General features: G+C 50.0%; 40 protein-coding genes and 1 riboswitch (2 of these 41 running past the window's edge). Of the genes, 10 read left to right on the top strand and 30 right to left on the bottom strand.

The annotated features are described in order from the left end of the window. Window positions 1–871 carry the 3' portion of an ATP-binding protein gene (locus tag EV202_RS01085; RefSeq protein WP_131924792.1) on the top strand. 503 nt of this gene lie to the left of the window's left edge, so only the last 871 of its 1,374 coding nucleotides appear in the window; its start codon lies beyond the left edge, outside the window; the stop codon is at window positions 869–871. On the opposite strand, the gene EV202_RS01080 is transcribed toward EV202_RS01085, so the two are convergent. The 5 genes from EV202_RS01080 to EV202_RS01060 form a co-directional block, all read right to left on the bottom strand. Then, window positions 862–1,638: a creatininase family protein gene (locus EV202_RS01080; protein ID WP_131924789.1), complete on the bottom strand. Its 777-nt coding sequence runs from the start codon at window positions 1,636–1,638 to the stop codon at window positions 862–864. The two genes, EV202_RS01085 and EV202_RS01080, sit on opposite strands and share 10 nt — an antisense overlap. Further along, window positions 1,628–2,824, bottom strand: coding sequence for an AGE family epimerase/isomerase (locus tag EV202_RS01075; RefSeq protein WP_131924923.1), 1,197 nt, complete (start codon window positions 2,822–2,824; stop codon window positions 1,628–1,630). Before EV202_RS01075 ends, EV202_RS01080 begins: the two co-directional genes overlap by 11 nt. A 12-nt stretch (window positions 2,825–2,836) precedes the next feature. Further along, complete coding sequence (locus tag EV202_RS01070; protein WP_131924786.1) at window positions 2,837–3,754, bottom strand: dihydrodipicolinate synthase family protein; 918 nt, start codon at window positions 3,752–3,754, stop codon at window positions 2,837–2,839. Between the two features lie 43 nt (window positions 3,755–3,797). Next, on the bottom strand, window positions 3,798–5,030 hold the full coding sequence (locus EV202_RS01065; RefSeq protein ID WP_131924783.1) for an MFS transporter: 1,233 nt from the start codon (window positions 5,028–5,030) through the stop codon (window positions 3,798–3,800). Window positions 5,031–5,446: 416 nt separating this feature from the next. Beyond that, on the bottom strand, window positions 5,447–5,893 hold the full coding sequence (locus EV202_RS01060; protein WP_131751742.1) for a YhcH/YjgK/YiaL family protein: 447 nt from the start codon (window positions 5,891–5,893) through the stop codon (window positions 5,447–5,449). A gap of 160 nt (window positions 5,894–6,053) precedes the next feature. Between EV202_RS01060 and EV202_RS01055 the strand changes: the two genes are divergently transcribed. Next, window positions 6,054–7,262, top strand: a complete 1,209-nt coding sequence (locus tag EV202_RS01055) for an ROK family transcriptional regulator (protein WP_106070556.1) — start codon at window positions 6,054–6,056, stop codon at window positions 7,260–7,262. 14 nt (window positions 7,263–7,276) lie between these two features. Here the strand turns inward: EV202_RS01055 and EV202_RS01050 are convergent, their stop codons facing one another. From EV202_RS01050 to EV202_RS01015, 8 genes are all read right to left on the bottom strand, one after another. Next, complete coding sequence (locus EV202_RS01050) at window positions 7,277–8,518, bottom strand: PNGase F N-terminal domain-containing protein (RefSeq protein WP_125239117.1); 1,242 nt, start codon at window positions 8,516–8,518, stop codon at window positions 7,277–7,279. A gap of 120 nt (window positions 8,519–8,638) precedes the next feature. Next, window positions 8,639–9,649 carry a metallophosphoesterase family protein gene (locus EV202_RS01045; protein WP_131924781.1) on the bottom strand — a complete coding sequence of 337 codons (1,011 nt, stop codon included), beginning with the start codon at window positions 9,647–9,649 and terminating at the stop codon, window positions 8,639–8,641. Between the two features lie 18 nt (window positions 9,650–9,667). Next, window positions 9,668–11,533 carry an FAD-dependent oxidoreductase gene (locus EV202_RS01040; protein WP_131924778.1) on the bottom strand — a complete coding sequence of 622 codons (1,866 nt, stop codon included), beginning with the start codon at window positions 11,531–11,533 and terminating at the stop codon, window positions 9,668–9,670. Between the two features lie 260 nt (window positions 11,534–11,793). Beyond that, a complete protein-coding gene (locus EV202_RS01035; RefSeq protein ID WP_131924775.1) occupies window positions 11,794–13,770 on the bottom strand; it encodes a glycoside hydrolase family 20 protein in 1,977 nt (658 codons plus the stop codon). Window positions 13,771–13,850: 80 nt separating this feature from the next. Continuing rightward, window positions 13,851–15,368 carry a SusD/RagB family nutrient-binding outer membrane lipoprotein gene (locus EV202_RS01030; RefSeq protein WP_131924772.1) on the bottom strand — a complete coding sequence of 506 codons (1,518 nt, stop codon included), beginning with the start codon at window positions 15,366–15,368 and terminating at the stop codon, window positions 13,851–13,853. Between the two features lie 13 nt (window positions 15,369–15,381). Then, window positions 15,382–18,750 (bottom strand): SusC/RagA family TonB-linked outer membrane protein, encoded by a 3,369-nt coding sequence (locus EV202_RS01025; protein WP_131924769.1) that lies wholly within the window; start codon window positions 18,748–18,750, stop codon window positions 15,382–15,384. A 151-nt stretch (window positions 18,751–18,901) separates the two neighbouring features. Then, on the bottom strand, window positions 18,902–19,870 hold the full coding sequence (locus EV202_RS01020) for a FecR family protein (protein WP_165899382.1): 969 nt from the start codon (window positions 19,868–19,870) through the stop codon (window positions 18,902–18,904). A 476-nt stretch (window positions 19,871–20,346) separates the two neighbouring features. Continuing rightward, on the bottom strand, window positions 20,347–20,910 hold the full coding sequence (locus EV202_RS01015) for an RNA polymerase sigma-70 factor (protein WP_129588750.1): 564 nt from the start codon (window positions 20,908–20,910) through the stop codon (window positions 20,347–20,349). Window positions 20,911–21,306: 396 nt separating this feature from the next. Between EV202_RS01015 and EV202_RS01010 the strand changes: the two genes are divergently transcribed. Next, complete coding sequence (locus EV202_RS01010) at window positions 21,307–22,665, top strand: alpha-L-fucosidase (RefSeq protein WP_131924763.1); 1,359 nt, start codon at window positions 21,307–21,309, stop codon at window positions 22,663–22,665. Between the two features lie 68 nt (window positions 22,666–22,733). After that, window positions 22,734–23,849, top strand: coding sequence for a carbohydrate-binding family 9-like protein (locus tag EV202_RS01005; RefSeq protein WP_106069724.1), 1,116 nt, complete (start codon window positions 22,734–22,736; stop codon window positions 23,847–23,849). 112 nt (window positions 23,850–23,961) lie between these two features. On the opposite strand, the gene EV202_RS01000 is transcribed toward EV202_RS01005, so the two are convergent. From EV202_RS01000 to EV202_RS00970, 7 genes are all read right to left on the bottom strand, one after another. After that, entirely contained in the window at window positions 23,962–26,451 is a 2,490-nt protein-coding gene (locus EV202_RS01000; protein ID WP_131924760.1) for a glycoside hydrolase family 3 N-terminal domain-containing protein, read from the bottom strand. Between the two features lie 88 nt (window positions 26,452–26,539). Beyond that, window positions 26,540–28,882: a glycoside hydrolase family 3 C-terminal domain-containing protein gene (locus EV202_RS00995; protein WP_131924757.1), complete on the bottom strand. Its 2,343-nt coding sequence runs from the start codon at window positions 28,880–28,882 to the stop codon at window positions 26,540–26,542. Window positions 28,883–28,905: 23 nt separating this feature from the next. Then, a complete protein-coding gene (locus EV202_RS00990; protein ID WP_106069722.1) occupies window positions 28,906–30,099 on the bottom strand; it encodes an esterase in 1,194 nt (397 codons plus the stop codon). Between the two features lie 87 nt (window positions 30,100–30,186). Further along, a complete protein-coding gene (locus EV202_RS00985) occupies window positions 30,187–31,068 on the bottom strand; it encodes an alpha/beta hydrolase (RefSeq protein ID WP_131924754.1) in 882 nt (293 codons plus the stop codon). 95 nt (window positions 31,069–31,163) lie between these two features. Beyond that, window positions 31,164–32,741, bottom strand: coding sequence for a RagB/SusD family nutrient uptake outer membrane protein (locus EV202_RS00980; RefSeq protein ID WP_131924751.1), 1,578 nt, complete (start codon window positions 32,739–32,741; stop codon window positions 31,164–31,166). A 30-nt stretch (window positions 32,742–32,771) separates the two neighbouring features. Next, on the bottom strand, window positions 32,772–35,846 hold the full coding sequence (locus tag EV202_RS00975; protein ID WP_394364498.1) for a SusC/RagA family TonB-linked outer membrane protein: 3,075 nt from the start codon (window positions 35,844–35,846) through the stop codon (window positions 32,772–32,774). Window positions 35,847–35,899: 53 nt separating this feature from the next. Beyond that, complete coding sequence (locus EV202_RS00970) at window positions 35,900–37,555, bottom strand: carboxylesterase/lipase family protein (protein WP_131924745.1); 1,656 nt, start codon at window positions 37,553–37,555, stop codon at window positions 35,900–35,902. A 254-nt stretch (window positions 37,556–37,809) separates the two neighbouring features. Between EV202_RS00970 and EV202_RS00965 the strand changes: the two genes are divergently transcribed. Further along, window positions 37,810–41,853: a hybrid sensor histidine kinase/response regulator transcription factor gene (locus tag EV202_RS00965; protein WP_131924742.1), complete on the top strand. Its 4,044-nt coding sequence runs from the start codon at window positions 37,810–37,812 to the stop codon at window positions 41,851–41,853. Between the two features lie 33 nt (window positions 41,854–41,886). Here the strand turns inward: EV202_RS00965 and EV202_RS00960 are convergent, their stop codons facing one another. Together EV202_RS00960 and EV202_RS00955 are read right to left on the bottom strand one after the other, a co-directional pair. Continuing rightward, on the bottom strand, window positions 41,887–42,936 hold the full coding sequence (locus EV202_RS00960) for a ribonucleotide-diphosphate reductase subunit beta (protein WP_131924739.1): 1,050 nt from the start codon (window positions 42,934–42,936) through the stop codon (window positions 41,887–41,889). A 15-nt stretch (window positions 42,937–42,951) separates the two neighbouring features. Continuing rightward, complete coding sequence (locus tag EV202_RS00955; RefSeq protein ID WP_131924736.1) at window positions 42,952–45,471, bottom strand: ribonucleoside-diphosphate reductase subunit alpha; 2,520 nt, start codon at window positions 45,469–45,471, stop codon at window positions 42,952–42,954. A 70-nt stretch (window positions 45,472–45,541) separates the two neighbouring features. Next, a riboswitch (cobalamin riboswitch) is annotated at window positions 45,542–45,759 on the bottom strand. Window positions 45,760–46,223: 464 nt separating this feature from the next. Here EV202_RS00955 and EV202_RS00950 point away from each other — a divergent pair. Then, entirely contained in the window at window positions 46,224–46,628 is a 405-nt protein-coding gene (locus tag EV202_RS00950; protein WP_131924733.1) for a hypothetical protein, read from the top strand. A gap of 20 nt (window positions 46,629–46,648) precedes the next feature. On the opposite strand, the gene EV202_RS00945 is transcribed toward EV202_RS00950, so the two are convergent. Next, window positions 46,649–47,359 (bottom strand): YgjP family zinc-dependent metalloprotease, encoded by a 711-nt coding sequence (locus EV202_RS00945; RefSeq protein ID WP_317127777.1) that lies wholly within the window; start codon window positions 47,357–47,359, stop codon window positions 46,649–46,651. Window positions 47,360–47,616: 257 nt separating this feature from the next. On the opposite strand from EV202_RS00945, the gene EV202_RS00940 reads away from it, so the two are divergent. Beyond that, entirely contained in the window at window positions 47,617–48,480 is an 864-nt protein-coding gene (locus tag EV202_RS00940) for a head GIN domain-containing protein (protein WP_131924730.1), read from the top strand. Window positions 48,481–48,864: 384 nt separating this feature from the next. On the opposite strand, the gene EV202_RS00935 is transcribed toward EV202_RS00940, so the two are convergent. The 7 genes from EV202_RS00935 to EV202_RS15380 form a co-directional block, all read right to left on the bottom strand. Beyond that, window positions 48,865–49,347, bottom strand: a complete 483-nt coding sequence (locus EV202_RS00935; RefSeq protein ID WP_106041320.1) for a hypothetical protein — start codon at window positions 49,345–49,347, stop codon at window positions 48,865–48,867. Further along, window positions 49,337–49,846, bottom strand: coding sequence for an RNA polymerase sigma factor (locus tag EV202_RS00930; RefSeq protein ID WP_125239162.1), 510 nt, complete (start codon window positions 49,844–49,846; stop codon window positions 49,337–49,339). The genes EV202_RS00935 and EV202_RS00930 overlap by 11 nt, the downstream gene beginning before the upstream one ends. 102 nt (window positions 49,847–49,948) lie before the next feature. Then, window positions 49,949–50,722: an acetylglutamate kinase gene (gene argB, locus EV202_RS00925; RefSeq protein ID WP_131924917.1), complete on the bottom strand. Its 774-nt coding sequence runs from the start codon at window positions 50,720–50,722 to the stop codon at window positions 49,949–49,951. Between the two features lie 257 nt (window positions 50,723–50,979). Beyond that, window positions 50,980–52,872: a biosynthetic arginine decarboxylase gene (gene speA, locus EV202_RS00920; RefSeq protein WP_131924727.1), complete on the bottom strand. Its 1,893-nt coding sequence runs from the start codon at window positions 52,870–52,872 to the stop codon at window positions 50,980–50,982. A 116-nt stretch (window positions 52,873–52,988) separates the two neighbouring features. Then, the gene (locus EV202_RS00915) at window positions 52,989–53,516 is read right to left on the bottom strand and encodes a shikimate kinase (RefSeq protein WP_131924724.1); all 528 of its coding nucleotides are present in this window, start codon (window positions 53,514–53,516) and stop codon (window positions 52,989–52,991) included. Window positions 53,517–53,896: 380 nt separating this feature from the next. Continuing rightward, a complete protein-coding gene (locus EV202_RS00910) occupies window positions 53,897–54,502 on the bottom strand; it encodes a nitroreductase family protein (RefSeq protein WP_131924721.1) in 606 nt (201 codons plus the stop codon). Beyond that, a complete protein-coding gene (locus tag EV202_RS15380) occupies window positions 54,475–54,606 on the bottom strand; it encodes a hypothetical protein (RefSeq protein ID WP_262709378.1) in 132 nt (43 codons plus the stop codon). Before EV202_RS15380 ends, EV202_RS00910 begins: the two co-directional genes overlap by 28 nt. A 103-nt stretch (window positions 54,607–54,709) precedes the next feature. Here EV202_RS15380 and EV202_RS00905 point away from each other — a divergent pair, with 103 nt between their 5' ends. The 3 genes from EV202_RS00905 to EV202_RS00895 form a co-directional block, all read left to right on the top strand. Then, entirely contained in the window at window positions 54,710–55,348 is a 639-nt protein-coding gene (locus tag EV202_RS00905) for a ribonuclease H1 domain-containing protein (protein ID WP_131924718.1), read from the top strand. Between the two features lie 867 nt (window positions 55,349–56,215). After that, a complete protein-coding gene (locus tag EV202_RS00900) occupies window positions 56,216–56,866 on the top strand; it encodes a sulfatase-like hydrolase/transferase (RefSeq protein ID WP_394364499.1) in 651 nt (216 codons plus the stop codon). Window positions 56,867–56,951: 85 nt separating this feature from the next. Further along, window positions 56,952–57,671, top strand: the beginning of a protein-coding gene (locus EV202_RS00895; RefSeq protein WP_131924715.1) for an alpha-L-fucosidase. It continues 1,089 nt past the right edge of the window; the window shows 720 of its 1,809 coding nt (coding positions 1–720); its start codon is at window positions 56,952–56,954; its stop codon lies beyond the right edge, outside the window.

The following is a 57,671-nucleotide window of genomic DNA, read 5'->3' as shown; positions in this document are numbered from 1 at the left end:
TGAAGAGAAACGCCCTGTCGATGACTTTATCCATCAACGAATGCTGGAAGCAGTACGTTTGTTCCTTATTGTAGGTGGAATGCCTGCTGCCGTCCAAAAATACTTAGACACAAACAACCTAAAAAAGGTGTATGATGAACAGCGTGGCATCATCCGCACTTACAAGAGAGATATTACACAATATGATGTCAACCGCAAATTGCAGATAGAAGAGATTTATGACCTCATACCCTCGGAACTGAATGCCAAGAACAAGCGTTTCATCCTAAAGGAGTTAAACGAAAAAGCCCGCTTCAGCAAATACGAGGATAGTTTCCTGTGGTTGAAAAACGCAGGTGCGGCCATCCCGACATACAATCTTGAAGAGCCGCAAATCCCACTGCTATTGAGCAAGCAACGCAATCTATTCAAACTGCTTCTGAACGACGTAGGTCTTCTTGCAGCCATGTATGGCGGAAACATTCAGACCAAACTACTCAGCAAGGACTCCAATATCAACTACGGCTCCGTTTTTGAGAATCTCGTGGCGCAGGAACTCTACGCACACGGCTTTGCTGTAGAACACTCCTTGTACTACTTCAACAGCAAGAAGCAGGGCGAACTTGACTTTGTGGTAGAGTACGACAATCATGTACTGCCTATAGAAGTAAAGTCAGGCAAGGATTATGCCCGGCATAATGCGTTATCCAATGTGATGGACAATAAAGGGTACGATATTCCGTATGCCTTTGTTTTCTGCCAAGAAAATATAAAAGTAAAGGAGCGTGTTACTTACCTCCCCATCTACATGATTACTTTTTTAGAGCAAATACCCGTAGAGGATAATGTTTATAGATTTGATTTGACTGGATTAAAAAAACCTCATTCGTAGAACTCCTCCGGGAAGCGTGCACGAGCCAACTGGGCGAACAGTTCGGCGTACTTGCCGGCAACGGCTTGCGCAAAGCGTTCGCCTTTCTCGGCTGTGGAGAGTGACGGGTCGCCGATGCCCGTATCTTCGGTCGCCCGGCTCCAGTCGCGCGGCATCCAAGCTACTTTCTGGCGCAAGGCAGGCAGAGAGAACGGCCTGTAAGGTCCCGGACCGGCTGTGGAAAGGTCTACCAGCTCCGGATGATAATGCATCATGGCAGAAGTTTCCATTTCGTCGGCATGGTCGCCGGGATTATCAAAATAGTCTTTGGCAGGAAGCACAGCAAACCAGTCGCTCACCGCAATCAGAAAATCGGGATAGTCCACCGCCAAGTCGCGAATCATGTTCTTGAAGCTATTGCCACCGTGCCCGTTGATGAGGACAAGCTTGCGGAAGCCCTGCGCATGAAGCGAGGCCACTGTATCGGCGAGCACAGCCTTTTGCGTTTCATAGCGGGCATGGATGCAGAACTTGAGGTTTCGCTGTCCCGGATTCTGAGAACCCAACGTGACGGGAGGCAACACCATGCAACGTACTCCGTACTGCTGCAAAGCCTTCTCGGCGGCATCCACCGCCACGGCATGCGACAAGATGGCATCGGTCAGATAAGGCAGATGGAGATTGTGAGGCTCGGTGGCTCCCCAAGGCAGCACGACCAAATCGTACGTCAAGTCCCTGACTTCGCCATAGGAAGCCAGGGACAGGTTCAAGTGATTTTTATTTTTCATGGTAAATATCGTTACAGATGTCATTACACAACGAATAACTGCGAATCATCATGCGGGGAATGTGGAAAGGCCCTTTAAAGATATTGCCTTTGGCGGGTTGCGCCACCGTGCCGTCGCGATGCAGATAGCCGTACCACTCTCCGTGCTCCCGGTCGGGGAAGTGCGCATAGGTCCAGTCGCTGATTTGCTTGTGCATGGCCAGATACTTCTCGTCCTTCGTGGCCTGATAAGCATAGAGCGTGGCTATGATGGCTTCGGTCTGCGGCCACCAGAATTTCATGTCTTGCGAATAGTCCTGCACCGGCAGGTTGCGGCAGTCGCGGAAGTTGATGATACCACCGTATTGCTCGTCCCAGCCCCACTGCCACGACCAGTCGAGAATTTGCAAGGCCATATCCGTCAAATCCTTGTCCCCCCCCCGGTGCCGGGCCTCCTCCAGAATGAACCAAGCCGTTTCAATGCAGTGGCCGGGGTTTATCAGGCGGCCGTTGCAGGTATCGATGAATTCTCCTTCAGGGCCTACCATTTCGAGCAATGCCTTGAATTCGGGATGGATGAAGTAGCGGCGGATGGCGTCGAGCGATTCGTCTATCTGTGTGTTAAGTACAGGGTCGTCAATGGCTGCCCGGATGCGGGAAGCGGTGTTGATGAGAATCATGGTGATGGAGTGTCCGCGTGCTTGCAAAGCAGGCAGATACTTGGGTTCCAGAAAGCCGGGGGTAGCAAGGAACCTCTGAATCCGTTTGAACAGCTCAAGTGCCTTTTCGGCATAGCGTTTGTCGCCCGAGGCAATGGCATACTCGGACATGGCTATCGCCGCGAAGCACTCGGAGAACACATAACGACGCTTGCGCAGCGGAGTGCCGTCGGCAGCCACTTCGAAATACATGTGTCCGTCGGCATCGGCGCAATGAGCCTCGATGAAGTCGATGCAACTTTTCGACGCTTCCAGCCACTCAGGGTTGCGTTCCATCTGATTATAGGCATAAGCAGCCACAAAACCGAAGCGGCCTTGAAACCACACCGACTTGGTGCTGTCCATCAACCGTCCTTCGCGGTCGAGACAGGTGTACACACCGCCATGCTTGCGGTCGAGACCGTTGGCCAACCAGAAAGGCAGGATATCGGCCGTCAGGTCGTGCTTGTAGGAGTCTGCCCAGACCTTTAAATATTCAGTCACATTCATATCATCCATACTTTAGAATTTATTGCAACGGTCAAAGAAACCGATGGCTTCCAGCTCGGCTTTCATCTGCGCTTCTTCCTCGTCGGTCATGTTCTGGAAAGGCGTGCGGTTTTTACCCAAATCCAAGCCGATGAGTTTCATGATGCGCTTACCGCCGACAATGTTGCCGCGATAACGGCAGATGACGTTAATCACCTCTTGCGAGAAGTTCTGGCGTTCGCGCGCCGTCTCCAAATCACCGGCTTTCCATGCTTCGATGATGCCTACCAGTTCGCGGCCGTTGTAATTGGTGGTACCGCCTATGCCGCCCTGTGCACCGCCCATGGCAAGGCTGGGCAGGATGGTTTCGTCCTGTCCGTGCAACATATCGAACTTACCGCCCTTGTACATGCGGCATTGATTGTATTCGTAGATGCTCTCGAACGTATATTTGATGCCCGCAAAGTTGGGCACGCGGCCGTCTACGGCCTCCAGCAGCTTCACCATCGGCAGGAAAGCACCGTTGAATGCCGGGATATGATAGTAGTAGAACGGCAGTTGGGGAGCGCCCGAAGCAATCTCTTCGATGTACTTCACCAACTCTTCGATGCGGCCTATCTTAGGGAAAGGAGGAGCCATGGCTCCGATGCCCCATGCACCGATTTTAGCGGCATGTTCGGCCAAGGCACGGCTCGACTTCACGCAGCAGCTGCCCACATGCACAATCACTTTGAAGCCTTCGGGGGCTTCGGCCACCCAACGCTCGGCCAAGCGCATGCGCTCTTCGTCGGTCAGCATATAGCCCTCGCCCGAAGAACCGTTGATAAATACACCCTGCAACCCGTTCTTGTGCAGCATCTTGGCATAAGCCGCAATGGGTTCGTAGTTCACCTCACCATTCTCGTAAAAAGAAGTAAACGGCGCATCAATCAATCCAATGATTTTTTCCATATTCTTATTTATAAAGTTAGCTATTAAAATTCACCTCTCTGTCTTATTCCATATTATCCGTCGTGGGGCGTAAGAAAAGCACCTGAAGCGCCAAGGCCACCAGCACCACGCCACCCAGCATGGCAAAGCCTTGTCCCAAGCTTCCTCCGTCGGTCCACTTGCCCAGCAACTGCGTCACGGCAGCACCGGCAAAGACCCCCGTCATGTTCATGATGCCATAGGCCGTGCCACGAAGCCGGGCAGGCACAAACTGGCAAAGAATGGGCATGTTGTTGGCATCGAAAATGCCATAGCCCACACCGAACAGCAATCCGGCGCCAACCACAGCCACGAAGCTGTGTCCGAATCCCAGCAGAACAAGTGCGGGGATGGTCATTCCCAAACCGATGGCGCCCGTATATACGCGTCCGCGGATATTCTTCTGCACCCAACGGTCGGACAGAATGCCGCCCACGATGACACCGACGAAGGACGACACCGCTATGGTAATGGTGGAAATAGGTCCGGCTTCGGACATCGGAATGCCCAGACTATCGGCAAACAGTGTAGGCAGCCAATTCTTGGTAGCCCAGCCCGGCAGACTGGGAACTGCGAAGTAGAACAAGATAATCCAAAACGCCCACATGGAAAACAGCATGCCCAGTCCGCCCAACAACGAGGGTTTCGCGACTACCGGCGCATCCGTCGGCTTCTTCTCGACGCGCACAGGGTTTTCGCGCAAGGCCAGCATCAGCACTAACGAATAGCCCATGCCGATGAAACCGAACCAATGAAACGTGGTATGCCACGAGAACAGCGCCGCAATCGTTGCGCCAAAACCTCCGATGGCCTGCCCTACGTACAATCCCGTCATGTGTATGCCGATGGCCAGCGAACGAGACTTGCCCTGATGCCAGTCGGCAATCAACGAAAGTGCCGCAGGTATATAAAGCGCCTCGCTGACGCCCATCAGCGCACGCAGCCAGTAGAGTTCCCCGAAGCTGTCGGCATATCCCATCAGTGAAGTGACAGCCGACCATACGAACAAGCTGCCCACTACCAACCACTTGCGATTTACGCGGTCGGCAATCATACCTGCCACGGGACTTAAAAAGCCATAAATCCAGAGGAAAATCGCCATCAGCGCTCCAAAAGCCTCTGCTTTGTTCAACTCCGCAATATCTGCCTTCATGGCTTCCTGCATGGTGGAAAGCATTTGCCGATCCATGTAATTGAGCAACGCCACTACCCACAACAAACCGACTACCACCCACGGATATACATTTTTATTCTTCATGTGTAGATGTTTTATATTCGCATAGATTATATCAACGGGACAAATATATAAATATTTTCAATAACAACCGCAGGGTTTGATAAAATATTTAATTAAATAGCTCGACCTTTTCTAAACAACCAAGAGACAGCATTCCAACAAACGCGAAAGTCCATGCCGTTTTTAGCTTCGAGACAGAACGGATACTTGGAAAATTTATTACAATAAAAACCCTTTCGGACACAGTCCTATACTTAAGGGGCATCAGTCGTATACTGAAGCACCTTAAGTATACGACTGATGGTACTTCAGTATACGACTGATACACCCTCCCGATAACCTTTTGATTACAAGGCTATTACGAAATCAGAAGAGATATCGAAAAATCAGGACAAACCGAGTATGAAAAAGACTTTTAAAAAACGTTTCCGCCAAGATCAGAGCTTCACCTTCGCAATGAGCTTGCGAATCTTCCCTGTTCCAATCAGGGGGGCATGCGGGTCTTCGGGATAGACAATAAGAAACTCGCCGGGTTTGAGGTCGACAAAGGCGGAAGGCATGTCGCCATAGAGTGCACAGTCGCCCTCCTCTGCATACGGCTGCTTTTCGTCGGCCACATCCTCCAAAGCCTTCCAACCAATCCGTTCGGCACCTTCCAGCAATATATGCACGTCGATATAAGCACGATGGGCCTCAAGCGGTTGTTGCTCCTGAGACACACATGCGGGATTCACATTATTGATAAACAGATTGTCGCCGTCTATCTCAATCCTACCCAAAGGGGCATGAAGCAAGTCGTGTGTTTTCACATACTCGAAAAGTCGGGGGAACAACGGATGAAGTCCTTCTATCCGACTGCTGTTTTGCAAATTAGAAACAATCATTCGTCTTTCTTAATTTAGAGAATTTATAATGTGGCACAAATATATAAAATATTTAATCGCAGACCTCTTCTTTAATAAAACAATACAGAAAGTTTTTAGAATTGACGGAAAAATAGTATTTTTGCAATATTCCAGTAATCAAACAGAAAAAAGAAGAATTATGCATCAACAGCTTTTAAAGGAGATAGAATTGGGCAGTAAAAACGCGCTCATCAAGAAGAAGTTCGTCAAATACTATATTTATAACGGGAGCGCGACGATTACCGACCTTTCAAAAGAGTTGGGACTCAGTGTGCCTACCGTCACGAAGTTCATCAGCGAAATGTGCGAGGAAGGCTACATCAACGATTACGGCAAACTGGAAACAAGCGGCGGACGTCATCCCAGCCTCTACGGCCTGAATCCCGCATCGGGCTACTTCATCGGGGTAGACATCAAGAAATTCTCCGTCAACATCGGCATCATCAATTTCAAGGGAGATATGGTGGAACAAAAGATGGGCATCCCTTATCGTTTTGAAAACACGCCCGAAGCACTGGAAGAGTTGTGCCGCCTCATCAGCAAATTCATCTCCAAAACAAGCATCGACACCGGAAAGATACTGAACATCAACATCAACATATCCGGACGCGTCAATCCCGAATCGGGCTACAGCTTCAGCCAATTCAACTTCTCCGAACGCCCGTTAGCCGAAATCCTGACCGAGAAGCTCGGCTTCCAAGTATGCATCGACAACGACACGCGCGCCATGACCTACGGCGAATTTCTGCAAGGATGCGTGAAGGGCGAGAAAAACGTCATCTTCGTCAACGTCAGTTGGGGACTGGGCATCGGCATCATCATCGACGGAAAGATTTATAACGGAAAGTCGGGTTTCTCCGGAGAGTTCGGCCACATACACGCCTTCGACAACGAGATTCTGTGTCATTGCGGCAAAAAAGGCTGTCTGGAAACACAAGCCTCCGGGGTGGCCATGCACCGCATACTGCTTGAACGTATCGGGAAAAACGAGAAGTCCATCCTGTCCAGCCGCGTCGCTTCCAAAGAATTGCCATTGACGCTCGACGAGATTATCGAGGCGGTGAACAAGGAAGATATGCTCTGCATCGAAATCATCGAAGAGATAGGGCAAGAGCTTGGCAAACACATCGCCGGACTGATTAATCTGTTCAATCCGGAGATGGTTATCATAGGCGGAACCTTGTCGCTGGCCGACGACTACCTCATACAGCCCATCAAAACCGCCATCAAGAAATACTCGCTGAATCTGGTGAACAAAGACTCCATCGTGACCGCCTCCAAACTGAGAGAACGGGCGGGAGTAGTGGGCGCCTGCCTGTTGGCACGCAGCCGCATGTTCGAGGATTGAACGCAAAGGGGCACCTATTCTTCCCAAACCAAATAGGCCGAAACCAGCCAATGGTTCAATTCATCGCCCTTGGCGGGTTGTGCGTGCGGAATGCTGAAAGTGAAGGTATGGATGCCCGGCTTCAGATGCTTCAGGCATGCCGTTGCCGGCCACACGTCCGAACCGGGACACCAGTTGGAACGCGACAGGTCGGACGAGGCAAGCGGTTCTTCTATCTCTTTCATCTCATACCCCTTCTCGCCTATATAGGCCGCCTTGCGCTTCACCAGCCAAACGCCCGACGTGGGATTGAAACGACGGAAGGAAGCGCAATCCGTGCGCCAAGGCACAAAATGGATGACGGTATCCCCGTCTGCCTTCACGATATTGAGTTGCTGCGTAAACTCATCGCCGCCCGAATGTCCGCCATGCCCGGTGGTGATGTATTGCAGACGCAGGTTCTTCGCCTTTGCAGGCACCTCGGCATCTACCGTCACGCCGCGACGGGCAAACAGGTCGGGCAACGACTGCCCCACGTATGGCACGGTATTGATGAGCGGCAACACCCGTGTACGGAGCAAAGCATCCTCCGGAACGGCCGACTCTTTCACTTCCAGCGTCAAAGAAGCCACATACCCCTCGGCAGTCCATGTGTCGATGAGGATTCCCACATATACATCGCCTTCCAAACAGGAGTAACGATCCGTAATATCCTGCGTCCACTCCACCTTGGGCGCCCATCCGTCTATATAGACCGGCCTGCGCAATGATGCCTTTTCATCGTCGCCACCACTGTAAAAGCCTACGCCGAAAGGTGTCATGAAGCGCATCAGTTCTACGGCAGGACGATAACCGTCAGCAGAGACTATGCCTTTGAACGACTCCACACGGGCGGTATCCGTCTCCGGATAACGTTGTTCGTCGCGCGCTATACCCAACATGTTGATGACCGACTCCTTGGGCAATACGAAGCACGAACCGGTCTTGTCCCAACGGTCACCGTTGGACTCCACGCTCACGGTCGCCGTCAGCCTGACGTTGCGCCGATAAGAGGGCAAATGGATTTTCTTCAGGATGATGCGCCCGTTCACCAGACGTATCACTCCGTCGGCATCCGGTTCGTTATAGCCTTTCAAGCTATCGGGACGGAAACAAACGGGTGTCTTATCAAATACACGAAGTGTCAGATCGCCCATAGCCGGATGCTTCTTGGCCGAAACAGACAAGACGGACGACAATAAAAAAAGAGACAGCAGGAAATAGGACGTTTTGTTCATAAATGATAGTTTTATAAGGTAATGCCGCGAAAATAAGGAAAAAAGAGGACAAATAATAATAAGTCCAAGATTTAGGAGCAAAAAACCGTAAAAAACTTTTTCCAGACGTACTACTTGAACCTATTTGCTTTTATATGGAGCATAATCTTCCGGGTAGTTTATTCTATGGATGACCTTACCATCGTGCAGGCGAATCCATGTAGTAAAACTCCGCACGCCTTCCGTCAGTTCGATGACCCGCGCGCCGTTGCCTCCGGGAATGTTGCAATAGACGGTATCGCCTCCCGTGAAACGTCCGTAGCACAGCAGTATGTTTTTCCAGTTCGCCGCATAGTCGTTGATATGGTCGTGTCCTACGAATGTGGCCATCACGTCGCCACACTGAAGCATGGAAGCAAACAAACCGTAGTTCAATGAAGAGGAACAAGCCCGCTCTTTGCGTGTACCCGTCAGGCTTGTATTTTCGTTCTGTGCAGCTTCATTGTATTCCGGAAAGGGAATGTGGAAAAACGCCATAGCCGGATAGGGAGTACCCCCATTGGCTTTTGTATACGCCTTGCTCCTCTCGATATACCACTGCACCTGATCCGGTTGTATACCTGCATAACCTTTGGCATTGGGCAACTGGGTATATGCATTGCTGTCAAAGACATACAAGAGGAAAGAAGTGGTGTTGCCGGCTGACGATTTCAACGGTAAAATATAATTGGTTATCCCTGTCAAGCCCTCCGTCCGGGCGGTACAGTTGCCGGGCAGGTCTTTTATTTCATCAAAAAGCGCCTGTCGGTTCAAGTCCTGCTCGTCGTCATGGTTTCCCCAAGTCACGGCAAACGGTATTTTACGGTCTACGGCAGGCTTTAAGCATCTTTGCAGGGCTTCTGCGGCAGGTTTGCCATAGACCAGATCGCCCGTATAAACAACCAAATCGGGTTTCTCGGCATCCAATACGGCATTCATGCACGCATACGCATCTTCCGAAGCAGGATTGCCAGGCACCCAGTGTATATCAGTGAACTGCACAATCTTGAATTTCTTGTCCGAGCGGAAACGCAAATCGGGTTGTTGGGCAAGCATCGTGATGCTATTTGCCATTGCACAACACAAAAAGAAGAGTTCGATAATTTTTTTCATACTGCATATTCTTTAAGATTATTGAATCATAGGCCGTTCATTCAACATTCCGGCTTCATTGTATCGCTGGTTATTGGGCAATCCTTTCCGGTTCACCCCTTTTTGCATGAGTGCTTTCAGATCTTCGAGATGATGCCAATAAATGCCACGCGGACCCACATTGTATTTCTTGCATAGCGAAGCCGCCATCCCTACTACTTCGCCCATCATGCCCGTGGTGCGCATCACCCGAACCGAACCCAAAGCCACATGCGTAACGCTGATATTCCTCCCTGCCATAAACAGATTCGCCACATTGCGCGAGTAGAGGCAACGGTATGGTACTTCGTAAGGGTAGATAAGCGTATGCTCGGTGACTGCCTTGAACTCGTTTCCCGGAAAGTTTCTGCCATTCTCCGGATCGGGCGAATGCAGGTCAATGCTCCACGATGCGGTGAACGAAGCGTCTTCATGGACCACATGCTTCGTCATGTCTCCCTCTTTCAGGATGTAGTCGCCCAACAGCCGGCGCGACTCTCTTTTCCCGGCCACATAGGCCACCCACCCCAGACGCCTGTTGCGAAAGGGGGCATTATCCTTCAGCCGGTTTTTCAAATAGCTCCAATTGGCATAAATCACCAACATGCCGTAATCGCGGATCTGCTCGAAATCGTAGATCTGATGTTTGTTCATTCCCGTCTCCCATGTCCACTCGCCGAGAGTGACTTTCTCGCAAGTCCGGTCGTTGAACGTTACACCATAATTAAATTCCGGAAAAGCTGTAGGTTTATCGGTTTCAGTCGAATACCATTGTACGGATGCCCCCATCGTGAGCAGATCCGGTTTATCGGGAGCTCTGCTCTCTCCAAACTCATCTTTTCCTTCGCGCCCCATCCGGTAATGTGCCCCTGCCAGATAACCGACCGTACCATCGCCTGTGCAATCGACGAACAGAGGGGCAACGAACTTCATCTCTTTTCCTGTCTCTATGTGCCTGCCGATGACGGAAACAATCCGGTCACCTTCTTTCTCCACAGCAATAACACGGCAGTTGATAAACAAGGCCAGATTGTCCTCTCCCGACAACCACTCCATTTTCTTTGCGTCTTCATAAATTTCGGCAGGTTGGGCATTCCCTCCTCTTGACGGGCCGAATTCTTTTTGTAAACCTCCCAATTCCTTGTATTTGCCTATTTCGATATTCCCTCCTAAATGCACGCGTATCTCGGAGCTATTGTTGCCTCCCACAACAGGACGATCGTTAATCAATGCCACCTTGCATCCCAAACGGGCTGCCGACACAGCAGCCGACATCCCGGCTATTCCGGCTCCTACCACAACAAGGTCATACTGCCCTGCCACAGGCACTTCGGAAGGAAGATGCAGTTTGCTACGCCTGAAGGCAGCCAACTCTTCCGCAGTTTCAGGAAGCACCGGTTCTTTCTCGGTAGTGAGGTAGATAGCATCGCACCGTCCGTCAAACCCGCTCAAATCGTGTATGGCAAGCTTTGTCTTTCCCGCACGGAGTTTGACACTGCCGGCAGATTGCCACATCCACGCCGATCCTTTCGTGCCCAGCACGGTGTTCAGTTTTTTGTTCCCGATTCTCAGCACGAACTTTCCCGGCCCTTCGCCACGATGCCACGGAGATGTCCAGTTGTAGGTACGCACATAGACATGGTATGTGCCCGCTTCCGGGATGGTTATCTCGGTGACAGCATCTGCAACGGGAGTTCCCATTCCATGAGCTATCAGATAGGGAGACCCCATCAGATCCATAAATTGCTGGTCGACTGCCCATCCTCCTTTCTGCTCGAAGCTTTCCGCTTCAACCAGTATGTCTTTGGCAAGGAGAGGACTGAAGGTGATGATGGCAACCAACAATAAGATATATCTGTGTTTCATTGTCTTTATTATTATTTTAACCTGAGTTCGATGTAAAAAGAGACTCCGCCTATACAAAAAACGCTCCCGGAGGCATTCCCGGAGGGGTCAATCAGTGGTGCCAAGTCTCGTATATGCGACGTGTGTGGCCTCGTATATGCGACGTGTGTGGTCTCGCATATGCGACGTTCAGCACCTCATATATGCGAGGAAAACGGCAAGATATATACAAGTATTTAACAGGCATATAACATCTTGTTTTATACCGAATTCAGGTTATTTTATTGTTTTTGAACAGAGGATTCTTTCAATATGATTTCCCGGATAGACAAACGAGCCATATGAGTAGCGGTAAGCACTATTTTCACCGCTTTCACCGGTGAGGGCTCCATCTTCACTTCCGCTTTACCTTCTTTAGTAAAGCTTCCCACTTTCCTGAATTCCTGCCCGTCGGCACTGATGAGTATGTCGGCATTGGTCGGATATTCTTTAGACATGTCGCACAAAATCCGAATATCCTCGATGAGTCGCAGTTGCTCTGTAACGACCATAAAATAATCACCTTTTATCAAGGAATAAGGAGTGGCAAAGAAAGAGAGCGTATCGCCATCGAAAGCATATTCGGGTGGATATTGTTTAATGGAAGCCATGCTCGTCTCGATTTTAGCCGGCACAGCCAATGGCGGAAGCGTGTCTCCCGGAACGAACCATCGTTTCTGCTCCGATTCACCCGCATAGTAATCGATATGAAGTGCTTTGAAGATGTTATCAAAAGACTTGATTCGTTGAATCATGGAAGCCCAATCTTTCTTTTCCTGCCGAACCCACAATACTTCCGCAAGGGCGCAGAGCCTCGGATAGAGCATATGCTCCACCTCGCTTTGAGTAGTGACAAATTCAGTCCACAAGCATGCCTGCCCACCTTTAACAAGATGTGTTCTGTCGGGAGCGATGTCAGGGCTGACAGGTTCCCAAGCATATACTTTGGCTGTGGGATTTCTGGCATATCCATAGTCGAAATAGCACGGATCGTTAGGACAGATGATGACCGACAGGCTATCTTCCACCGCTTTTCGCTGCCGCTTATGGCCATTGTCTTGCCAAACGGTGAGCATATCGCTTTTGTCCGCTGCGCCTCTGTCGTTTATTTCATCCCAGCCTATCATTCTACGTCCTCTTTTCCGCACCATCAGGCTGACTTTCCGCGTAAAGTAATCCTGCAACTCGGAAAGTTCCTTCATACCTTCCTTGCGAAAGAGAGCCTTACATTTAGGGCATTGCGCCCAATTCATTGTGGCCACTTCATCACCTCCCATGTGAATGTAGGGCGAAGCGAATATGTCGCATAATTCGCCAATGATATCATCCGCCACGGCATAGACCTTCTCATTGCCGATGCACAGCATATTCTGCCATGTGCGCTTCCGTTTGTCTTGCTCCCGTTCGTCCGGATAAGGTTCAAAAGGGCCGTCGAGGCACGAAAGTTCGGGCATGGCAGCCAACAACGAAAGGCAATGACCGGGCATATCCACTTCGGGAATAATCTCAACACCGCGAAGTGCCGCATAAGCTACCAGCTCTTTCAGGTCTTTCTTGGAATAATGGTTGCCCGACAAAGATGGGAAATCAGGATAATGAGTTCCTTTAACCACCAAATCAGGATATTTATCGACAGCCAGTCGCCATGCTTGGTTATCGGTAAGATGAAGATGAAGTACATTCAGCTTGAAAAAAGAGAGTTGGTCGATGGTTTCTTTCAATTCAGCCACTGTCCAGAAGTGGCGGCTGCAATCCAACATCACCCCTCTGTATTCAAATCTCGGCTTATCTTGTATGGTAAGCAACGGAATGCGCCCGTTATCTGCCTGCATCATCAGCTGCTGCAAAGTAACAAAGGCATGTATCACTCCCCTTTCATTGCCGGCGGAGATGACGATCTTCTCTTTCCGGACTTCCAGCAGATAGGCCTCTTCTGCCATATCCCTCCGGAATGAAATCTGTATATCGGCACCGGAATGAGTAAAGTCCAGCTTCTTCCCAAGCCGGCTGTCCACATCCTTGATGAACAATGAAGACACGGCTTCCCACTGTTCGGGAGCGCTGACTGTGTGCAGCGAATTCAAATCCAGACTACCTCCCAGAACAGAGACGGAGTCCGCAGCCGGTATCAGCCGAACGGTTGCGCAAGTTTCACGTTTCGCACAGGAAGCCAAAAGCAGGGCAGTAAACAGCGTTGCCAATAAGATTTGTTTTTTCATGAGTATTTCTTTTATTCAAGCAAAAAAGGATGGGACTTCTCTGTATATCGGACGAGAAGTCCCATCATATATAAAACTACCTATTGAAGAATCCACATATTCTTGTTACAGTCGTCAGTCCCGTTGAATTGACGCTGCAAAGCCTCTTGCAGGTTTGCTTTGTTATACTGCGATTCGCTTTCGGGATACATCCAGCGCAACGGAAGCTCGTCCTTGATTTCATTCAAGGAGGTCTCAGGATTGATCGGCAGCTTAGGATAGCCCGTACGACGATATTCGTAGTAGCTATTCCACGGGGCATGCATGAATCCCGTCAAGTAGCGCTGTGTAAGAATCATCTCTATTCCACCTTCCGCTCCTTGGTTCAACTGAATATCCGGATTTTGCAGAAAGTCGGCAATCACCTCATCGGTAATCACACGCCTATGAGCATATTTGGCATCCGTGCAACCGGCAATAAAACGCATACCGGCTTCGATACCTTTCTTATAATAAGCATCGGCACTACCCGAAATCCAACCACGAACGGCTGCCTCGGCCAAGATGAAACATTGATCGGCATAACCTATGGTGATGAACGGTTCTCCGGCCGGATTGTCCTTGTATCGAAGATTCAAATTACAATATGCCCCGGTGCTGTATGACTTGGTTATCAAGTCGAACGTCAAAGACGGATTAACGCCCAAATACGCCTCCCAATCAGCCGGGGAAAGGCCTTCTTTGATTTTGGCTTCGGCAGGTTCGGCGATATAGAACAAGCGATAATCCCGGTTCTTCTTCATGACATCGACAATCGTTGTGGACAATATGGGATACATATACCAGTTGAAATCGTCTTTAAATATGGGATAACGCTGCCCCTTCTTGTCGGAGAACACCAACTGGTAGTTATCTTCGTTCGAAGCAAGTATCTTCTTTCCCGAAACGACACGCGCAAAACGTTCCTTTACTTTCAGATCGGCATCTCCGGCCACTCTCGAAAGGCTCATCAACACCTTTAACTCGAAAGAGGCTACCACTTTCTGCCATTTCTCCGTATTTCCCTTTAAGATAGGGTCGCCCGTGAAGTTATCGGCTTGGCCGAACAGATCATACGCCTCTTCCAAATCGTCCAAGACCTGCATCATTACTTGCTTCTGGGTGTCGTAGCGCGGCGTAACGTTTCCCGCTTCTCCCTGCAACGCATCGCTATAAGGAACATCACCCATCTCCATGGAGATGTAGTAGATGGTAAAAGCCTTTACGAATTTATTCAGAGCCTGATATGCCTTTACATTCTGTCCCTGCGCCAACTCCACCATCTTAACACCATTGATTAACCTCGTGTAGCCTGAAAAGGAAGAACGCCCCATCTTATTGTAGTGATAGTCGCTGGGACCTTCGCCCCATGCCAGTTCCTTCATCAAGAAACTGCTGTGGAAGAAAGCCTTGCTATAAAAGGGAGTAGCCGTAGCGAGAATTAACTTCGTGGCCAACATCGTAGGCGTTACGGTGGTGGGTGAGTCGGGATTAGTATTCAATTCATCAAAGTTGCTGCAAGAAGAGAGTAGTCCGCTTGCCAGCACAATGCCAATTAATGCTTTATATATCGTTTTCATTGTTATCATTGGTTTAGAAGTTCAACTTGACATTAAATCCTATGTAGCGAATGGAAGGAGAGTTCAGATTCTCGCTTGCCTGATCGGGGTCGGAGAACTTAAAGTCTTTCGTCCAAATCAACAAGTTCTGCCCCACAAGACCCAGCTGCATACCCGTCAGTCTGAATCTGTCGCAAATGCTCTTAGGCATTTCGTACGTAATGGAGAGGTCGCGGAGCTTAATAAAAGTCTGATCCTGAACTGTCTGATAAACCGGATAATACGCATTCGGATAAAAACGTCCTATATAAGTTTCATAAGAAACGGGAACGTCATTGGGAGCAAAAGTCCGGCTATCCTTCACGATATTTCCGTCCACATCATATTCCACCGTTCCGGAAACCACCTTGACACCCTTGCCGATAAAAGTTTTTTTCCCATTCACCACCTCCTCATAACGCCACTGATTGTCGCTGTCGGGATGCGCACCGGTATTCCACAGAGCCTGTTCCATCATATTGTAAGCAACGCCTCCCACACGTCCGTCGATGGAGAAGTTCAAGGTAAACGCTTTATATTTGATTGTGTTGATGACTCCCCATATCCAGTCGGGAGACTTATAGCCGACTACGGATTGGTATTCGCTCTTCTTCGGCAAGCCATTTACGTGAACGATATTTCCCTCCGGGTCACGTTCCCAGTCTTTCAACGTAAAGGCGTCATAACGGTTTCCTGCTGCTACCCACGGTCTTTGTTCGGAATAGGTTTCGTCTACCTTCGCATAGTAATAGCGGTCGCGTGCCCAGTTGAAGGTTGCACTCCATTCCCAGTCGGAGGTTTTGATGATGTCACCGGTGAGAGTGAGTTCCACACCACGGCGTTCTTGCTCTTCACCATAATTAATCATCGTGCCCGAGAAGCCGGAAGCCTCGCTGACAGTAGCACTGCGGGTAAGGTTATACTTCAACGTATTGTAATAGGCAAAATCTACACGCAGCCTGTTATTCAAGAAGTTAAGAGCCGTACCTACTTCCCATGAGCGGGTTGCGGTGGGACGTATCAGAGTGCCACGGATGGAAGTGGGATAAGTTGCTGCGGAGAGATTGTCCCAAGCATCGGTTGTAATGCTATACACATTGTTTATTTCATAGATATCCACATCCTTCTTGGTTTGCGTCCACGAACCACGCACTTTCCAGAAAGACATCCATTGGGGCAGATGGATGAATTCGGACAAGATGGCGCTTCCCGAAAGAGAAGGATAGAAGTAAGAACGTGTCTCGGAAGGCAAGGTAGACGACCAGTCGTTACGAGCCGTTACATCAAGGTACAAGGTACTCTTCCATGAAGCAGAGAAACGTCCGTACAAACTGTTCACCTGCTTGCGCTTATAGTTGCTTGAGGTCGTGGCCTTATTCACGGAAGCCTTCAACGAGTAATAGCCCGGGATGGTCAATCCGCCGGCCGTCTGGCTTTGCAGCATGTCGTCCTGATAATAGTACAATGTTCCGCCGGCAATACCTTCTACGCTGAAATCACCGAATTTATGGTTGGCCGTCAGCATCAGGTCGTGGTTCATACTCAAACCGCCGTCGCGCTCTATTTCAAAGTAACCGTTCTTGTCCCAACCCGAATTGGCCGACTTGGGATTGCGCCATGTTTTTCTTTCGCTATACACATCTATACCCGAACGCAAGTTTGCCCGCAACCAAGGGGTGAACTCATATCCTACGTTCATATAGCCGTTTGTGATGGAATAGTCGCTGGAACGAAGCACCTCGTTTGCCACAAAGTAAGGATTGTCATACCAGCCGGAATACATCCAGTTCTGTTGTTCGTCTTTCTTGGCCCAATAATCCTTGAATTCGCGCAAGTCATAGTCGGGTCCGGTCCACACCAGCAGGTTATACAGATATCCTCCCTTACCATATCCCGTACCGTAATTCTGCGGGAAGAAACGCTTGTTGAAGCTGATTCCGCCATCGAGCGAGAACTTGTTCCATTTCATGTCTCCCGATACAGAGTAGGTAATCTTATTCAATTTCGTATTTGGATATTGCCCTTTGTTGTAGACATGGGTCAACGAAGCTCTCACACTGCCATATTTTCCTTTTTGGCTGATGCTTACGTTGTTGTTCGTGATAAATCCGGTCTCCAAAAAGTTCTTGAAGTTATTCTTTCCTCTGGACGTTAGCGGCATCACTTCGAACTGATGGGTCTGCGGATTCCACTGCTCGGCCGTGCGGCCAATGTCGAGCTTATCGCCCCAGACAAAGTCATAGTGATTGTATTTCCCACCTTCTCCGGAGCTATAACCCGATTGCACCTCAGGCAACTTCAAGTATCCTGCCTGAAACATGGTGCTGCTGTTGATGCTTACATGCAGTCCTTCTTCTTTACTTTTCTTGGTCGTGATCATAATTACTCCTACTCCACCACGCTCTCCATACAGTGCGGCGGCCGTTGCTCCTTTCAGCACGTCGACGGTCTCGATGTCATCCGCCGGAACATCGCGCAAGCTCATGTTCTTATAAGGCACTCCGTCAATGACCAGCAACGGGGTCTCGCCACGCAACAGCAAGGTGGGTGCCTGATTGAACTCGGTGCTGTTCTGCACATTCAAACCCGCGATTTTTCCAGTAAGCGATGTGCCTACATCCACCACCTTCACCGTAGCCAGTTTGTCGCCTTGTACTTTCTGAACCGCATATCCGAGGGCTTTTTCCTCACGCTTGATACCCAAAGCGGTCACCACCACTTCATTCAGCAGTTTCGTGTCTTCTTGCATCTGAACCTTCAGTGCGGAACCGTCGTTCACTCTGATTTCCTGATTCCGGAATCCGATGTAGCTGACTTGCAGCACTTCTCCTGTATGCACCACCAATTCAAATTCTCCATTCGCATTGGTTATCGTGCCCTGAGCAGGATTACCTTTCACCGTGACATTGGCACCGATCACAGGTTCTCCGGAAGAGTCCACCACTTTACCGGAGACCTTCACTTGTCTGCCCGATTCTTTGCCACTCTTGCCGGCAGCTTTCTTATGCAGCGTAATGTAATTATCGGAAAAACTGTAAGAAAGTCCGTGGGCGCTTAGCAGATTCAGCAAGTCTGTGATTTCCTGCTTTTCTTTTTTCACCGTCACGACACCGTCGACGTTCACTTCGGATTCGCTATATACAAACAGATAATCTGTTTGCTTTTCCACCTCGGACATGATTTGCTTTACGGTGGTCTGCCCTACCTTCAAGCGCACTTGGCTGTTCTGTGCTTGCACCGAAACGAACCGGATCTGCATGAACAGGCAAACGATAAATAAAAAGATGATTTTTGTTTTCTGAAAGTTTATGTTTGATTTAGTTTGTTTACACACTAAATCAGAATGAAGTCTATTTTTTTTCATACCTTTGTGTTTAAGGTTCACTACTTTAGTTGATTTCCCAACAGAATAAGGTTTTGAGCCTCTATCCCGGGGGAAGCAATGTTGGCGCATTGTTTCCCTCTCTTTTTTATATTCTTCTTTATTCAATCATAGGCAAATATAGATTTAAGGGTTAACGATAGATTCTTATATGTTTCTCATCAATGATTTCATAGTGGAACCTGACGACGGACTGCAAGGCTCTCAATATACTTTCCAGAGAGTCGCTTTGCCTGATTTTTCCGGTCACCGGATAGTTTACATCCACTTCGCTGTCGATGGTGAGTCCGACACCTTGCCAGAGAGAGACTTTTTTCAAGACCTCGCCCAGCAGGCAACGTTTGAAATGTACCACCCCATTCTTCAGGTACTCTTCATTATCGAAGTTGGATATTTTCTTATATAGACGATTGTTCTTGATGATGGCTTGTTCCAGCGGCTTCAGCACCAACCGGTCTGTGTCATCCGACAGGTTGTCTATTTGAACCGAACCCTCTATCAAATCCACCTCAAAGTGTTCGTTCTCCGGATAGGCCATCGCATTGAAGCGCGTGCCCAGAACGGTAATCATATAGCGACCGGTAGATACTCTGAACGGTTTGTCCGGATTGTGGGCGACATCAAAATAAGTAGAGCCGCTCAACTCCACGTTACGGGTTTCACGGTTGAAGGAGTTGGCATAGCGCAGCGTGCTGCAAGGGCCTATCCAAGCGGTTGTTCCATCGGGCAAGGTCACCTTTACACGCTGTCCGCTCGGTGCGGATATTTCGGTGAATTGCAGGTTTCGCTCTTTGTTCACCCAGTGCAGGGTCAGGAAATAGGCCGAAGCGGCCACCAGGCAGACAACGGCCGCATAACGCCACGCATGCAGGAAAAGCTGTTTCATTCTCCGCTTTTTCAGTCGGGCGGCAAAGTTTCTGTAGCTGTCGGCTCCCGTAGTTCCGTCCTTTTCTTCGGGCAGAGCCTCTGCCAAAGCCAATATGTTCTGCATGGCGCAGAAGTCTTTCTTCAGCTCATCGTCACAGCCCAACTCACGGAAAAGCGTTTTTTTTTCTTCTTCGGTGATGTCTCCTGTAAAGTATTTGGCTAACAAATCTCTCATTTCCATTTTCTGTTCTTTACAGAGAAGACGAAGAAACGGGCAAAAAGTACCAAAAGAAAAAGATTTTTTTTATAGAGGAAAGAGAAACACAAATTGTTACCGGACAACGCAAAGTATAAAAAGAAAAGCTATATATAAAGAAAAAATTTTACCTCCTGAAAGATTCTCCTCTCCTCCCCGACTCACTATACAGATGCCCTTTACTGGAAATATAGATGCAGCGCGCTCCACATATACATCCAGCACGGTGGAGATATATCTCCACTAAAGCCCGTCTACAGATATCTCTCGCAAGGGGTACCCTTCAAAAAACATATCGTATTAATTCTTAACAAAACAGGATTATGACGAAACAGGACACCGAAAGATAGATGGCAGCATGTTATTTCTCGGAAAGGAAATCCGCCATTGATGTGAACAGCCCAAACAGCAGGCAGACTATGATAAGCCAACTTTTATAGCAAGCTCACATTATTTCAGGAACACAGGCACTTACCAAAAACGAATGTCAGAAAAGGCAGAAGTTTCCTCAATTCCGTTTGCAGTTTGCCAATCGCTATTGTCATCTGGTTTTTAATGGTCTGTATGGAGAGTCCGGTCTCGTCCGCTATTTCCCGGTACTTCTTATGATTGATTTTGGCTTGGATAAAAATGTAACGGCATTTCTCGGGCAACTGTCCAATGGCTTTATGCAGCATACGTTGCATTTCTTCATCGGTAACATTGTCTTCATCAAGAGTCTCTAAAGAATATAACTTGTACTCCAGCTCGCGATTCTCTATTTCGCCGAGAGAACCGATAGAAGCCAGACTGTTTATTTTCAAACGCAGGAAATCAATACAACGCCGTTTCACCAACATAAACAGAAAAGCCTGCAACTGCCTGACTTCTTTAAGCAACGAGCGATTTCCCCATAAATAGGTAAAAATGTCCTGAACGATGTTTTCCGCATCTTCCTTATTAATCAAATACACAGAGGCAAAGCGCAACATACGTGAATAGTAGTTGACGTATATCTCCGAAAAGATTTGTTCATCCATATCTTTTTTCCCCGGTTTCACTTCGCTATATCTTAATGATTAAAGCCCTTCTGATTTTTCTCTTTCAATGCATATTATAGGCTCCTTAACAAGCCACTTTCGATGTCTCTTTCTGCAAATGTAGGAAAACTTCGGTTATCGGCAATATGATGGAAGCAGATAACCGCTCTTTTTCATACGTTTGTAATATGGCATTGAATATCAGGGAAAGGCAACCGCATTATCCGGATTTTATGATTACATAAGTAGCTCGGAAGAATAGCTTTTATTACTCGCATCGCTTGCATACGAGGATCCTAAAAAGTGAGAAGTTTTTAAAATATTCTGCCTATCCTTTGCCAACTGAGAAAAAAAACTTATTTTTCACTCCTGAATTATTAAATCCATACTGATGACATGAAAAAAACAAAGAAATGGGTAGCTGTCCTTCTCCTGTTGTGCGTGGGAAGCGGTTTATCGGCACAGCCCCGGCCGACGGAAGAGGGAAATGAAACGTATAACCGCCGTATGGAGTGGTTTGGCAAAGCCAAGCTGGGGATATTCATCCATTGGGGCATCTATGCCGTCAGGGGGGTGTCCGAAAGCTGGTCGTTCTACAACGACTACCTGCCATACGAAGAGTACATGAAACAACAGAGCGGCTTCAAAGCCGAAAAATACAAACCCGAAGAGTGGGTGAAACTCATCAAAGAGAGCGGAGCGAAATATACAGTCATCACCACCAAACATCACGACGGCTTCGCCCTGTGGGACACGAAAGCAGGGCAACTGAGTGCCAAGAAGACATCCGCTGCCAAACGCGACCTGCTTACCCCTTTCACCGATGAAGTGCGCCGCCAAGGGCTTCGCCTCGGACTTTACTACTCGCTGCTTGACTGGAGCCGCGACGACTACCCCAACAAGACCAAGACCACGAAGCGTTATGACATCAAGGACGACCCGGCACGGTGGCAATCGTTCTGCACATTCAACTTCGCACAACTGAAAGAATTGAACAGTGCCTATAAGCCCGACCTCTATTGGTTCGACGGCGATTGGGAACAGTCTGCCGAAGACTGGAACTCCAAAGGCATCGTAGAGCTGCTGCGAACACCCAATCCGGATGTCATCATCAATTCGCGCATACAGGGTTACGGCGACTATGCCACCCCCGAACAGGGCGTACCCGTGGTACGTCCCAAAGAGAAGTATTGGGAACTGTGCTACACCATGAACGATTCTTGGGGCTACCAACCCACCGACACCAACTACAAGACCCCGCAGATGTTGCTGCGCTCCTTCGTGGACTGCCTCAGCATGGGAGGCAACATGCTGTTGGACATCGGTCCTAAAGCCGACGGGAGCATTCCGCCCCAACAAGTAGCGATACTGAAAGAATTCGGCCGTTGGACATCCAAGCACAAAGATGCCATCTACGAAACCCGTGCGGGCATCCCGGCCGAGCATTTCCACGGAGGATATACCACACTGAACCGCGAAGGAAACATCCTTTACCTTTATCTGCCCAATCGTCCCAACGGCCCCATCGAGCTGAAAGGCATCGCCAACACCGTGCACCGTGCATGGGTGGTGGGCAACGGCAGCATGCTGAACCATAAGGTGTACAACAAGCTGTATTGGAGTTCCGTTCCCGGCATCGTCTACATCGACGTGCCCGAAGAGTGCTTGGACGAGCAGATTACCGTCATTGCCGTATTGCTCGACGGCCCTGTCAAACTCTATCGAGGCGAAGGGCAGGTGATTTCGGTGAACTGATTTCTCAGATGCAGATGAAACGGATGACGCGGATTTATCCTTATTCTTAACCAAACTCTTTTTTCATAATGAAAAAACTCTTCTTATCATGCTGCCTTTTATTGACAGCCACAATAATCTCTGTCACGGCACAACCGCTGACCGAGCGATACGGCAGATTCCTGACACAACCCGAAGGCTACGTATGCCTGCGCACCGCCGATACGATCTGCATCGACGGCATCCCCGATGAAGCGGTATGGCAGCATGCCCCTCTCATCACCCGTTTTACGGACATCAGCGGAGAGGGATATCCCACCCCACGGTTCCGCACGCAGGCAAGGATGCTTTGGGACGACCGCTACCTATACATCGCCGCCGAGCTGCAAGAACCCGAAGTATGGGCCAACCTGAGGCAGCGCGACACCATCGTCTACTACAACAACGATTTCGAGGTATTCATCGACCCCGATGGCGACGGACACCACTATTACGAAATCGAGGTGAATGCCCTCTGCACCGTGTTCGACCTCTTTCTGGAGAAACCTTATCGTGCGCCACGCCGTCCCCACGTGCAGTTTCAGTGGAACTGTCCGGGCTTACGGATAGCCACGCACGTGGACGGCACCCTCAACCTTCCGGGCGACACCGACCGGGGCTGGAGCGTGGAGATGGCCATCCCTCGCGAAGCCATCGCCGCAGAGTTCGACAACTACCTGCAAGCAGGCAACTACCTGCGCATCGGCTTCTCGCGCGTGCAGTGGCAGCACAGCACGGACAAGGACGGACGCTATCACCGTAAGCAAAGAGCAGACGGCACATTCCTGCCCGAAGACAACTGGACGTGGGGAGCTACGGGTCAAGTGGCCATGCACATGCCCGAACGATGGGGATACGTGTATCTCTCTGCCCTCACCGCAGGCAGCGCCGCTCCGGAAGCTTTCCGCTATCCGGACTCATATCCCGTAGAACGTTTCCTGTGGATGCTCTTTTACGCACAAGAAGCACAATATGCCGCACACGGACGCTATCACGCCACCATCGAAGCTTTCGGTCTGACAAAAGAGGAACTAAACGCACTGCCTTCGGGCAGCCACGTCAGCGTAGAAGCCATCAGCCATAAGTATGAGATCACAGTCACCCTACCCGATGGCAAGCGGATGAGTATTGACGAGATGGGATGCCTCGCCGGTGAAACAAAGTGAACCTACTTGAACACTATGACACAAAAAGCGGAGGGTGTGGTTCTTTTTCTTGAACCGCACCCTCCGCGTTATTTACGCTTGGCATTAGGATATATGCCGGCTGCTTACCTTCTTATTTGTTCGGCGTTTCCCACTTCTTGGTGTCCGTGCAAACCACATTCAGGATGCGGTCGCCTGCCTGTATGCGAAAATCGCCTTTCTCCAAGATCCACTTGCCGTCATAACCCACAAAGGCAAGGTCGGAAGCTTTCACTTTCAAGGTCACGGTCTTTGTCTCGCCCGGCTTCAGCTCCACCTTCTCGAAAGCGCGCAGACGGCGGATGTCGGGGGTGAGTGAAGCTACAAGGTCGCTGCTGAACAGCAGAACACTTTCCTTGCCAATGCGGTTGCCGGTATTCTTCACATCGACGGTGAAGGTCAGTACGTCGTCGGCCGTGAAGTTTGGCTTGTCCACTTTCAAGTTGCTGTATGCAAAAGTGGTGTAGCTCAACCCGTAGCCAAATGCCCATTGTACAGAAACCTGCGCATCGTAGTTATAAGCACCTTCCATCTGCTGACCGATATGTTCGCACGGCTTGTAATCATACGTAATCAGCGAGTTAATCTCCTTGGGATACGTGAAAGGCAGCTTTCCGCTGAAGTTGGCATCGCCTGCCATAAGGTTGGCCAACGCATCGCCGCCGTAGTTGCCCGGAAGCATGATGTTGACAACTGCTTTAGCCAGAGGCTCGATGTCGGCTATCAGGCGGGGACGTCCCTCGTTCAGAATCAGGATGATGGGTTTACCGGTTTTTGCAAGCGCCTTCACCAAATCGAGCTGATTTTGAGAGAGCGTGAGGTTCGTCAGGTTGCCCGGTGTTTCGCAATAAGAGTTCTCGCCGATGCAAGCCACGATGTAGTCGGCATTGGCGGCGGCAGCCACCGCTTTATCAATTTCGGGAGCATTCTCATCCCACCAGTTGCCGCCTTTCTTGTAGGTGACACCGGCTTCGTAGATGATATTATCGGCACCGAATTTATGGGTGAAAGCTTCGAGAATCGTGTTGTAGGCAACGGCATGTTCATCGGCCTTATCGCCCTGCCAAGAGTAAGACCAGCCACCGTTGAGGGTACGCATGGAGTTGGCATTTGGGCCTGTAATCAGCAATTTCTTGCCTTTGGCCAACGGCAGGATGCCGTCCGTATTCTTAAGCAGCACCAACGATTCTTCGGCAGCCTGCAATGCGGCTGCGGCATGTTGTGCGCTACCAAAGAGCGGGAAGTCTTTTGAATCATAGTAGGGTTTCTCGAACAGATTGAGACGATACTTCAGACGCAGCACGCGGCTCACGGCATCATCAATGCGGCTCATGGGCACCTCGCCCTCTTGCACCAGTTCCTTGAGGAGCGTGCAGAATTTCCAGTCGTAGGGATCCATGGACATGTCGATGCCGGCGTTGATGGCAAGTTTAATGGCCTCTTTCTTGTCTTTGGCAATGTGGTCGCGTTTCCAGAGATTGTCGATGTCTGCCCAGTCGGTGACGATCATACCGTCCCAGTTGAGGTCTTCCTTCAGCCACTTGGTCAGCAACTCGTAGTTGGCATGGAAGGGCAATCCGTTGTTCATGGCAGAGTTCACCATGACAGAGAGCGCACCGTTTCTTACCATTTCGAGGTAAGGAGCAAAATGTTTCTCGCGCATGTCCTGCACGGTGATGGAAGACGGCGTGCGGTCTTTGCCCGAAACCGGCACACCGTAGCCCATGAAGTGCTTCATGCAGGCTGCCACACGGTCTGCTCCAATCAGATTGGGATTCTCTCCCTGAAATCCGAGAACGGACTCGCGTCCCATTTCAGCATTCAGGTAGGCGTCTTCGCCATAGTTCTCCCACATGCGCGGCCAGCGAGGATCACGTCCGAGGTCGGTCACCGGAGCATACGTCCAAGGAATGCTTCCTGCCTTTGTCTCGTATGCCGAGATGCGCGAGCCTTCGCGCGTCAGTTCGCGGTTGAAGGCAGCTCCCATGTTGACGCCTTGCGGAAAGAGAGTTCCGCCCAGCGTATAGGTGGTTCCGTGTATCTGGTCCACACCGTATATGCAAGGAATGCCCATCACCTGCATGGACTTCTCCTGAATGCGCTTGATGATTTCCTGCCACTTCTCCACACTCTGCGCCACGCCGGCGGGTACATTCAGGATGGAACCGACTTTGTATTTCCCAATCACAGAGTCGAGCTTCGCTTCATCCAACCGGAAGCCTTTGACGCCTTCTATTTCTTGGATACGCATGTAAAGTTTCATCACTACATCCTGCGCAGGCAGTTCCTTACCTATCTTGAACTCCTTTTCCAGCTTATATTGGCGGACAATTTTCTTCAGTAGGTCGGGCGTGATGTCTTTCGGATTGATGCCGGCAAAAGGGTTGGCACGCTTCTGCAGGACGTCGATGGCAAGTTCGCACATCTGGCCCACTTTCTCGTCCAGCGTCATCTTCTTCAGCAGCGTCTCGATCTGCCTTTCTATCTTCTCGTCTCTTGGGATGGCAGGCGCAACGGATGTCTGCGCCGCAGAAGCCAGTACTAACCCGGATAGGGCTAAAGATAAGATTAACTTTTTATTCATGGTCATAATATTGGTTTGATGTTGGCAAATATAGCAACATCCTGCCATACCGAAGGGTATAACAGGATGCTTTTTAGGGTAGGTTTTGTTATCTTTTCAAGGTGGTGATGGATTCTCGCAACTTCAACACATTGTTTGTTTTCTGTGTCAAGGCGGCCACATCGGCACTCAGCTCCGCTTTGATGTCGCGCGAAGAAGCACCTATCAGGAGTTTATAAGTTCCACCGTCTACTACCCACGAAGCAGACGCCTCGTCGTAAGAAGCCAAATCGGCTGCTTTCACCTGCAAAGTGACGACTGCCGTTTCTCCCGGTTTCAGTTCTCTTGTCTTGGCAAAGGCTTTCAGTTCCTTTTCCGGCTTATTCATCTTGGCACTGTTGGGGGCAGCTGCATAAAGCTGAACCACCTCTTTGCCGGCAAACTTGCCCGTGTTCTTCACCTCTACGGTAACAGTGAGCAGTCCGTCGTCCTGTTTCACCGCCGGATTGGCATACTCGAACGTGGTATAAGAAAGGCCATAGCCGAACGGATAGGAAACCTGCTTGCCGAAACTGTCGAAATAGCGATAACCCACGTAAATGTCTTCCTCGTAACGGGTGTAATCCACATCTTTTAAATCGTACTTCTTTTCGCCTTGATTGGCTGTGACAATATCTATATTAGAAGTTAAATTGATGGGAAAATTACTCGTAGAAGCATGGTCTTCAAACCATATGGGAAATGTCATGGCCAGTTTTCCACTGGGCGAAACCTTACCGCTCAATACATCCATCACACTATTGCCACCTTCTTGTCCACCCTGCCAAGCACAAAGAATAGCATCCGGCCAAGCTTTCCACGAAGCAGTTTCGATGGCACCACCTATATTAAGGATAACAACCACTTTCTTTCCGGTAGCATGGAAAACCCTACAAACATCTTGTATGAGCTGCTGATTCTCTTTACTCAAATAAAAGTTCGATGACTCCCGGTCAAGAAATTCACCGGAACCACGGCCTATGGTAATGAAAGCAATATCCATCTGTGCCGCTAAGTCCTTTAGGCGTGAAGTTTCAAACACTTTTTCGACCGGCAGTATCACCGGCATGAAAGCGGAATATTTCTCTTTTTTCGGTGTCAACCGAATCTTTTCGGCAGCTATATGCATTTCATACTCTTTCTTTAACTGCTCATCAGTTTCATATCCTGCATTCTTCAACCCTTCAAATAAAGATGCCGTATAGGCACGATTCACGTTACCCGAACCGGTACCTCCCGCTATATAATCGTAAGAAGCACAACCGAAGAGAGCAACACGCCTTATTTGAGCAGATAACGGCAGAGTGGCATTCTCGTTTTTCAGCAGAACCATACCTTCCGTAGCACTTTGGCGCGTAATGGCGGCATGTGTTTTCAAATCAGGTTTGTTAGAGAATTTATATCCCTTAAAACGAGGGGTTTGCAGAATCATTTCAAGAATGCGTTTGACATTCCGATCGAGTATAGCTTCATCTAGATTACCGGTCTTGACACCTTCTACAATGGCTTGATACTGTTTATCATAACCCGGTTGCAACATGTCGTTGCCCGCTTTCATCTGCGCTACAGCATCCTTACCGCCAAACCAGTCGGTCATCACCATGCCTGCAAATCCCCATTCATCACGTAGAATTGTGGTCTGCAACTCCGCGTTCTCAGAAGTATAAACACCGTTCAGATAGTTATAAGAAGACATCACCGTCCACGGCTGCGACTCTTTCACGGCTATTTCAAATCCTTTCAGGTAGATTTCGCGCAAAGCACGGGGCGATACTTGCGCATCGTTTCCCATGCGATTTGTTTCTTGATTGTTTACCGCAAAGTGTTTAACAGAAGTTCCCACTCCGTTGCTTTGCACGCCACGCACGTATGCTGCAGCAATCTTTCCGGAAATCAACGGGTCTTCCGAATAATACTCGAAGTTACGCCCGCAAAGCGGGTTGCGCTGAATGTTCAAAGCCGGAGCAAGCAGCACATCCACACCATATTCCAGCACCTCGTTTCCGATAGCTTTGCCCACGTTCTCTACCAAATCCTGATTCCAAGTAGCTGCCAACAACGTTCCGATAGGGAAGTGAGTACAATAGTAAGTAGCCGAATCACCATCCCGCTTCGGATTGATGCGTAATCCGGCAGGCCCGTCCGCCAACACCACGGCAGGAATGCCGAGACGTTCGATCGGATAAGTCGTACCCGCAGCGCCGGGAACCAAACTGTGAGTCTCGCCTACTACAGCACTGTCACCACCATCAAAGCCCGCCATACCGGTTCCTATAACCAGATGCGCCTTTTCTTCCAAGGTCATGGCAGCAATTACATCATCGAGGGATGATTTTCCGAGTTGCGGCACTTTCGGACCGCAAGCCGACAACACAGTGATGGCACACGCCATTGATAATAAATGTTTCTTCATGATATACGTTTATTGAATAAGGTTTATTTGAATAACTGCGGTGCAAACTCCGTCAGGTAGATACGCCAGTTCTTCCAGATATGCCCCTCTCCGGTCTCATAATAGGAATATTTATAGCCTTTCTCATCCAGCATCTTGCGGTAGTCTTCATTGGCCTTGTACAGGAAGTCGGTCTTGCCGATGGCAATCCAGTAGAGAGCCGGTTTCTTGGAGAACTGCACCTTCAGCTTGCCCTCTATGTCTTCGTACACCGGAGACTTGGCATCCTTATTGGGCATGATGGCGGCAGAGAACAGACCTACATAGTCGAACATGTCGGGATATTGCTTGGATATGTGCATGGAATGGAAACCACCCATCGACAATCCGGCAATGGCACGGTTCTTCTTGTTGGCAACAGTACGGAAATTCTTGTCGATGAACTTCACCACATCCGGAAAAGCGGCCTCGAAAGAGCCTTCCATCGTTTTAGGCAGCTGCATGTTGGGAGCAGCGAAGCCCAGAGACGATTCGCCCGGTGCAGCTTCCTGCGCGGCATTGCCGTTGGTCATCACAACAATCATAGGTTTGGCCTTGCCTTGCGCAATAAGGTTATCAAGAATTTGCGAAGTGCGTCCAAGAGCAATCCAAGCTTCTTCATCTCCACCCATGCCGTGAAGCAGGTAAAATACGGGGTAACGCTTGCCGCTCGTCTCATAGCCGGCAGGAGTGTAGACTGTGAGGCGGCGATTGATGCCCAGCGTAGGGCTGTCATACCACATACGTCTCACTGTTCCGTGGGGCACTTTATTCACCTTATACAGGTCGGCACGGTCACCACCGATGATGAACACGTTGGTCACGGAAGCAACGTCACGAATCATGTAGACATTACTCGGATCCATTATCTTCAAATCATTCACGATAAAAGAGTAGCTGTAAAGCTCCGGCTTCAAAGGTTCGGGAGTGGTAAACTCCCACACACCGTCCTTGCCTTCCTTCAGGTCGGCCACACCCGGTCCGTCGAACTCACCGAACGGAGTCTTGATCTTCTGCGTAGGCAGGAAATCGCCGGTAACCTGTACTTTCACCGCTTTCGGCGCTTTCAGGCGGAACGTTACGGTGTTGTTATCATGAATCTCCGGCGAAACGACCGGAGCGCCTCCCCAGAGGGCTTGCTGTGCAAAAGTCATTGCACACATCAGCAACAAGGCTGACAAAAGAGAGATTCTTTTCATTGTGTAATATTTAATCTTTAGATTCTTGATATTATGGGTTTATAAAGTGTCATCGTATCAGCCAGTCAGGCAAACAGCCCGTTCCTCCTATCTTCCAAAACTGCGGGAGACAAAAGGCAGGCAAGTGTAGAGCGCCGAATGCCAGTACTCGGATGTATGTCCGCCATCACGCACACGGAATTGGCACGGTATCTGCGCCTTGCGCATGGCTTGGAAGAACTCAATGTTGCGGTCGAGCAGGAAATCATCGTCACCACAATCTACAAACCACTGCACGGAGCGCAATTGCTCTTTACGTGCATCGTCAGCTTCTTCTACATACTTCACGCAACTATGCTCCATCACCGACTTCGTCAACAGGCTCATTTTATCGTCCGGATTCGGTGACGGATTCTCCGAACCTGCCGGGATATTCATCAAGGCACTCATCGCATAAGCGGCGCAATACATATCCGAATAACGTTGTGCATAGCTCGTTGTTCCGCCTCCACCCATGGAAAGCCCGGCAATGGCACGGTGTTGTTTATCGCCAACCACCCGGTAATTCTTTTCAATATACGGAAGGAACTCTTTGTAGAAGAAGTCTTCATACGCCCACCCCGGCATGTTGAAATAGCCGTTCCATACACCTGTATAGATATTGCCTCCGGCGTTGGGAGAGACGATGATCATTTCACAAGCTTCACCGGAAGCCACCAACCGGTCCATTACATCTTTCACCCGTTGATCAGTAAACCAGCTGGTATTGACTCCCATCATGCCATGCAACAGATAAAGTATAGGATACTTTCTTGTAGCATCTGTTTCATAACTCTTAGGAAGATAAATGGTGAACTGCCGGTTTGCACCCAATATCTCACTATAGATACTGTCGGTCACGACCTTACTTTGCGCCCCCCAATCGGGGAATTGCGCCTTTGCCCCCCATAACATACAAAGGGCCAAAATGGAAAGGATTAATCTTTTCATGATATAATTTTAAGAAATATGCTACAAAGAAGTTAACTTCCTTGCTAAAACCAATTGATTTATATCAATTTCTTGTATAAATTCATATTGTGGCATCACCAGCCTTCGTTCTGTTTCATCTTAGGATTCAAACGCATTTCTGTTGCCGGAATAGGTAACAAGTAGTGCTTGCTCTTAAATCCATAACGATTATGGTCGGTATTGTACTGTTTATATTCTACTACTACGTTGTCCGGACCGTCCCCCATGCCTTTATTTATCAATAGAGGCGTCTTAGAACCTTGATCTCTCAATAAAGCCTCAGCATCTTTCCAACGGATAATATCTTGGTAACGAGTGTACTCACAGCAAAGTTCCAAACGCTTCTCCAACTTGATGGCTGTCATGTCGGCTGTTTTGGCGGGCAGTTTGGCACGGGTGCGCACTTCGTTCAAGCAAGCATCCGCCTCAGCCTGCTTCCCTGCTTTCAGGTTTGCCTCAGCGGCAAGCAACAACACTTCGGCATAACGCATCCAGCGGTAATTGTTGTAGGAGCACCAAAAAGTAATGGGTGCTTCCGATGAAGAGTAACGACGTTTCCACAAGAAATATCCCTCGTTAATAATACTATTTCCTTTGGGAAGCCTTACTCCTAATTTAGTCATTTGTTCGTATGTCTTCATCGTCTGATTCAGGCGATAACCATCTACCCCCTCTTCAGCCACAAAAGCATCATACAGTGATTTCTGAGGAACCATGAATCCCCAACCGGTATCTTTATAATCAGCAAAAGCCGGTGACGATGCCGCCAATTTGTCCATACGCCAATGATTCATCACTTCATAGAAGCTGAATTCATCCCAAGCATTGCTTGGATCGAAGATACGGTTACTTTCCAGCATGCTCTCGCTATTACCTTCGGCCAGATAGGTCAAAATATTCTGATAATCGCCTTTATAAAGAGCATATTTCCCACTGCTGCGAACCTCATTCAAGACTTTAGCAGCATCTTCATACTTCTCTTGCCACAAGTAAGCCTTTCCTAAAATTGTTTGAGCCACTTGCTTGGTGATACGCCACGTAGTGTTGTCGTTGACGTCTTTCTTTTCTTCCAAATAACCCGAAGAAATTGATTCTGTCAAATCCGTCTCTACCAAGTTCCACAAATCGGCCTTAGATGATTTGGCAATCTGATATTCGCTGGACGTCAATTCATGATCGACCAATGGCACCTCACCCCACATGGAAATCAAGTCGAAGTAGGCAAAAGCACGGAAGAAATGAGCTTCCGCACACGCTTTCTTCTTAATGTCGGAGTCCGGCTTAACATGGCCTAAAATGACATTCGCTTTATAGATCTGGCTATAATAGCTCTCCCACACACCGCGGATAAAGTCTTGATCTGACCCGAACGAATACTCATTACAGCCTTCCAACTGGGCATTATCGTTGCGACCTCCGCCACCTGCCCATACATCATCGGACAAAGAGGATTTCAACATGGTATAATTATAGTATGTACTCTTCAGCTGAATATAGAGCGCATCGGCAGCCGTCTGTGCCTGCACATCCGTCCGGTAGTAGGAAGAATAGTCCAACACCCCCTTTTGAGGAATATCCAGTTTGTCTTCACACGAAGTTGTGCCCAGCGTAAACAAAGAGGCAAGTATCAAGGTATAATGTTTTACTTTCATATTTTAGATTGCTTTTAGGATTAGAAACGATTAGAATGTCACACTCAAGCCAAGTACCACTTTCTTTGAATTGGGATAACTTCCCTTATCCAATCCAAGTGCATTGCCCACTCCCGTTACTTCAGGGTCAAAGCCGGGATAGTTGGTGAAGGTGAAGAAATCTTCCAACGAACCGTAGATACGGAGATTATCGATCGCCGCCTTTTTGGTCAGAGCCTTCGGGAAAGTATAGCCCAGCTGCATCTGCTTTATTTTGAAGAACGAGCCATCGAATACAGAACCGGAAGAAGTCATGAACTTGGTATAGTCGGTAGCATTGGCTCTCGGCAAAGTACCGCCTTTGTTCTTATCGGACCAGCAATCGTTCGTAAAGTAAGTAAGCTTATTCAGGTTATAATCTACACGGTTCAAACCGCAATAAACGTCGTTCCCTTTCGAGCCTGTACCGAAGAGGATGAAGTCGAAGCCTTTCCATCCGGCTGTCAATGTGATACCGTAAGTGAAATCGGCAATACCTTTACCTATCTCTGTTTTATCATTGTCGGTGATCACTCCGTCGCCATCCTGATCTTCGAACATCGGTTCACCCGTAGCTTTATCCACGCCCGTGTACTTGTATCCATAGAAGTACCAAGCCGGCTTGCCTACCTCAAAACGGGTAACGGCACCATAGGTTATCAAGGTCGCTCCATCAATGGCGGCCAACGATTCGTGGATATAAGTCACCTTATTCTTCAAAGTGGCTATATTACCACGAATACTATAATTCAAATTGCCAATCCTGTCTTGCCATCCAAGTTCCAATTCAAGACCTTTGTTGGTGATATTACCGGCATTGACCGGAGAGAATGTGTTACCAACCACGGTAGATGCTTTTGTTCCGGACACGATCAAGTCCTTGGTCTCTTTATTGAAATAGTCGGCAGATAATGACAGGCGTCCGTTGAGGAAACGTGCATCAATACCGATATTGGTCTGTTCGGATGTCTCCCATTTAAGCTGGTCGTTACCGGTAGCGGTAGGAGCATAACCGTTGATGTAATGGAAGCTGTTATTGTTGCCAACGGCCAAATGACCGGTGCTGTTCACTGATACATTCCAAAGATAGCCTCCCAAAGAAGCGGTCGAACCGTTCTGTCCCCAGCTTGCACGGAATTTCAATTGTGACAGCCAGTCCTCCGTACCTTTCATGAACTCTTCCTGAGAAACCACCCAGCCCAACGATAAGGCAGGGAAATATCCCCAACGCTTGCCTTTAGGCAGCACGGAAAGGTCGGCAGCATCGGCACGCAGAGAGAACTGAGCCATATACTTGCCTCCATAGTCATAATTGAAACGACCGAAATAGGCCAACTTACGGATATAGGAAGGTTCGCCTCCTTCAATTTCCTTAGATGCGTCCGAAGTGGCATATGCAAAATAGTAGAAGAGAGGATCGTCCTGCAGGAAGCCCAGATTCTTGTCATCGCCTTTCTTGTTACCATTGACACCGAATGCGCGGCTTTGGCTATAAGAAGTACCCAACATCACCGTTCCATGATGCTTGCCAAAAGTACGTGAATAGTTCAGGAAGTTCTCCCACTGCCAATATACGGCATTGTTGTCGGCGGCATTCACCTGAATATAGTCTTGTTTGGCCGTACCGTGGTAATAATAATCTTGTGCCACTCCATAAGAAGAGGTGGAAGCCAGACGATAGCCTAAGCGAGAAGTAACGGTCAGCCCTTCGAAAGGCATAAAGTTCAAGTAAGTAGAACCATTGATGTTGAAACCTCTGTTCTTTGTGTAAGAGCGGTCGCGCATCACAAAAGGATTGATGGCCTCTGCATTGCCAGTAAAGGCTGAAATGCCATACAGATTTCCTTTTCCGTCGCCCATCATATTGCGGTGAAGAGCGTAGACGGTAGCCATGTGCTCCGGCAATTGGTCAATGGCATAAACCGGTTTTGTCAACGGGTCGAGTTGCAATACAGAGAGCAACAGACTGCCATATTCGTTGCCTTCGGCCACAGACTGGCTCTTATAATGCTCAATCTGATTGTTTGTACCTACTTCCAGCCAAGGCTTGATTTTCCAATCGGCATTCACCATACCTGTCAGACGTTCATACATATCGGAATTGCCCACTACCATACCGTCATTGTTCAAATGTGACATGGACAGATAGAACGAACCCTTTTCGCTACCACCTTGGAAAGTGACATTGTGACGCATCATAGAGCTTTTCTCAAAAGCCACGTCCGCCCAGTCCGTATCGGTCTTTCCATCCCAATGCAAGTCGAACGCACTTTCAGCAATCTTGCCCGATGCGAGGAAGTGTTCTTTATATTGTTGCGCATTCATCACCTCGGGCACTTTTCCAAGGCTCTGCGAAGTATATTGGAAATCATACGTGATCTTACCGTTACCTTTTCCTTTCTTGGTAGAGATCAGGATGACACCGTTACCGGCTGCCGCACCGTAAATAGCTGCCGATGCACCGTCCTTCAGTACTTCCATAGACTCGATGTCGTTAGGATCGATACCGCCTATGTCCGAAGCGATACGTCCGTCAACAACATACAATGGGTCACTGGCGCCATTAGAGCTTACACCACGGATACGAACCGAAGGCGAAGCACCGGGTTTGGCCGAAGCACTGAGCACCTGCACACCCGCAGTCTTTCCTTGAAGAGCCTGTTCGGCGCGAGTGATGGTACGCGCTTCCATATCTTCTGCCTTAACCGAAGATACCGCACCTGTCAGCGAGCTTTTCTTTTGCACACCGTAACCTACGACCACCACTTCTTCCAATGTTTTGGAATCTTCTTTCAATGTGATATCCATCACTCCGGCCACCGCTTTTTTCTCTTGCGTGATATAGCCGATGTATGAATAAATAATGATAGCACCCTCGCGCACCGATAACGCATAGTTACCGTCCATATCGGTGATCACACCGTTGGCTGTTCCTTTCTCAAGGACACTCACGCCAATCATTGGTTCGTTCAGCTCATCAGTAATCCTACCAGTCACCTTTATATGCCCCTGAGCCAGCATAAAAGGTATGCACATCAAAAGAAAAGCTACTGATACCACCAGCCTTTTCACTGCATTGTTTTTCATAAATTTTCTCATTGTTTCTAATTAGATTGGTTAATAAAAGATGTTGCCCCTTATCAAAAGCCACGTGTAGGAAATGCCCTTACCACTTCCAGCAAATTCTTGTCGTGGTTGTATTTTATTTCGGAGGTATTATTAAAGAACATGGTAGCACCTTTCTCTGCAGTAAAAGGTTCCCATGCAGGCAGTCCATCGGCATTCGGGTTGCCCGTTTTAGCAAAGTTAATCCATGCGCTACTCATCTTCTCGCCCAAGGCTTGCGCCTCGGCACCGCCACCGGTCATGCCTGCATGGCGCACCACATTGTTGAAGACAAAAGGTATTTCCATGCAGTGGGTACTGCGAAACATGCCATCCAATACAGGCGATTCCCAAGCGAACAGGTACATATAGACAGGTGCACCCTGCTGAGCGGCTTTCAGCTTGGCTTGCTCCACGGCACCCGGACGGAAAACGAAATCCACGTCTATCAGATCTTTGGGCTGATAAGAAGGATAGGCTTTCTCAAAAGCTTTCAGGAAGTCATCGGTGCGGCCGGCGTATTTCTTCTTTAGGTGTTCCACAGCTTCTTCCTTGCTGATGGAACGGAAAGAAGGTACATAGGTGCTCATCGTAAACTCGTGCAGCGTAGTACCTATCATCATGGGGATGTTCTGCGACTGCGCCGGTGCCTGCGGGTCGAAAGGCTGTGCGGGAAGCACGCTGCCATCCACCGTCGGTGCCCAACCGAAGATAAAGGAAGCTACTCCTTCCTTCTCGGCTTCGGCACGTACTTTGGCAATGGCTTTCTCTCCGGCTGCAAGAAGGGTCTCATAAGAAATCTTCTGTATCTCATCGATCCGTGAAGCTTCCAATCCCAATGCCTCGACCGTGGCCGTGCCTATGCGACGCGAATATTTGGCCTCCATGGTGCGCAACATGGAACCACTCTGCACAATAGCCTTATGGAACAGGCCGGCAGCCGAGGGAGTGGCCAATAAGGTAGACACCTTTCCTCCACCGCCCGACTGCCCGAAGATGGTCACATTAGAGGCATCTCCACCAAAAGCGGCAATGTTCTTATTGAGCCATTGAAGCGCAGCTACCAAATCGAGCAGACCGACATTGCCCGACTTTAAATACTTCTCGCCATAGGCCGACAAGTCCAGAAAGCCCAATGCATTTAAACGATGGTTCAGCGTCACCACCACAACGTCGCCTTTCTTTGCCAGGTTCGTCCCGTCGTACGAAGGCAGTTCCTGACCGGAACCGGCCGCATAGCCTCCTCCGTGCAGCCATACCATGACGGGGCGCTTCTTGCCGTCGTTCACGCCCGGTGTCCAGATGTTCACACGCAGGCAGTTCTCGTCGGGATAGCCGTCATCCCAGTTGAAGGCAAACGCCTGCTCATCACTATACCATCCCATACGCTTGCCTTGCGGACAAGTAGGCCCGTAAGCACGGCTGCTGCGGATGCCCTCCCACTTGTCGGCTGCCACGGGTGGCATGAAACGTTCGGCCTTGGCATAGGGAACACCTTTATATATATAGATACCGTTTTCCACATATCCGCCCACTTTGCCCGATTCGGTTTCGGCAACAGCTATCGTCGAAGAGGCTGTTATCTCTCCGCCTTGCATGCAAGCGTCTGGTTTCTCTATCTTGGATGTTCCTCCGCACGAGGAAAGAAGAACGGCAGAAAATGCCAATGCTGATAAGAAATGCTTTTTCATATTATGTATTAGTTTGTTGTTGTTTTACGATTGCAATATTAGCGCATTCTTTCCGAGCCGACTTGCTATTGTATTCAAACGGCTTTCCTCGATGTTCAAAACTACTTTCCTTTGTGTTCAAATGTTTACAGATTTGTTCAAAACATGCTGTCCGACAATATCTGTCTCGTTTTTTATGGTTATTTTCGCACTCCACATCAAAGTGCATCACCGAAAAGCTACGGGATGCTTTACCTTGATAGCTTTAGATAGATATGAAACACATTCAGTACTTGTTTTTATTGTGTTTGATTGCTGCTTGTCGCCCGTCGAGCACGAAGACCGCTCCTGATAGCGGAATAGAAAGTCCTGTCATTACCAACGACCTCTCCAACCAGAAAGTCACCGCCTTTGCCGAAGATGCGCAAGGACATATATGGATGGGAACGTTCAGGGGACTGAACAAATACAACGTACATGAGTATCACCAATATTACTGTACGGACGACTCGCTGGACCTGCCCGACAATCAAATAAACGACCTCTTCCGCGACTCGAAAGGAAGGTTGTGGGTAGTGACCGTAAACGGTACCAGCCTATATACCGACAAAGACAATTTCCGCCGCATCCCGATCAACATCACCAACAAGAACGGACTACAAATACTCGAAAATAAGGAAGGACGGATTTTCTTGAACATGATGCACCACCTGGCCGTGTACAACCCCGAAACGGAAGAGTTCGACATACCCATCACAAACTTCGACCACCATCACACCTACAACCTGTTCTGCTTCATAGACCAAAGCAACAAGCTTTGGGCAGTGAACCCGATAGCGATGCGTTGCTACAACTCGTCCACATTGGCTCAGGAAGACTCCATCCCGTTAAACAATACCTCCGCTTATTTCTTCATGAGAGACAATGGAGAACTGTGGTTGGCAGGAAACCATCAACTGACCCTGTTTGATACGCACACGCGCAAATTCATCGAAACCCCTAAAGCCATCCGCGAACACCGGCTGCTGGCACACGCCAACATCAACTACATACATCCTTACGGTAGCAACAGCCTTTTGCTGAATACCGCCAAACAAGGGATGTTTCTCTACAACCATCAGGAGGGCCGAGTGATACATCAGGATGAAAACGGATTTCCTTTCGAGGCACCTCGCTTCAACATAAGCAAGATGTTCACCGACTCGCAGAAGAACCTCTGGATAGGTTCCGTAGATCAGGGTTACACCGTGTGCTACAACTACAAGGAGCGTTTCAACACCAACAACTACCTTAAATCGTGCTTGGAGAACAAGTCGGTGAAATCCGTGGCTGTGGACAAGGAACGGAACCTCTGGATAGCCACCCTGTCGGACGGAATGTATATGTACAACATGGACAGCAAGGAGGTGAAACGGATAGACATGCGGCAGCTCTTCAAACAGGACTATTCGGAGAAAACAGATGTGACGCACATCTTCGTGGACAACGATAACAACATCTGGTTGGGCGCACTCCTTGCAAGCAAGGTGCTGAAGTGCCGTTACCTGAACGGCGTGTTGCAAGCCGAAAGCACCTACGACGTTTTTATGCCGATGTCTTTTGCCCAAGACAGCCGGGGCACGCTCTGGGTGGGGACATTGAGCTATCTGTTCTATGCTATGAGGCAGAATGAGAAAACGTTCACACCGGTGCAGACGTTCCCGCAGATGGGCACGTTCATCCCCGGCATACTGCCACTGAGCAACGGGAAGATATGGGTGGCCTCTTTCATGAATCCTATAAAGCAGATAAACCCGGACACTTGGAGGAATGAAGACAATCCCTTCGGCGAAGAAGAGTGGAAGGCTTGCATACGGCGTTCGGTCTTCATCCCGACGGCTCTCGTCAAAGACAGCCGGGAGGATATTTGGATAGGTACCGTCAGCAACGGATTACTGCATTACTCTCCAGCCACCGGCAAACTGCGGACGGTGGAGGGAACGCCTTGTCTGGACATATCGAGCATTGAGGAAGACGCACAAGGCAATATCTGGGTTGGCACACAATACGGATTGGGCAAGTATGACCGCACGGTAGAGAAATTCACCAATTACTATGCTGCTGACGGCATAGGCGGCAACCAATTCTACGACCGTTGTTCGTGCCGACTGCCCGACGGGACACTGGTATTCGGCGGTACGCACGGCCTGACTTTCTTCAATCCCATCGACGTGAGCAGCAAGCGAAGCATACCGCTGCTCTTCGAGGATCTGAAGATTCACAACCGAACAGCACACCCGCAAGACGGCAAAAACATCGACAAGCACCTTTCGTACAGGCCCGACATACGGCTGAATCACAACGAAAACGGGTTCAGTATCTCCTTTGCGGCATTGGACTACTGCGAGCATGAACGCGTGCACTATTATTACTGTATGGAGGGTTTCGACAAATACTGGATAGACGCCCGCAACAACCGCGAGGCCTATTATGCCAATCTTCCCGCAGGAACTTACACCTTCAAAGTGAAGATTACCAACAACGACAAAAGCATCGTGGAAACGGAAAACTCCATACGCGTCATCGTGAAACCTGCCCCATGGATGACGTGGTGGGCATGGTGTCTCTACCTGCTTGTTGCCACCACCATCATCGGCTTCTTCATCCGCTTCGGGCTGCGCATCAAACAAGAAAAAGAAGCAGCCCGGCGCGCCCAATTGGAGAAGGAACAGGAACAACGGGTGAACAAGATGAACATGAGTTTCTTTGCCAACATCTCGCACGAATTCCGCACACCGCTCACCATGATTTCGGGCCCGGTGACGCAATTATGCGAAAATCCCAAGATAGAGGACGAAAACAAGCAGTTGCTCTACATCGTTCAACGCAGCGTGAGGCGCATGCTGAGGCTCGTAAACCAACTGATGGACTTCAACAAGTTAGAGAACGATACCCTGAAACTACAAGTGAGGCGGACGGATATAATCTCGCAATTGCAACATTTCGTGGACATTTTCCGCATCAATGCCAACGAGAAGGGTATCACCTTGAATACTTACGGGTTAGAGGACAGCTTCCTAATGTGGTTGGATGTGGATAAGCTGGATAAGATTGTGGGCAATCTCCTTTCCAATGCCTTAAAGTTCACTCCTAACGGAGGAAAGGTGGAGCTTTGCTTCGACGTCGTGACGCGCGAAGAGGCCGGACGCATCTTCTCTCTGACGGAAAAGGACGTCGATACGCAATACGTCAAGATATCCGTGGCAGACAGTGGCAACGGCATTCCTCAAGAGCAGTTGGAGAAGGTATTTGAGCGTTACTACCAACTGAACAACCAAACCGGCGGAACCTACAACTGGGGCACCGGCATAGGCTTGTACTACGCCCGCAGCCTGGCTCTGCTTCACCACGGCTACCTGAAGGCCGGCAACCGCAGTGAAGGAGGTGGAGCCGTCTTCACCCTGCTGCTGCCGGTGAACGACCTTGCATATAGTCCCGAAGAGCGCACCCCCTCCGAAGAAGAGCAGAGCATGGCATTCCCGCTGCAAACCCAAGAGCAATTCCGATTGGAAGATACGGAAGATGGCAAGAAGCAGACCTTGTTAGTGGTGGACGACGACACCGAAGTGGCTCATTACCTGAAAGCCTTGCTGTCGCCCTTCTATAAGATTGTCTGCCGCTTCGATGCCGACAGCGCTTTCAAGGCCATGAGCGAAGAAGCCCCCGACCTTGTGCTGAGCGACGTGGTGATGCCCGGACGAACCGGTTACGACCTCTGCCGCCAGATAAAGGAAGACTTGCAGCTCTGCCATATCCCCGTGATATTGGTGACAGCCAAAGCCACGGTAGAGAGCCAAGTGGAAGGGCTTGACACCGGAGCGGACGCATACGTGACGAAACCTTTTGAGCCTAACTACTTGCTGGCGCTCATCAAGTCGCAACTAAAGAACCGGGAAAAAGTGCGCAACCTCCTGAGCCGATATACCCAAACGGACAAGATAGAGGAGAACGTGCTGTCGCCCCAAGACAACTCGTTCATGACGGAGCTTTACCACCTGATGGAGAACGAGCTGTCGAACCCGGAACTGGATGTGGCACGTATGACCGAACTGCTGAAAATCTCGCGCACCAAGTTCTACTACAAGGTAAAGGGACTGACGGGCGAGAATCCCAGCGTCTTCTTCAAGACCTACAAGCTGAACCGCGCCGCCGAGCTGATAAAAGAGGGCAGATATACCGTTTCGGAAATAGCCGACATGACGGGATTCAGCACACTGCCGCACTTCTCGACCAGCTTCAAGAGACAGTTCGGGATAGCACCGAGCGAATATGGCAAATAAACAAAAAAAGCGAGAAGCGGGAGGCAACAGGAATCACAAATCATCTTCCAATGCCGTGCTTTTGGCATAGGCCGTGCTTTTAGCTTCAAAGAAGTCGGTCTTCACCATATTGGCATTGGAGTATTGCGACACCCAGCGCATGCTCTCAGGCTCCTTGCGATGGTCTTCGTACAAGAAGCCGAAGCCCAAGCTGTGCCAACGCAGGTTGCCGAGATAAAGGATATATTCCTCCAGCATCTGCTTGTTGAGTCCCTGTATGTCGTCGCCTATGACGTATTGCCCCCACTCGATCTCCTGCCTCACGCCTTCGCGCATCATGCTTTCGTACACGCCTATCTTATCGGGAGTGAAGAGTTCGGGTTCTTCTTTCTTCAGTTCCAAGATGATGTTGCGGAACAGCCACAGATGGGTGTTCTCGTCGCGGTTGATATAGCGTATCTCTTGGGCCGAGCCCGACATCTTGCCGTTGCGGCTCAGGTTATAGAAGAACATGAAGCCGCTATAAAAGTAAATGCCTTCGAGGATGTAGTTGGCAATCAGCGTCTTCATCAGCGTGAAACCGTCCTGACTATTCTGAAAATCATTGTAACAATTGCCGATAAACGTGTTTCGCTTCAGCAGATGTTCATCCGTTTTCCATTGATAGAGGATGTCGTTACGTTCTTCCGGACTGCAAATAGAGTCGAGCATATAGCTGTAGCTCTGGCTGTGTACGCACTCCTGAAAGGCTTGTATGTGCAGACAGAGATTCACTTCGTTTGCCGTGATGTATTCGCTTATGGTAGGCAGGTTGTTGCTTTGAAGCGAGTCGAGGAAAACAAGGAAACTCAGAATCTTGTCGTAGGCCGTGCGTTCGGCTTTCTCCAGATGGGGATAATCCTTTATGTCTTGAGTGAGATTGATTTCTTCGGGTATCCAGAAGTTGTTCATGGCCTGCCGGTACCAGTCGCTCACCCACTTGTAGCGCATGTTGTTGAAGTCGTTCAGATTGGTCGTATTGCCGCCAATCATTTTCCTGAAGCGGAGTTCGATATCGCCTTCGGGATTAAAAAGAGCGTTCTTTTTCAGTTTTTTTATTTCCATAATCGTTCGTTTTGGTTAGGATGCACAACTTTCACATTCTTCTACTTCCAAGGACTTGCTGCGGACGTAATATACGGTCTTCACTCCGCACTCCCAAGCCAGCAGATAGAGATTCAAAAGTTGGCGCATGGTGAATTCGTTGGTGATGTACAGGTTCATGCTTTGCGCCTGGTCTATATGCCGTTGGCGGATGCCCGCAGCACGCACGCTCCACGATTGTTCCAGCAGATAGGCGTCTTTGTAGAGCCAATAGGTTTTGTCGGAGAGGCCGGGCGCCACCCGCGGAAGCATGGCTCCTTTTTTCTCTTCGAGGAAGAAACGTTTCATCACCGGGTCGATGCCCGCCGTGGTTCCGGCAATGATGCCGGTGCTGCTGGTGGGGGCAACGGCCAGAAGATAAGCGTTCCGCATCCCCTCTGTGGCAACGGACGCCGCCAGTTGCCTCCATTGGGGCGAATCGTATCCGCGCTTGACGAAGTAGCTGCCCGTCTGCCAGTCGCTTCCTTCAAAACAGGCGTACTTTCCTTTCTCCTTGGCCAGCTCCATGCTGGCACGGATGGCGGCATAGTTGATGCGCTCGAACACCTTATCCATGAAGCGGAGATGTTCTTCGCTCTCCCAACGGATGCCGCGCAGGGCGAGCGCATGGTGATAGCCGCTGACGCCCAGACCGATGCTGCGGTAGCGGTGGTTCGTGATTTGCGCGAAAGGCAACGGGTAGAAGTTCAAGTCGATGACGTTGTCCAATGCCCGGACCACGGTTGCCACCTTTTCCTGCATGCGCTCCTCATCCTCCAAAGGCAAGTGCCCCAACGAGAGGCTGGCAAGGTTGCAGACCACAAAGTCGCCGGGGCGGACCGTCTTCACCACCACCGTATCGCCATCCGTCGTCCGGATATCGGTAGAGACGGATTCGATGGCCGACATGTTCTGCGCTATCTCCGTGCAGAGGTTGGAGCAGTAGATGATGCCTTTATGGGGATTGGGGTTGGCCCGGTTCACCGTATCACGGTTGAAAGTAAAGGGTGTGCCTGTTTCCACGGCGGAACGGAGTATCAGCCTCACGATGTCTTTCAGGCTCATGCTGCGGCGGGATAGGCGCGGGTCGTTCACGCAGTCCCGATACCTCCGCTCCCACTCTTCTCCGTAATAATCTTCGAGGCAATAGCCTTTCACGGTCATGATTTCATTGGGGCAGAACAGGTGCCATTGGTTGTTCAGGTCTTCTTTCGCCATCTGCCAGAAGAGGTCGGGATAGCACACGGCGGGAAAAATGTCGTGCGCCTTCATGCGGTCGTCTCCGTTGTTGGTGCGGAGCTGCAAGAATTCGGGCAGGTCTTTGTGCCAAACATCGAGGTAGACGGCCACGGCACCCTGCCGCATTCCCAATTGGTCGACGGCCACGGCAGTGTCGTTCACCAGCTTCATCCAGCGGATGACACCTCCGGCCACGCCTTTGAAGCCCCGGATGTTTCCACCCGTGGCGCGCACCTTGCCGAAGTACATGCCCATGCCGCCGCCGAACTTGCTTACGGTGGCAAAGTTGTCGATGCTGCGGTATATGCCTTCGAGGCTGTCGGGCACGGTATCGATGAAGCAACTGGAGAGCTGATGGTAGGGCTTCCGGGCATTGGAAAGGGTGGGCGTTGCCATGGTCACTTCCAGCAGGCTCAGCATATCGTAGAATTTCCTCACCCACTCCAGCCGGTCGTGCTTTTCGGGCAGGGCCAGATGCAAGGCGATGCCCAGAAACATCTCCTGCACCGACTCCATCAGTTCCGCCGAACGTGTGCGGATGAGGTATCGCTTATAGAGCAAGTCCAGCCCCGAATAGTTGAAGAGCTTGTCGCGTTCGGGACGGATAAACCCGAAAGCCGTTTCTATCTCCTGCCGCGAGTAGGAGGCGAGAATGTAACTGCCGTACAAAGCCGCGTCCGTGAGGAAACTCAGTTTATCGTAATAAGATTGAATGCCGGTTCTCTCCGCCTGCGCTTTCAGCTCTTTCGCCATACGGAAGCCGAGCAGCCGGGCGGCGATAAACTCCCAGTCGGGGGCTTCCTGCGTGGTGAGTTCCACGGCTGCCTTAATGAGCATCGCCAGCCGTTCTTCGGCCGCCATGTCGGGCTTGCAGAAACCTGTGAACTTCTCGGCCAAGATATTCAGGCTGTATTCACTGCCCGTAAAGTCGTTTTGTATCTCTTTCAGCACATGGGCCACGGCCTCTTCTTTCGCTCCGTCAACAATCTGCGTGAGGGCTTTCCTCCGCTCGGTGCGCTGCCAGCGATAAAGTATGTAGCTTTTGGCCTCGGCATAGAAGCCGTGTTCCATCAAACTGCGCTCTACCTCGTCCTGAATGCACTCCACCGCACGTTTGTCTTCGTTCCGGTTCAGGAACTGCTCCACTTCATCGGTAATGGCGCGGAGGGCTTCGTCAGTAATGTCCTTGCCCGTGCCGACAAAACTTTTGCGTATGGCAATGGCTATTTTTTCTCTGTTATAGGACTCCACAGTCCCATTCCTTTTAACTATCTGCATGTGATGTTTTTGGATTTGAATAAAAAATACTCGTACACTTTTGCCGCCGTTCCCTAATCCCACGAGCGGAAGCGGCTTTTCGAGAATGGCAGGTCTTCTGACTAACTCCTCGTTTCCGGCGCCTTCCCGCAATCTCAAACGCAGTTTTCAAGAATGCAGTGGCAACAGGTTGTGCCGGAAATTTAGGCGGAGTTTCACAGCAGCGGGACTGTTCGGGATTTCCACCCGATTCCCTTTTAATCCGGACGGAGGGAAAATCCGCCCGAAACCATTTCAGGGACAAAGATAGCACAAATTGGAATTATTACATTATCAAAACTGCTTAAAAAAGCATCATCTGCCGGTTACTTGAAAATGAGCGGGAGGCTTCCCGAAGCACATCTTTCTTTTCAAAAAATCATACCAAAACAGATTCCGGTGCAACCATAAAAAATCAAAAAAAGAAGGTTAGGCAAGCTCAGTCCCATATCGAGGCTACATGAGTCGTATACTGATGTATGATCAGTCGTATACTGAAGCCACATCAGTCGTATACTGATCCTACCCCCTCTCAGAAGTACTTCTGGGCGGTCTTTTTCCCACTCTCCCGACTCGTTGCCGGAGACAGAAACCAAACGGTAAACGATTGTTACAGATACAGCATTCTTGCAATCGCGTCGCTCGTCTTTTTCCATCCGCTATTCTCCGGCAAAAAAGCGGCCGGTACGAATTTATTCGCTACATTTGCAGCATTCTCTAAACACATTCCAACTATGGCACACCGTCTGAACACCAACAAGCAGTTTATGGTAGGTAACGGCATCCTTGCTTTCGCCGTGATTTTTGTAGTCGTCATCTTCGTTTACATGAGCATGAGGTTGCAACAACAGAAAAACGAAGAACGGAACTTCACAGAGACATACACCATCACACTGACCAAAGGATTTGCCGGAGATTCGCTCTCACTGCTCGTCAACGACAGCCTGCTGGCAAGGCTGAAAATCACCGAAGAACCGTTTGAAATGGAAGTGAAACGCTTTGCCGAACAGAGCGCGCTGATGATTGTGGACAACCTCACCGACAGGCTCTCCCTGTTTGAATTGAGCGAGAAGGGAGGCAACTACCGGTTCGAGAAAGAGAACGGAGAGGTGAAGCTGCTGCCGCAGACGCAGCATTAACAGCCTGAGGCACGCACACGTCAAAACTCCGTGCGATATTGCTTCAATTCCATGCGCAAGGCTTCCGCTTTGCCCTCCGTCAGCTTGTCCAATAAAGCCCAAAAGCGTTCGCCGTGGTTCATTTCGCGGGTATGCGCCAACTCATGAAGCAATACATAATCTATCAGATGCTTGGGAAGAAGAACCAAATAATAGGAAAGATTGATGTTGCCACGCATGGAACAACTGCCCCAACGCCCGCTGCTGGAGTTAATCTTCACACTCTTATAAGGCAGGTTGTGCTTCACGGAAAGCATATACAGACGTGGAGGAAGAATAATCTTCGCATTACGGCGCAGGGCCTCCTCAATCACCTTGCGCAACCAAGATTGCAGGTTCCTGTCCGAGAAATCCGCATCCGGCGGACAGATAATCTGCATCTCGCCTAACTCCGAACGAGACAGGAAACGCGCCCTCTGCCCTGCCACCAGAGTAAGCTTAAAGAACTCCGTATCGATACGGTAATCCAAATCTATCGACTTGCGGTTCTGTTTCTCTCCGGCAGCAGCCCTCAGGCGCGGACGAAGCTCCTCCAAAGCTCTCTTTACCTCGGCAAGAGACGTTCCGGGAGGCACCGTGACGTGGACACCGTCTTCCCTCGTCCGAAAGATGAGACGACGCGCACGGACATTGACACGAATAAGCATAGGCCCGAACTCCTTGTCTTCCAATATGTGTTCCTTATGTTCCATAATGACAAGGCAAAAGAACGAAGATTTGACCGGAAAAACAAGTATTCGCCCGCTAAAAGCGAACAGAATGTCCGATAACGGACACATCCTCAAAAAAGTATCACACTAATACACAACACTTTAGTGTCATGGCATGAAAATTGAATCAAGTATGCCGACGAAGTTCCATTCAAAAAAAGCGCATCTGCATGCAACTTTTACGAAACGAGCCGCGTCTAACAAATAAAGACGAATACCAAATCAAAAAAAGAACGAATATGAAGAGCTTAACAACAATCATTACAATCGCTTTCTTGGCTTTCTGCACCACCGCCTGTTCGCAACAGCACAGTTATTATTCGAAAGGTTTCTTCAAAGGGAAAACCGTAAAAGCCAGCAAAAACTATGTGACGAAGGTCATCAAGACGGACAACTTCACCAAGTTGAGCGTAGCCGGCAGCCCGGATGTCACTTATACGCAAAAAGCCGGCAAACCGGAAGTGAAGATATACACCTCGGACAACATCGTAGACCTGCTGGACATCCATGTGAAGGACAATACGCTTCACATCGGCTTCAAGAAGAATGTAAGCGTAACCTACAACAAGCTGGAGATTAGCGTTTCAGCAGAGAAATTGAACGGAATTGCCGTGGCAGGTTCGGGAGATGTGGAGCTGGCCAACGGACTGAAAACAGATGAACTCAAAATCTCCGTGGCAGGTTCGGGCAACATCAGCGGAGATAACATTTCCTGCACAGACCTCAGCATCTCCATCGCCGGTTCGGGCGACATCAACAGCAGCAACATCACTTGCAATAACCTCAAAACCTCCATTGCCGGCTCAGGCGACATGAAACTGAACAATGTGACGGCTGTATCGGCCGGCGTATCCGTAGCAGGTTCGGGCACCGTCATTCTGAACGGAAGCACCCCGGAGGCCGCATACAGCGTGACTGGTTCGGGTGACTTATTCGCATCCGATTTTGTTGCCAAGAGGGTTTCCGCCAATGTAACCGGTTCGGGCAGCATCAAATGCCATGCCACCGACTTCCTGAAAGTGCGCACCAGTGGCAGTGGAAGCGTAGGCTATAAAGGCAATCCGGAATTGGACTACCCGAAAAAAGGATTGTACAAGCTTTGATTAAGAGGATAACGGTCATGAAATCAGCGCCTGATAATAGCAGTGCAGGTGGCTTTTCTGCGACACATTCTCTTAAAAAGAACAGGCTTCTAAACAAAAATCTCTCTTAAATTACCTATATATTAAGAAACAGCATCTAATATGGAGAATGGCAAAAGGTTTCCGTGAGGAAGCCTTTTGTTTTTTCATCCCAATGGAGAGGAAGCGCATGAAAACATAAAAGGGACACCGCATCTCGCGGTATCCCGTCTATCTTAGTTAGTTGCTATAAATGTTTTGAGAGAATTGAAACTTCACAGCCTCAACTTGTTTTAATAAAGCACACTAACTATATTATGTTTAAAGCAAATGAAAATATTATTTTATAATTGCAAAGAAAAATATCTACTCTTTGATTTCCTTCTCCTTATCCACAAGGCGCAGGCTGTCTATCACCTGACTTTCCTTAGCAACGGTCGTCTCTCCGGAAAGAGCCACCGAGGGAGCGGAAATCTGTTTACCTATGGTATCGGCCGAGGCCACTTCCTTCACATCGGAAAAGAATGAATGTTGCATCACATTGCCCAGTGAAAGAATCGCCGCCACTACCGCAGCAGCCTTGAACAAGGGTATGAAGCGTGCCGCCAGCGTCAAACGCTTTGCCTTGACTACCGGGACTTCTATTTCGGCCAATACCCGCGCATCGAAATCTTCGCCCAAGTGCACCTCCTGCTGAAGTTGCTCGTATACGAACAATTCTTTATATCGAAGCAGATGTGCGGGAACATCGCTTCCGCTGAAGAAAGCGCGCAGTTGCGCTTCCTCTTCGAGGGAGGTTTCGCACTGCCAGTAGCGCTTCAAGAGTTGTTCTATATATTTAGAGTCCATAACCTTCTGTATCTATAAACTTTTGTTTTACTTTTTGCCGTGCCCTGAAGAGGTTCACTTTTACCTGCTCCTCGGTCAAGTTCAGGACAACCGCTATTTCTTTATAACTCTTGCCTTCGACATCCCTGAGCTGCATAATCAGCCGTTGTTTTTCGGGAAGCTCGTTCATCAACCGGTGTATCAATGCCATCCGTTCTTTATTCACCAGCTTGTCGTAAGGGCTCGATGCATCGGCGAGCTGCTCCATGTCAGGGGTGAGTTCCACGGTGCGGGCATCCTTTCGCTCGCTCCGGTCTATCGCCAGATTCTTTGCCACTGTCAGGCAGTAAGCCTCGACCGAACCGAACTGCGCCCATTCATCACGCTTGTTCCAAACCCTTATCAGCGTTTCTTGCACAATATCCTCTGCTTCTGCCCTATCGAACGTGATTCGCAGAGCCAGCCGGAAGAGCTTGTCTTTCAGCGGAAGAATATCATTACGAAAGCTGAGTTCTTGCATCTCTAATAAGTTGACGGTTAAGTATCCAGAAAGTTACAGGCAAATACTATTTTTTTTTGCTTCTGATGTACTTTTTCTTTTGCTTGCCCAAAAGAAAGTACATTAACGCACCATCCTCGTCCCTCCCTCTTCTCCGATAGCCGCAACCGAAGTGATGATTACTTCGGAAACCCCGGAGGTAATTGCCTCGAAAGCATTTTCGAGCTTCGGAATCATGCCGCCTTGAATCACTCCCTCGGCCACATATTGTTTGAACTCGTCGGGAGTTATGTGTGGAATCACGCTGTCATCATCGTTCTCATTGCGGAGCACGCCTTTCTTTTCAAAGCAGAACACTAAGGTGACATCGAACAGCGAAGCAAGGGCTTTGGCGGTTTCTCCGGCAATGGTGTCGGCATTCGTGTTCAGCATGTTGCCTTCGCCGTCGTGCGTCAGCGGAGCCATCACCGGAATGATGCCTTTGCAAATAAGGTCGGCCAGCAAAACGGCGTTGACTTGCTTCACATCGCCCACAAAGCCGTAGTCCACCTCTTTCACCGGTCGCTTCACGGAACGGATGGCATCCATGTCGGCTCCCGTGAGTCCCAATGCGTTGACGCCACGTGCCTGCAAACCGGCCACGATATTCTTGTTCACCAATCCGCCATACACCATCGTCACTACTTTCAGGGTTTCGGCATCGGTGATGCGGCGGCCGTTCACCATACGGCTTTCGATACCCAGACTTTCAGCCAGCTTGGTGGCCGAACGTCCGCCTCCGTGCACCAATAGCTTATGCCCCCCGATAGCCGCAAAATCATCCAACAACTTACGGAGGGTGGCTTCCTCCTCCACTATTTTGCCGCCTACCTTGATAACAGTCAGTTTCTCTTTCATTGCTTCCATATAATTCGATTATCCGCAAGATGTCCTTGTGCCGGCTTCCGGCAGACAGTCGCAGACACGATGCGGATAATCAGTTCTCATATATAATAAGGTGTATACGCTCCGGTTTCTTGAAGAAAAAAAACGTATGCATCAGCGATTAACGATTAGGGGTTAGTGATTGGTAAGTGAAGGTATTCTTTGGAGGCTGGTTCGCTTTGCAGATACACCCCGCCCAACTAACCGCTAACCACCATACGCTAACCGTTCTATTCCAAATACGTGTATCCGTATAGTCCGGAGCGGTAGTTGGACAAGAATTCCTTGCCCTCCTCTACCGAGATGCGGCCTTCCTTGACGGACTGCGTAACCCACGTTTCCAGTGTGCGCACCAGTTTCTTGGGGTTATATTGCACGTAGTCCAGCACTTCGGCCACGGTTTCGCCGTCAATCAGCTGGTCGATGGTGTAGCCCTTGGAGTTGACAGACACGTGTACGGCGTTCGTATCGCCGAAGAGGTTGTGCATATCGCCCAGAATCTCCTGATAGGCTCCTACGAGGAACACGGCCAGATAGTAGTTTTCCTTGTCGCGGAGCGAGTGCAAAGGCAGCGTGGTGGTATCGGAACGCGAAGTGACGAAGTTGGCAATCTTACCGTCCGAATCGCAAGTCATGTCCTGCAAGGTGGCTTCGCGGTCGGGACGTTCGTCCAGCCGTTGGATGGGCATGATGGGGAACATCTGGTCGATGGCCCAAGAGTCGGGCAACGACTGGAACAGCGAGAAGTTGCAGAAGTACTTGTCGGCAAGCAGCTTGCTTAATTTGCGGAACTCATCGGGAGCGTGCTTCATGTTGCCGGCAATGGTGTTGATTTCGCGGCAGATGCTCCAATAGAGCTTTTCTATTTGCGCACGCGTGTTCAGGTCGACAATGCCGTGGCTGAAGAGGTCGAGGGCCTCTTCGCGAATCTGTTGCGCATCGTGCCAAGGTTCGAGCATGCTGCGCTGGCTCAGGTTGTCCCAGATGTGATACAGTTCCTTCACCAGTTCGTGGGCATCTTCTTCCGGTTCCCAATCATCGTCCATTTCGGGCAGGGAGGCCGTCTCCAGCACTTCGAAGATAAGCACGGAGTGGTGAGCGGTGAGGCTGCGGCCGGTTTCGGTGATGATGTTGGGATGCGGAAAGCCGTGTTTGTCGGCAGCGTCGACAAAGGTGGACACCACGTCGTTGACGTACTCCTGAATGGAATAGTTGACGGAGCTTTCGCTGTTAGACGAGCGTGTGCCGTCGTAGTCCACCCCCATGCCTCCGCCGGTATCCACAAACTCGATGTTGAAGCCCGATTTGTTGAGCTGCACAAAGAATTGCGAAGCCTCGCGCAAGGCATTCTTGATGCGGCGTATCTTGGTTATCTGACTGCCGATGTGGAAGTGTATCAGCTTCAGGCAGTCTTTCATTTCTTTCTTCTCCAGAAAGTCGAGCGCTTCGAGCAGCTCGCTTGAGGTAAGGCCGAACTTGCTGGCATCGCCTCCGCTTTCTTCCCACTTGCCGCTTCCGCTGGAGGCCAATTTAATGCGAATACCGATATTAGGTCTCACTTTGAGTTGCTTCGCCATCTTGGCGATAAGATTCAGTTCGTTGAGCTTCTCCACTACAAGAAAGATGCGTTTGCCCATCTTCTGCGCCAGCAGTGCCATCTCGATGAAACTCTCGTCCTTATAACCGTTGCAGACCACCAACGAGCCGGGGTCGGTATTGACACCGATTACGGCATGCAGCTCCGGTTTGGAACCTGCTTCCAGCCCCAGATTGAACTTCTTGCCGTGCGTAATCATCTCCTCCACGACGGGACGCATCTGGTTCACCTTAATGGGATAGATAATAAAGTTCTCGCCTTTATACCCATATTCATCGGCGGCCTGCTTGAAACAGCAGGACACCTTCTCGATGCGGTTGTCCAGAATGTCGGGAAAACGAACCAGCACGGGCGCCGCCACGTCGCGTAGCTGCAACTCGTCCACCAGTTCTTTCAAATCGACGGCTACGCCGTCTTTGCGCGGTGTCACCACTACATGACCTTTGTCATTGATACCAAAGTACGAAGTGCCCCAACCTGTTATATTGTACAGCTCTTCTGAATCTTCAATACGCCATTTTCTCATCTACTTCACCAATATGTTTACTATTTGACATTTTACTATTTGCTATTGGGGACAAAAATACACATTAATCCAATATCTTCAGCCTTTTCAGCCGAGAAATGCACATTTACAGGGAATTAAAGTTTCAGGAGGTTGCGCAGCCGTTGCACAGAATCGGATATCTGCCTGCGGCTTTCCAGACGGCCGGCATCGAACCGGTATTGGGCCTGCGAGTAAAAGGGGGCACGCTTCTCCAGTGCCTCCAGAATAAAGGCACGCAGTTCTTCGTCCGTCTTGCCTTGCAGAATGGGGCGTTGCTGCGTGGCCACCCGGAGGCGGCGGAACAGGATGTCGGGATGCACATCGAGAAACACCGTCTGCCCGCAGGCATTCATGTAGTCCATGTTGTCGAAGAAGCAGGGCGTGCCGCCGCCGGTGGAGATGACGACGTCTTCAAACTCTCCCACCTCGTGCAGCATGTTCCGCTCCAGCTGACGGAAAGCATCTTCTCCACGACCGGCAAACAGTTCGCGGACGGATTTGTGGAAACGCTCTTCAATGTACCAGTCCAAGTCGATGAACGGCACATGCATTTCGCGGGCAAAAGCCTTTCCTAAAGTAGTTTTTCCGGCCCCCATGTAGCCGGTCAAGAAAATACGTATCATATCTGCTTCCCTTATGCGCGCAAAGGTAAACAATTTATTTAATCTCCCAGCCCACGGTGAAGGAAGATTGACGGACACAAGTGTCTGTTTTCACAAGGACTTGTGTTTGTCGTGACAGAGGCTTGTGTCTGTCAAAACCCCGAACAGCCACCGCCCGGACTCGTGCAGCGAGGGGATGCTCCGACCGGCAGAAGCCGTGCCACCTGCATACGGAACACCTCTGCGCAAGCCCTTAGCCATCAACACCCGGATGAAAAAAAGCGCAGGTGGCACGGCTCTCTAAACCAAAGAACCATACCATCTGCGTTGTGCGCGTCCGGAAAAAGCCTCTCCGCAAACCGTTCTTTCATCTTCCCGGCCAATCCGCCGGAAGAGTGCGATCAAGAACGGAACACCTTGAAACGCTTGTCCATGTCTTCAAAGCTCTTCTCGCCCGGCTCGCCCGTAGGTGTGCCGAAAGGCATCTGAGCCACAAGCTGCCACTCTTCGGGCAGATTCCAGGTGCGGCGCACTTCCTCGTCAATCAACGGGTTGTAATGTTGCAGAGAGACGCCCAGGCCGAGGTCTTCGAGCATCGTCCAAACGGCAAACTGATGCATGGCAGAAGTATGGTGCGACCAGATGGGGAAGTTATCCTTGTAAGAAGGGAACGCTTCCTGCAATTTCTTTATCACAGAAGTGTCTTCAAAATAGAGCACCGTACCGTGTCCGGCGGCAAAACAGCCGTCTATTTTGGCTTCCGTCCTGTCAAAGTCCTCGGCAGAGACGAGTTCCTTCAACGTGCTCTTCACGATGTTCCACAACTTCTTATGCCCATCGCCCAACAGCAATACCACTCTCGCCGACTGCGAGTTGAAAGCCGACGGCACGTGCTTCAGGGCTTCGCGAACCACGCGTTCTATCTCGCCGTCCGATACCGGCGAACCGCTGCCGATGGAATAATACGTACGGCGGTGCTTCATGGCTTCAGCAAATGTTCTTCCCATTTTTCTTTCCTTTCTTTTTTATATTTGAATAATCCTTTCGCAGCGCCTGTTCCGAACTTACCACCCGCCTGCCAAACTATCTTTCCTGCATGTTCCATGTTCATCCTTGCAGGCTTTGGTCAGGGTGCAAATTCATCAGTGCGCGAGAAAGAAACAACCTGAAGAGGGATTTTGTTCGGATTTTCTTCTTTACCTTTGTCCTCAGTTATGAAGAAAGAGAAATTTTACGTTGTATGGTCGGGTGTCACGCCGGGCATTTACAGCTCCTGGACCGACTGCCAACTGCAAACCAAAGGCTACGAAGGGGCGAAATTCAAATCGTTCGACACGCGCGAAGAAGCCGAAAAAGCCTTTGCCTCTTCGCCCTACCAATACATCGGGCGAGGGGGATCGCCCACCCGTGCGGCCGCCCGAAAGCCGCAGGACGCCCCCCTTCCGGCAGCCGTCGTGGCAAACAGCCTTGCCGTAGACGCCGCTTGCAGCGGAAACCCCGGCGCCATGGAGTACAGGGGAGTGCACGTGGGCAGCCGCCGGCAGGTATTCCACTTCGGCCCCATGTACGGCACAAACAACATCGGCGAATTCCTTGCCATCGTACACGGCCTTGCCCTCCTGAAACAGAAAGGAATAGACATGCCCATCTACAGCGACAGTGTGAATGCCATCAGCTGGGTGAAGCAGAAGAAATGCAAGACGAAACTGCCGCGCAACGCCCGGAGCGAAGCCCTCTTCGAGTTGATAGAACGTGCCGAGAAATGGCTGCGCGAAAACACCTACACCACCCCCATCCTGAAATGGGAAACCAAACAATGGGGCGAAGTACCCGCCGACTTCGGAAGGAAATGACGGAACAGGCAACGGCTCTCAAAGATACCCCTTTCCGTTTCTTCCGGCATATACCTCACCTGAGTTCGGAATAAGTGATTACTTTGCTAAAGATGCGGGGCTTCACCCTGTCGGGCGGATATTTCCCGGATGCACCGGTTTACGGTGATTGGGCAGAAGAGAAGAGAGCCTTTCAGGCCGGCCGCCCCCGCCCTGTCTGACAGCTGCAAGCCTTTGTCGTGACAGAGGCAAGTGTCCGAGCCGGCAGACACAAGTCTCTGACGTGACAGACACAGGTGTTTGAGCCGTCAGAGGCAAGTGTCTGACAAATCAATATTAAATATCTGATAAGCAATGGGATTCGACTTTGGAGCACAAGCCTCCGTGTGAGGCTGTCGACCTGCTTCTTATCCCGAACTCAGGCAGAGTTCAGACTCAGGTTCTTTATCTTTCTCGCCAACGCATTCGATATTCGATATAAGGCTTTGGATATGGGTTTCGTCCGTGCAAGAAAGAGTTTTCATCAGCGGATAAAACCTCTCTTTGCCTTGTCTGAAACAGGAAGAGATTAGGAGGGGAGTTCTATCTTAGCGCTTGCGATGTATATCGCAGGCGCTAAGATATATATCGCAAGGCGCAAGATATATAACGCAAGCGCTAAGATAGAGTTTTCTCCCGTTGGCGGCGAATGTTTTCAGGCAGGTCTCATCATCTTTCGGACGGCATCCCGTTTACTTCTCATCTTCGCGACAATATTGCATCTGCCGGTGTTACGGACTCTGTTTTTTTCCGACAGGCATAGATGAAGTCCGGTTTTCTTTTCCTATTTTTGCACATCACAATCATTAAGAAACCATGAACAACCGGAAAACCTTTTTATGGGGATGTATGGCGCTTGCGGCAACCGGCGCCAACGCCCGGCAGGCGGAAAAGCCCAATATCCTTTTTATTTTGTGTGACGATATGGGCTACGGCGACTTGGGTTGCTACGGGCAACGCTATATCCGGACTCCGCACATCGACCGGATGGCCTCGGAAGGAATGCGCTTCACGCAGGCCTATGCGGGCAGCCCCGTCAGTGCGCCGTCGCGTGCGTCGCTCATGACCGGACAACACACAGGACATACCGAAGTACGGGGCAATAAGGAGTATTGGAAAGATGCGCCTCGCATCATGTATGGCGACAACGAAGATTGCAGCATCGTGGGGCAGCATCCCTACGACCCCGGACACATCATCCTGCCCGAAGTAATGAAGAACAACGGCTATACCACCGGACTTTTCGGTAAGTGGGCGGGAGGCTACGAAGGTTCCGCCTCCACACCGGACAAACGCGGCGTGGACGAGTTTTACGGGTATATCTGCCAGTTCCAAGCCCATCTTTACAATCTGGCTGAAGACATACACGAAGACCATGACGTCGCCGCCTCGTATCCTGACGTAGTGGAACAGCTGGTAAGCATCATACGGAAGGAGCACCGTCCCAGCAGGTTCTTCAAAGTGACACTGCCCGAAGCGGCGAAGCGGCCGTTGCCTTGACATGCGACATTTATGTATAACCCCAGAGCTTGACAGGATGCTCCTTTGCGATGTCATTTGCAAGCTCTTAAAAACACTATCCCTGATGAAAAAAACACTACTCCTTGCCTGCCTGCACCTATGCCTGTTGCAGGCGGCAGCCCAAGAAAAAGAACATTACCATGTGAAGCAGGTGGAGTTTCCGCAAAATGCCTCGATAGAGCAAAAAGTGGAAATGGCCGCACGGCTTGTGCCCACTACGCAACAATACGAGTGGCAGAAGCTGGAGCTCACGGCCTTTCTGCATTTCGGCATCAACACCTTTACCAACCGCGAATGGGGCGACGGGAAAGAAGACCCCGCCCTGTTCAATCCCACCGGTTTCGATGCCGAACAATGGGTGAAGAGCCTGAAGGAGGGAGGATTCAAGATGGCCATCATCACCGCCAAGCATCACGACGGCTTCTGCCTGTGGCCCACCGCCACCACTGCCCATTCCGTAGCCTCCTCGCCATGGAAAGAGGGCAAGGGCGACGTGGTGAAGGAACTGCGCGCGGCATGCGACAAGTACGGCATGAAGTTCGGCGTCTACCTTTCGCCGTGGGACAGGAACGCTCCATGCTACGGCGATTCGCCACGCTATAACGAGTTCTTCATCCGCCAACTGACCGAGCTCCTCACCAACTACGGCGAGGTGCACGAGGTGTGGTTCGACGGAGCTTGCGCCGAAGGGCCCAACGGCAAGAAGCAAGAGTACGACTGGGAAGCCTACATGAAAGTAATCAACACGCTGCAACCCAAAGCCGTGGCCGCCATCATGGGTGAC

The organism is Prevotella heparinolytica (genome assembly GCF_004342845.1).
Taxonomy (GTDB): domain Bacteria; phylum Bacteroidota; class Bacteroidia; order Bacteroidales; family Bacteroidaceae; genus Bacteroides; species Bacteroides heparinolyticus.
The sequence above is the reverse complement of the archived record's forward strand: the minus strand, read 5'-3'. Positions and strand labels throughout refer to the sequence as shown.

Excerpts from the sequence above, each read along its gene's own strand:
- EV202_RS01080 (WP_131924789.1), bottom strand. The coding sequence starts at position 1,638 with ATGAAAAATAAAAATCACTTGAACCTGTCCCTGGCTTCCTATGGCGAA.
- EV202_RS01075 (WP_131924923.1), bottom strand. The coding sequence starts at position 2,824 with ATGAATGTGACTGAATATTTAAAGGTCTGGGCAGACTCCTACAAGCAC.
- EV202_RS01070 (WP_131924786.1), bottom strand. The coding sequence starts at position 3,754 with ATGGAAAAAATCATTGGATTGATTGATGCGCCGTTTACTTCTTTTTAC.
- EV202_RS01065 (WP_131924783.1), bottom strand. The coding sequence starts at position 5,030 with ATGAAGAATAAAAATGTATATCCGTGGGTGGTAGTCGGTTTGTTGTGG.
- EV202_RS01060 (WP_131751742.1), bottom strand. The coding sequence starts at position 5,893 with ATGATTGTTTCTAATTTGCAAAACAGCAGTCGGATAGAAGGACTTCAT.
- EV202_RS01055 (WP_106070556.1), top strand. The coding sequence starts at position 6,054 with ATGCATCAACAGCTTTTAAAGGAGATAGAATTGGGCAGTAAAAACGCG.
- EV202_RS01050 (WP_125239117.1), bottom strand. The coding sequence starts at position 8,518 with ATGAACAAAACGTCCTATTTCCTGCTGTCTCTTTTTTTATTGTCGTCC.
- EV202_RS01045 (WP_131924781.1), bottom strand. The coding sequence starts at position 9,649 with ATGAAAAAAATTATCGAACTCTTCTTTTTGTGTTGTGCAATGGCAAAT.
- EV202_RS01040 (WP_131924778.1), bottom strand. The coding sequence starts at position 11,533 with ATGAAACACAGATATATCTTATTGTTGGTTGCCATCATCACCTTCAGT.
- EV202_RS01035 (WP_131924775.1), bottom strand. The coding sequence starts at position 13,770 with ATGAAAAAACAAATCTTATTGGCAACGCTGTTTACTGCCCTGCTTTTG.
- EV202_RS01030 (WP_131924772.1), bottom strand. The coding sequence starts at position 15,368 with ATGAAAACGATATATAAAGCATTAATTGGCATTGTGCTGGCAAGCGGA.
- EV202_RS01025 (WP_131924769.1), bottom strand. The coding sequence starts at position 18,750 with ATGAAAAAAAATAGACTTCATTCTGATTTAGTGTGTAAACAAACTAAA.
- EV202_RS01020 (WP_165899382.1), bottom strand. The coding sequence starts at position 19,870 with ATGAGAGATTTGTTAGCCAAATACTTTACAGGAGACATCACCGAAGAA.
- EV202_RS01015 (WP_129588750.1), bottom strand. The coding sequence starts at position 20,910 with ATGGATGAACAAATCTTTTCGGAGATATACGTCAACTACTATTCACGT.
- EV202_RS01010 (WP_131924763.1), top strand. The coding sequence starts at position 21,307 with ATGAAAAAAACAAAGAAATGGGTAGCTGTCCTTCTCCTGTTGTGCGTG.
- EV202_RS01005 (WP_106069724.1), top strand. The coding sequence starts at position 22,734 with ATGAAAAAACTCTTCTTATCATGCTGCCTTTTATTGACAGCCACAATA.
- EV202_RS01000 (WP_131924760.1), bottom strand. The coding sequence starts at position 26,451 with ATGAATAAAAAGTTAATCTTATCTTTAGCCCTATCCGGGTTAGTACTG.
- EV202_RS00995 (WP_131924757.1), bottom strand. The coding sequence starts at position 28,882 with ATGAAGAAACATTTATTATCAATGGCGTGTGCCATCACTGTGTTGTCG.
- EV202_RS00990 (WP_106069722.1), bottom strand. The coding sequence starts at position 30,099 with ATGAAAAGAATCTCTCTTTTGTCAGCCTTGTTGCTGATGTGTGCAATG.
- EV202_RS00985 (WP_131924754.1), bottom strand. The coding sequence starts at position 31,068 with ATGAAAAGATTAATCCTTTCCATTTTGGCCCTTTGTATGTTATGGGGG.
- EV202_RS00980 (WP_131924751.1), bottom strand. The coding sequence starts at position 32,741 with ATGAAAGTAAAACATTATACCTTGATACTTGCCTCTTTGTTTACGCTG.
- EV202_RS00975 (WP_394364498.1), bottom strand. The coding sequence starts at position 35,846 with ATGAAAAACAATGCAGTGAAAAGGCTGGTGGTATCAGTAGCTTTTCTT.
- EV202_RS00970 (WP_131924745.1), bottom strand. The coding sequence starts at position 37,555 with ATGAAAAAGCATTTCTTATCAGCATTGGCATTTTCTGCCGTTCTTCTT.
- EV202_RS00965 (WP_131924742.1), top strand. The coding sequence starts at position 37,810 with ATGAAACACATTCAGTACTTGTTTTTATTGTGTTTGATTGCTGCTTGT.
- EV202_RS00960 (WP_131924739.1), bottom strand. The coding sequence starts at position 42,936 with ATGGAAATAAAAAAACTGAAAAAGAACGCTCTTTTTAATCCCGAAGGC.
- EV202_RS00955 (WP_131924736.1), bottom strand. The coding sequence starts at position 45,471 with ATGCAGATAGTTAAAAGGAATGGGACTGTGGAGTCCTATAACAGAGAA.
- EV202_RS00950 (WP_131924733.1), top strand. The coding sequence starts at position 46,224 with ATGGCACACCGTCTGAACACCAACAAGCAGTTTATGGTAGGTAACGGC.
- EV202_RS00945 (WP_317127777.1), bottom strand. The coding sequence starts at position 47,359 with ATGGAACATAAGGAACACATATTGGAAGACAAGGAGTTCGGGCCTATG.
- EV202_RS00940 (WP_131924730.1), top strand. The coding sequence starts at position 47,617 with ATGAAGAGCTTAACAACAATCATTACAATCGCTTTCTTGGCTTTCTGC.
- EV202_RS00935 (WP_106041320.1), bottom strand. The coding sequence starts at position 49,347 with ATGGACTCTAAATATATAGAACAACTCTTGAAGCGCTACTGGCAGTGC.
- EV202_RS00930 (WP_125239162.1), bottom strand. The coding sequence starts at position 49,846 with ATGCAAGAACTCAGCTTTCGTAATGATATTCTTCCGCTGAAAGACAAG.
- argB (WP_131924917.1), bottom strand. The coding sequence starts at position 50,722 with ATGAAAGAGAAACTGACTGTTATCAAGGTAGGCGGCAAAATAGTGGAG.
- speA (WP_131924727.1), bottom strand. The coding sequence starts at position 52,872 with ATGAGAAAATGGCGTATTGAAGATTCAGAAGAGCTGTACAATATAACA.
- EV202_RS00915 (WP_131924724.1), bottom strand. The coding sequence starts at position 53,516 with ATGATACGTATTTTCTTGACCGGCTACATGGGGGCCGGAAAAACTACT.
- EV202_RS00910 (WP_131924721.1), bottom strand. The coding sequence starts at position 54,502 with ATGGGAAGAACATTTGCTGAAGCCATGAAGCACCGCCGTACGTATTAT.
- EV202_RS15380 (WP_262709378.1), bottom strand. The coding sequence starts at position 54,606 with ATGAACATGGAACATGCAGGAAAGATAGTTTGGCAGGCGGGTGGTAAG.
- EV202_RS00905 (WP_131924718.1), top strand. The coding sequence starts at position 54,710 with ATGAAGAAAGAGAAATTTTACGTTGTATGGTCGGGTGTCACGCCGGGC.
- EV202_RS00900 (WP_394364499.1), top strand. The coding sequence starts at position 56,216 with ATGGCGCTTGCGGCAACCGGCGCCAACGCCCGGCAGGCGGAAAAGCCC.